The organism is Shewanella sp. 0m-6, from assembly GCF_052977325.1.
The window spans coordinates 230687-273535 of record NZ_JBRIMD010000002.1; the positions used below are offsets into that span (position 1 = coordinate 230687).

42 protein-coding genes (1 of these 42 running past the window's edge) are annotated in these 42849 nt (G+C 42.5%); 31 read left to right on the forward strand and 11 right to left on the reverse strand.

The annotated features are described in order from the left end of the window. From hyaB to ACVBJC_RS02680, 11 genes are all read left to right on the forward strand, one after another. A protein-coding gene (hyaB, locus tag ACVBJC_RS02630; RefSeq protein ID WP_447159181.1) for a nickel-dependent hydrogenase large subunit crosses the window boundary here: on the forward strand, nt 1-1512 show its 3' portion. The gene continues 192 nt to the left of window position 1, outside the view; 1512 of the gene's 1704 nt are visible here — the last part of the coding sequence; the start codon falls outside the window, past its left edge; its stop codon occupies nt 1510-1512. Nucleotides 1513-1526: 14 nt separating this feature from the next. Continuing rightward, the gene (cybH, locus tag ACVBJC_RS02635) at nt 1527-2195 is read left to right on the forward strand and encodes a Ni/Fe-hydrogenase, b-type cytochrome subunit (protein ID WP_447159180.1); all 669 of its coding nucleotides are present in this window, start codon (nt 1527-1529) and stop codon (nt 2193-2195) included. 9 nt (nt 2196-2204) lie between these two features. Beyond that, complete coding sequence (locus tag ACVBJC_RS02640) at nt 2205-2762, forward strand: HyaD/HybD family hydrogenase maturation endopeptidase (protein WP_447159179.1); 558 nt, start codon at nt 2205-2207, stop codon at nt 2760-2762. Next, nucleotides 2749-4647, forward strand: coding sequence for a Kae1-like domain-containing protein (locus ACVBJC_RS02645; protein ID WP_447159178.1), 1899 nt, complete (start codon nt 2749-2751; stop codon nt 4645-4647). Before ACVBJC_RS02640 ends, ACVBJC_RS02645 begins: the two co-directional genes overlap by 14 nt. 133 nt (nt 4648-4780) lie before the next feature. After that, complete coding sequence (locus ACVBJC_RS02650; RefSeq protein ID WP_447159177.1) at nt 4781-7339, forward strand: carbamoyltransferase HypF; 2559 nt, start codon at nt 4781-4783, stop codon at nt 7337-7339. Between the two features lie 80 nt (nt 7340-7419). Continuing rightward, nucleotides 7420-8181 carry a hydrogenase nickel incorporation protein HypB gene (hypB, locus tag ACVBJC_RS02655; RefSeq protein ID WP_447159176.1) on the forward strand — a complete coding sequence of 254 codons (762 nt, stop codon included), beginning with the start codon at nt 7420-7422 and terminating at the stop codon, nt 8179-8181. Next, a complete protein-coding gene (locus ACVBJC_RS02660; RefSeq protein ID WP_447159175.1) occupies nt 8181-8429 on the forward strand; it encodes a HypC/HybG/HupF family hydrogenase formation chaperone in 249 nt (82 codons plus the stop codon). The genes hypB and ACVBJC_RS02660 overlap by 1 nt, the downstream gene beginning before the upstream one ends. Continuing rightward, nucleotides 8429-9547 carry a hydrogenase formation protein HypD gene (gene hypD / locus ACVBJC_RS02665; RefSeq protein WP_447159174.1) on the forward strand — a complete coding sequence of 373 codons (1119 nt, stop codon included), beginning with the start codon at nt 8429-8431 and terminating at the stop codon, nt 9545-9547. The genes ACVBJC_RS02660 and hypD overlap by 1 nt, the downstream gene beginning before the upstream one ends. Beyond that, the gene (gene hypE, locus ACVBJC_RS02670; protein WP_447159173.1) at nt 9547-10563 is read left to right on the forward strand and encodes a hydrogenase expression/formation protein HypE; all 1017 of its coding nucleotides are present in this window, start codon (nt 9547-9549) and stop codon (nt 10561-10563) included. The genes hypD and hypE overlap by 1 nt, the downstream gene beginning before the upstream one ends. Beyond that, nucleotides 10563-10910: a hydrogenase maturation nickel metallochaperone HypA/HybF gene (locus ACVBJC_RS02675; protein ID WP_447159172.1), complete on the forward strand. Its 348-nt coding sequence runs from the start codon at nt 10563-10565 to the stop codon at nt 10908-10910. Before hypE ends, ACVBJC_RS02675 begins: the two co-directional genes overlap by 1 nt. A gap of 135 nt (nt 10911-11045) precedes the next feature. After that, entirely contained in the window at nt 11046-11465 is a 420-nt protein-coding gene (locus ACVBJC_RS02680) for a secondary thiamine-phosphate synthase enzyme YjbQ (protein WP_447159171.1), read from the forward strand. A gap of 190 nt (nt 11466-11655) precedes the next feature. Here the strand turns inward: ACVBJC_RS02680 and ACVBJC_RS02685 are convergent, their stop codons facing one another. Beyond that, nucleotides 11656-12873 (reverse strand): RsmB/NOP family class I SAM-dependent RNA methyltransferase, encoded by a 1218-nt coding sequence (locus tag ACVBJC_RS02685; protein WP_447159170.1) that lies wholly within the window; start codon nt 12871-12873, stop codon nt 11656-11658. 208 nt (nt 12874-13081) lie between these two features. Further along, nucleotides 13082-13597 carry a malate synthase gene (locus ACVBJC_RS02690; protein ID WP_447159169.1) on the reverse strand — a complete coding sequence of 172 codons (516 nt, stop codon included), beginning with the start codon at nt 13595-13597 and terminating at the stop codon, nt 13082-13084. A 148-nt stretch (nt 13598-13745) separates the two neighbouring features. Between ACVBJC_RS02690 and ACVBJC_RS02695 the strand changes: the two genes are divergently transcribed. Beyond that, nucleotides 13746-15284 (forward strand): DUF3612 domain-containing protein, encoded by a 1539-nt coding sequence (locus ACVBJC_RS02695; protein WP_447159168.1) that lies wholly within the window; start codon nt 13746-13748, stop codon nt 15282-15284. Nucleotides 15285-15426: 142 nt separating this feature from the next. Here ACVBJC_RS02695 and ACVBJC_RS02700 read toward each other — a convergent pair whose 3' ends face one another. Together ACVBJC_RS02700 and ACVBJC_RS02705 are read right to left on the reverse strand one after the other, a co-directional pair. Further along, complete coding sequence (locus ACVBJC_RS02700; RefSeq protein ID WP_447159167.1) at nt 15427-15795, reverse strand: hypothetical protein; 369 nt, start codon at nt 15793-15795, stop codon at nt 15427-15429. 204 nt (nt 15796-15999) lie between these two features. Continuing rightward, nucleotides 16000-16521, reverse strand: a complete 522-nt coding sequence (locus tag ACVBJC_RS02705; protein ID WP_447159166.1) for a GreA/GreB family elongation factor — start codon at nt 16519-16521, stop codon at nt 16000-16002. A gap of 251 nt (nt 16522-16772) precedes the next feature. On the opposite strand from ACVBJC_RS02705, the gene ACVBJC_RS02710 reads away from it, so the two are divergent. Further along, nucleotides 16773-17732, forward strand: a complete 960-nt coding sequence (locus ACVBJC_RS02710) for a transporter (protein WP_447159165.1) — start codon at nt 16773-16775, stop codon at nt 17730-17732. A 144-nt stretch (nt 17733-17876) separates the two neighbouring features. On the opposite strand, the gene ACVBJC_RS02715 is transcribed toward ACVBJC_RS02710, so the two are convergent. Continuing rightward, on the reverse strand, nt 17877-19022 hold the full coding sequence (locus tag ACVBJC_RS02715) for a ribosomal protein uL16 3-hydroxylase (RefSeq protein ID WP_447159164.1): 1146 nt from the start codon (nt 19020-19022) through the stop codon (nt 17877-17879). A 197-nt stretch (nt 19023-19219) separates the two neighbouring features. Here ACVBJC_RS02715 and ACVBJC_RS02720 point away from each other — a divergent pair, with 197 nt between their 5' ends. Then, entirely contained in the window at nt 19220-19861 is a 642-nt protein-coding gene (locus tag ACVBJC_RS02720) for a 3'-5' exonuclease (protein WP_447159163.1), read from the forward strand. A 250-nt stretch (nt 19862-20111) separates the two neighbouring features. Here ACVBJC_RS02720 and ACVBJC_RS02725 read toward each other — a convergent pair whose 3' ends face one another. Beyond that, a complete protein-coding gene (locus ACVBJC_RS02725; RefSeq protein WP_447159162.1) occupies nt 20112-20807 on the reverse strand; it encodes a DUF3334 family protein in 696 nt (231 codons plus the stop codon). Nucleotides 20808-21016: 209 nt separating this feature from the next. On the opposite strand from ACVBJC_RS02725, the gene ACVBJC_RS02730 reads away from it, so the two are divergent. From ACVBJC_RS02730 to ACVBJC_RS02795, 14 genes are all read left to right on the forward strand, one after another. Next, nucleotides 21017-22657 (forward strand): methyl-accepting chemotaxis protein, encoded by a 1641-nt coding sequence (locus tag ACVBJC_RS02730; protein ID WP_447159360.1) that lies wholly within the window; start codon nt 21017-21019, stop codon nt 22655-22657. Nucleotides 22658-22758: 101 nt separating this feature from the next. Next, nucleotides 22759-23145 (forward strand): ACT domain-containing protein, encoded by a 387-nt coding sequence (locus ACVBJC_RS02735; protein WP_447159161.1) that lies wholly within the window; start codon nt 22759-22761, stop codon nt 23143-23145. A 67-nt stretch (nt 23146-23212) separates the two neighbouring features. Further along, nucleotides 23213-23470, forward strand: coding sequence for an HPr family phosphocarrier protein (locus tag ACVBJC_RS02740; protein WP_442529487.1), 258 nt, complete (start codon nt 23213-23215; stop codon nt 23468-23470). A 10-nt stretch (nt 23471-23480) separates the two neighbouring features. After that, the gene (gene ptsP, locus ACVBJC_RS02745; RefSeq protein ID WP_447159160.1) at nt 23481-25184 is read left to right on the forward strand and encodes a phosphoenolpyruvate--protein phosphotransferase; all 1704 of its coding nucleotides are present in this window, start codon (nt 23481-23483) and stop codon (nt 25182-25184) included. Between the two features lie 61 nt (nt 25185-25245). Beyond that, on the forward strand, nt 25246-25755 hold the full coding sequence (gene crr, locus ACVBJC_RS02750; RefSeq protein ID WP_447159159.1) for a PTS glucose transporter subunit IIA: 510 nt from the start codon (nt 25246-25248) through the stop codon (nt 25753-25755). A gap of 145 nt (nt 25756-25900) precedes the next feature. After that, nucleotides 25901-26290: an ArsC family reductase gene (locus ACVBJC_RS02755; protein ID WP_447159158.1), complete on the forward strand. Its 390-nt coding sequence runs from the start codon at nt 25901-25903 to the stop codon at nt 26288-26290. Further along, complete coding sequence (gene dapE / locus ACVBJC_RS02760; RefSeq protein ID WP_447159157.1) at nt 26287-27432, forward strand: succinyl-diaminopimelate desuccinylase; 1146 nt, start codon at nt 26287-26289, stop codon at nt 27430-27432. Before ACVBJC_RS02755 ends, dapE begins: the two co-directional genes overlap by 4 nt. Continuing rightward, nucleotides 27423-28106: a M15 family metallopeptidase gene (locus ACVBJC_RS02765; protein WP_447159156.1), complete on the forward strand. Its 684-nt coding sequence runs from the start codon at nt 27423-27425 to the stop codon at nt 28104-28106. The genes dapE and ACVBJC_RS02765 overlap by 10 nt, the downstream gene beginning before the upstream one ends. Nucleotides 28107-28152: 46 nt before the next feature. Continuing rightward, the gene (locus ACVBJC_RS02770; protein WP_447159155.1) at nt 28153-28995 is read left to right on the forward strand and encodes an alpha/beta fold hydrolase; all 843 of its coding nucleotides are present in this window, start codon (nt 28153-28155) and stop codon (nt 28993-28995) included. A gap of 6 nt (nt 28996-29001) precedes the next feature. Beyond that, the gene (can, locus tag ACVBJC_RS02775; RefSeq protein ID WP_447159154.1) at nt 29002-29610 is read left to right on the forward strand and encodes a carbonate dehydratase; all 609 of its coding nucleotides are present in this window, start codon (nt 29002-29004) and stop codon (nt 29608-29610) included. 206 nt (nt 29611-29816) lie between these two features. Beyond that, nucleotides 29817-31001, forward strand: a complete 1185-nt coding sequence (gene kdnA / locus ACVBJC_RS02780) for an 8-amino-3,8-dideoxy-alpha-D-manno-octulosonate transaminase KdnA (protein ID WP_447159153.1) — start codon at nt 29817-29819, stop codon at nt 30999-31001. A gap of 82 nt (nt 31002-31083) precedes the next feature. After that, nucleotides 31084-32154 carry a 3-deoxy-alpha-D-manno-octulosonate 8-oxidase KdnB gene (gene kdnB, locus ACVBJC_RS02785; RefSeq protein ID WP_447159152.1) on the forward strand — a complete coding sequence of 357 codons (1071 nt, stop codon included), beginning with the start codon at nt 31084-31086 and terminating at the stop codon, nt 32152-32154. Nucleotides 32155-32222: 68 nt separating this feature from the next. After that, on the forward strand, nt 32223-32960 hold the full coding sequence (gene kdsB, locus ACVBJC_RS02790) for an 8-amino-3,8-dideoxy-manno-octulosonate cytidylyltransferase KdsB (protein WP_447159151.1): 738 nt from the start codon (nt 32223-32225) through the stop codon (nt 32958-32960). A gap of 20 nt (nt 32961-32980) precedes the next feature. Further along, the gene (locus tag ACVBJC_RS02795) at nt 32981-33175 is read left to right on the forward strand and encodes a DUF2897 family protein (protein ID WP_447159150.1); all 195 of its coding nucleotides are present in this window, start codon (nt 32981-32983) and stop codon (nt 33173-33175) included. An 86-nt stretch (nt 33176-33261) separates the two neighbouring features. On the opposite strand, the gene ACVBJC_RS02800 is transcribed toward ACVBJC_RS02795, so the two are convergent. The 4 genes from ACVBJC_RS02800 to dapA all read right to left on the reverse strand — a co-directional run bounded on the left by ACVBJC_RS02800 (nt 33262) and on the right by dapA (nt 39587). Then, nucleotides 33262-36354: an efflux RND transporter permease subunit gene (locus ACVBJC_RS02800; protein ID WP_447159149.1), complete on the reverse strand. Its 3093-nt coding sequence runs from the start codon at nt 36352-36354 to the stop codon at nt 33262-33264. Then, complete coding sequence (locus ACVBJC_RS02805; protein ID WP_447159148.1) at nt 36351-37433, reverse strand: efflux RND transporter periplasmic adaptor subunit; 1083 nt, start codon at nt 37431-37433, stop codon at nt 36351-36353. Before ACVBJC_RS02805 ends, ACVBJC_RS02800 begins: the two co-directional genes overlap by 4 nt. 168 nt (nt 37434-37601) lie before the next feature. Continuing rightward, on the reverse strand, nt 37602-38699 hold the full coding sequence (gene bamC / locus ACVBJC_RS02810) for an outer membrane protein assembly factor BamC (RefSeq protein WP_447159147.1): 1098 nt from the start codon (nt 38697-38699) through the stop codon (nt 37602-37604). Nucleotides 38700-38702: 3 nt separating this feature from the next. Then, nucleotides 38703-39587 (reverse strand): 4-hydroxy-tetrahydrodipicolinate synthase, encoded by an 885-nt coding sequence (dapA, locus tag ACVBJC_RS02815; protein ID WP_447159146.1) that lies wholly within the window; start codon nt 39585-39587, stop codon nt 38703-38705. Between the two features lie 239 nt (nt 39588-39826). Here dapA and ACVBJC_RS02820 point away from each other — a divergent pair, with 239 nt between their 5' ends. Both ACVBJC_RS02820 and bcp read left to right on the forward strand, forming a co-directional pair. After that, on the forward strand, nt 39827-40363 hold the full coding sequence (locus ACVBJC_RS02820) for a glycine cleavage system protein R (RefSeq protein WP_447159145.1): 537 nt from the start codon (nt 39827-39829) through the stop codon (nt 40361-40363). Between the two features lie 20 nt (nt 40364-40383). Continuing rightward, nucleotides 40384-40854 carry a thioredoxin-dependent thiol peroxidase gene (bcp, locus tag ACVBJC_RS02825; protein WP_447159144.1) on the forward strand — a complete coding sequence of 157 codons (471 nt, stop codon included), beginning with the start codon at nt 40384-40386 and terminating at the stop codon, nt 40852-40854. Between the two features lie 119 nt (nt 40855-40973). Here bcp and ACVBJC_RS02830 read toward each other — a convergent pair whose 3' ends face one another. Then, nucleotides 40974-41588, reverse strand: coding sequence for a LysE/ArgO family amino acid transporter (locus ACVBJC_RS02830; protein WP_447159143.1), 615 nt, complete (start codon nt 41586-41588; stop codon nt 40974-40976). A gap of 133 nt (nt 41589-41721) precedes the next feature. On the opposite strand from ACVBJC_RS02830, the gene ACVBJC_RS02835 reads away from it, so the two are divergent. Further along, on the forward strand, nt 41722-42612 hold the full coding sequence (locus ACVBJC_RS02835; protein ID WP_447159142.1) for a LysR family transcriptional regulator ArgP: 891 nt from the start codon (nt 41722-41724) through the stop codon (nt 42610-42612). Nucleotides 42613-42849: the final 237 nt, after the last annotated feature.

Genomic DNA, 42849 nt, shown 5'->3' on the forward strand with positions numbered 1-42849 from the left:
TGTACCTATTCACATTATCGCTGTGGTACTGAAGCCGTTGAAAATGCACTAGGCGTGCAGATCCCGCTAAATGCAAAGTATCTTCGTAGCTTAATGCAAACATCACTGTACATGCACGACCATATTGTCCATTTCTATCACCTTCATGGTTTAGATTGGGTCGATGTTGTCTCAGCACTGAGCGCAGACCCAGCATTGGCAGCTCAAGAAGCGTTAAAGTATACCGAGAATCCTATCGCAGCGGGCGAAGGTGATCTCAGAGCCGTACAAGAGCGCGTTGCAGGCCTTGTTGAAACAGGAAAGCTTGGGCCTTTTGCAAATGCATATTGGGGCAACGGTACCTATAGGTTTACACCAGAGCAGAATCTAATCGCCCTATCTCACTACCTTAAAGCGCTAGAAGTTCAACGTGTTGCCGCTGAGATGCTGGCCATATTTGGCGGGAAATCACCTCACCCACAATCTGTTGTCGTCGGTGGCGTCACCTCTGTACGTGACATGCTGAGCCCAGCTCGTTTACAAGAGTGGAAGCAGAAGCATGAGTTCGTTAATGATTTCATCATTCGTGCATACAAGGCGGACATTGTTATGGCCGCTGCGGCCTTTGGTACTGAACCTAGTGTGCTAGGTGGCGTTAATATAACAAACTTCCTCGCGACTGATGACTTCTTACTAGGTGACGGTCAATACCTGTTTAATCAGGGCGTTATCATGAACGGCGATCTTGCTAACGTGAGCGACTTAGACCCTCAGCAAATAGAAGAAGATGTTACCCATGCTTGGTACAAAGCCGATGCGCCTCAGCACCCATACGATGGGACTACAATTCCTGACTATACCGGCTTTGTTGAAAGAGAAACTGTCTATGGCAAATTGCCGACAATTGATGGCGATGGTAAATACTCCTGGGTTAAGTCTCCACGATATAACGGCGAGCCAGTTGAAGTCGGACCGTTAGCCTGTTTATTAGTGAGTTATGCTCGAGGTAATCCCGTTGTCGTCGATGCAGTAAATGATTTACTAGAAACAACGGGCTTGCCTGTTGAAGCGTTATTCACAACGCTCGGCCGCACCGCAGCACGTATGTTGCAAACGGTAATCGTTGCACAAGAAGGCCTTAAAACCTTCGATGCCATGTTAACCAATATGCAGTCAGATGAAACGACTTACGTGAAACCGGAGATCGATTCAAGCAAAGAGTACGTGGGTCATGCCATGATCGAAGCGCCGCGAGGAATGCTCAGTCACTGGATCCGAATTAAAGATGGCAAAGTTGAAAACTATCAAGCGGTAGTACCAACGACTTGGAATGCAGGTCCCATTGATGCCGAAGGAAAAATGGGACCGTATGAAGCCTCGCTTATTGGCTTACAGCTTGAAGATCCAACCAAACCTTTAGAGGTTATCCGCATAATTCACTCATTTGATCCTTGTATGGCGTGCGCAGTGCATGTCATGGACTACAAAGGGCAAAACCTCGGTGAATTTAAAATTGATCCCAACGGATTCTAATCAAGGGGGATAACATGGCAACTCAATCTGCGCTCTACCAAAGGGAACTGATTTTTGGTGCTGCGATAAGAATATTCCACTGGCTAAGAGCCTTAGCCATTTTTGTACTCATTGTCACTGGTTTTTATATTTCCTGGCCATTTTTAGTCGCGCCAGAAAGTTCTGACATATTAGTGCAAGGGTATATTCGTGCTGCTCACCAGATCTTTGGCTTTTTGTTAGTCGCGATAACAATAGTGCGCGCTTACCTGTTCTTTTTTGGTAAGAGTGATATCGAGCGTCGTTCGTTTAAAGATGTCATGAGTGTAAAAAGCTGGATCACTCAGCTTAAGTCTTACCTTTGGATGGGACATTTAGACAAAGCTGGGGTTTATGGTCCGCTGCAGTTCGTGACTTACTTTGCAATATCAGTGGTTGCATTGCTGATCAGCATTACAGGCCTAGTCTTATATGCCAATGTATATCACGAAGGTCTAGGTGGTTTACTTGCGCCAATGGCTAATTGGTTAACGGCTTTGATGGGTGGATTAGCACCAGTACGAATTTGGCACCACTACCTTACCTGGGTATTTATCATCTTTGTGGTAATACACGTGTATATGGCAGTTTGGTCAGGCATTCGATTTAAGCATAACTCTGTCGACTCTATTGTCTCAGGTTACGATTACCATAAGAAAAAATAAAAGGAAAACATGAAGATATTGCTACTTGGTATTGGCAATGTCCTGTACGCCGATGAGGGCATCGGCGTACATTTCGTCAATTATATCCAAGAAAACTATCGTTTCCACCACCCCGTAGATCAACTCGACTTACTCGATGGTGGAACACTTGCCCAAGGACTCATTCCAACACTGTGTAAATATGACTATCTCATCGTCGTTGATACAGTAAACGCGAACGGTGTTGCCCCAGGAGAAGTCTATTTTTTCGACTTTGATAAAGCACCGCCTGAAATTGATTGGCAAGGCAGTGCCCATGAAGTTGAAATGCTACAAACCCTGATCATGATGGATATGGTTGGCGACAGACCAAAAACCTTTGTGTTAGGTGTAACACCCACAGTACTTGAACCTATGACTCTTGGATTGACGGCACAGATCCAGGCTGCGGTGCCTTTGATGGAACAAACCTTAATGCGTCATATGGACTCTCTAGGATTCACTCACCAACGCATTGCACACATTGATATCAACAGCCTTATTCCCGATTCCTACAAACGTGGCTTAACTTCAGATGAAGAATATTAGATTTGAGTTTAATTGTACCCGAGAAGTGCCCTTTTATGGGCACCTCTGTAATCAATACCTACAAAATGATCAATATGATGTAACCATAGGAAAACACGATAATCTTTACTATATTGAGGCGCAAGGTAAGCAGGCACAACTTGAACAACTAGCCGATGCCATCGCTCAAGACTTCTTGATTTCAGCGTGGCTTGTAAAGCCTCAAATCATTGTAATTGACAGCCCTGTTGGCACTAAAAAACTCCTTCCAGCGGCAAAACTTGAACTTGAGTATTGTCAGCATTGCCAACCTCAGTTTGGCGATAACCAAGCTGCACACTTTGGAAACATTGGATTTAATTGCCCCTGTTGTCAGGCTCACACCCGGATCTCTCCTGTCCAGCAAGCAGTTTCTTTAAGTGATGCTAAAGCCTTAGTGAAAAAACTTGATATGCTAGGTGCAATAGCACTGCCCCACGCTAGCATGGGCGATTATATTAACAATAATGTTGGCGATAACATTAGCAAGAGTATTGGCGCTAGTATTATCGAAAGTATTGGTGCAGGCCCTATTATTAGTTTTAATCCTATCGCAAATGCGCCGTTAGACACTCGCCAACAATTGGTGATCTGCAACCCAAATAATCTACATGCACATTTTTGTGTTAACGATAGCCAAATACTTGCACTCTCAAGTATCGAAAAACCATTGATTAAAGCGCGACCTATCCACAACCACCCTCGACTAAACCAACCCTTATATGAAATCAGTTTTGCAAACTCACGCTTATTGTTGGTTATCTGCGAAATTCTTAGACAACAAGGTGTCGATTACCTTTATATCGCTAACAGCACTCATCCCAAGATTGCCATGGTTGAAGCAAAATGGTCGCTTATTCAAACACCAGCATCAAACCACGCACAAATTTTTGATGCAGTGCGTCAACCTTTACATGATGATGCCGTGGCTGGTCATTACAAAGCTCTTTGGCGTGATAAACAGATTGAAATCAGCTCTAATCACCCCAGCATTAATCTAACCAACATTAATGAATGCGAAACAAATAAAGACAATGCAATTACAGCGGTAAGTAGTGCTGCTAGTTGTGCACTTCATAGCGCGACCATCTCTGAGAAAAAACCTAAGTGCGTGGCTGCTTTGTTTTTTAGTCAAACAAGTACGAGTCAAATAGTTTCTTTAGATGGCAAACAACAGCTTGAATTATTTTTTGAATTTCCAAGCATGCCTGACAACGGCTACGACATAGTGCATCAGCTTGAGTTATCACCGCAAAAGCCCTTATTGGATAAATTCAAAACGAAGTACCCTGATGATTACTTGAAACTGTTATCGTTAAAACTTACCAAGCCTACCAACAATATTGAGTCTTTATGGGCCATTGCTGCCGTTTTTCTTGGCGCAGCAAGTCAAATACAAGCAACTCAGCCAAGTCACAGTGCGCCATTAAGCAAAACGGCTCTTTTAACTAAAACAGCACTTTGTGACTTTGTCGTTGCTCGCGCTATGTGCCACAAGGGAGCAAATGCGCCTAGAATTGATTTTCCTCTAACCAGAGGCGAAGCATTTAGGAGTTTAAACTGGTGCAAGACACTGGGCACGATTATCAGCTTTAGGCTCGCTGAAGCGGATAATATCGATAAACTCGCTTTTGGTATGCACGATTCTTTTGCTGATTATATTTGTAATTGGATTGAGCACTTAGATCAAAATATCAGCATTAAGTCAGTGGTGATCGCAGGCAGTAGTTTTGCCAATGAAGTTTTGGCCGAAAGGGTCGCTCTACGACTGGGTAAAAACTTTAATCTCAATACTAATACGCTAATGGATCTTGATGGACTAAACCTTGCTGCTGGTGCTTTGTACCTTAAACAGCGTAGACACTAAGTACACATATCATGACTGCAAAACAAGACTGAATAATAGCACTGGCTAACATGGATAATATTAGCCATTTATAATAAGTACTTATAGTGACGACTCATAAACAGTACTCATAAAAATACCTGTGACAGGATCTATGACCAAGAATCTGAGCAAAAATCGTTTACACATAAAGATCACCGGCATCGTTCAAGGCGTCGGTTTTCGCCCCTATGTTTACCGTTTAGCTCATGAACTGAACTTAACCGGTAGCGTGCTCAATAACAGTGAAGGCGTCACAATTGAAGCGCAGGGGCGCCCTATTGACCTGGTTAAGTTCGAAGCCGCCTTTCGAGATCAACCGCCCGCCCTCGCACGTATCGACAATATCCTTGTCACTTCAATGACAACTATCGATACATGTAATGACTTTAATATTGTCCATAGTGAAAAAGAGAGCTCAGCTGCCGTTGCCGTGCCAGCAGATATATGCACTTGCAAAGACTGCTTTGATGAAATCGCCGCTCCCAATAATCGCCATTATCGATACCCGTTCACCAATTGTACTAATTGTGGACCTAGATATTCACTGATCAACGCCTTGCCCTATGATAGATCCAAGACGGCAATGGCAGATTTTTACATGTGCGAAGCGTGTAAACGTGCATATTTGGACCCTATGGACAGGCGCTACCATGCGCAACCCGTCAGCTGCCCTCAGTGCGGACCACAGTTAAGTTTTAAAACAAACGATCTAACGGTGCAAAGCACTAAAGAACGCGCACTGGAAGATGCGATTAATGCACTGATTGCAGGCAAGATATTAGCCATTAAAGGGATCGGTGGGTTTCATCTGGTCTGCGATGCTACAAATCACAACAGTGTTAGCCTATTACGCCAGCGAAAGACTCGACCAGCGAAACCTTTTGCCGTTATGGTTGAAGATATTGAAGCTGCAGCCAAGCTAGTCACGGGGAGTGCAGCTGAATGGCAAACGCTATGCAGCGCTCAGCGCCCTATTACACTGATGCGTAAAATCACGACTAATCCAGCTACTAATCAAAGTGCAGACCTAACGACTAAACTATCTACTAACAATCGTGTTCTGTCCGTTGCTGAGTCTACACAGCCATTCGACAAGTTAGCACTAGATAGACAACAATTAGATAAACAATTAATTGATAGCCACCTAACAGCTAGTCGAACAATAGATAATCAATCATTCAATAGCCAAAACAGTCCTTGTACAGAACTTAGTGACCTAGTTGCACCAGATATAGACAGGCTCGGAATATTTCTACCCTATACCCCTGTACACCAATTATTACTCACTGGTGTTAGGCGGCCTTTAGTCATGACAAGTGCAAACCTTGCTGGTGAACCAATCATTACAGATAGCGAAGCCATTAAGAGTAAACTTGCCCATGTTGTGGATAATATTTTAGATCACAACAGGCCTATCTTAAATGGCTGTGACGATAGCGTGGTACAGTTGATAAATGACAAACAACAAGTGCTTCGCTTAGCAAGAGGCTATGCTCCACTTTCTTTTTATAGTGATCAACCTCTAACAGAAAGCATTCTTGCACTTGGAGCTCAGCAAAAAAACACGATTTGCTTTGGCTTTAATCACAACCTGTTTCTTAGCCCTCACATCGGCGATCTGGTATCGATAGAAGCTGAAGAATACTTTCACCACACCCTCGATACCTTCTCTCGATTATACGGATTTATTCCCAGCCAATTAGTCCACGATAGCCACCCTGATTACACCACCAGTCGATGGGCTTTGTCGCAAGCCATAAACAAAACAAGCTCATTGCAACACCACTATGCTCACGTGTTAAGCGTAATGGCTGCCAATAAGCTCACAACGCCGGTGCTAGGCTTTAGCTTTGATGGAACAGGTTTAGGTGATGACAATACTTTATGGGGCGGAGAAGTGCTGCATTGTAATATTAATCAGTATCAACGTATCAACAGCGTTAAAAGCTTTGCGCTTATTGGAGGTGAACAGGCTATCAAGCAACCAGTAAGAGTTTTACTGGCAATCTTACTTGAAAAATATTCATCGCAAGAGATTATAAACCTCAATATTCCAGCAATAAATGCACTACCTCCTGCAACATTTAATAATTTAGTTAAGATATGGCAGACAAACAGCTGTATTAGGACCTCTTCAGTAGGACGGCTATTTGATGCAGTGGCCGTGGCACTCGGGCTAGTTACACATATACAGTATGAAGGCCAGGCTGGAATGCTAATCGAAACGGCTGCCAACAGTGTGACGACCAATACTGACTTGATTAATGCAGGCTCGAATTATACTGGCTTAAATACAGGGTTGAAAAATATTGAACAATCTACTTCACTCTGGGATAGCGCAGCTCTGTTGCAACAGATTGTTATCGCAGTGACACATTCGCCCCTTAATCAGCAGCGCATAGGGTTAATTGCAAAGACTTTCATGGACACCTTATGCCATTGGGTATGTACATACGCTAAAGGCTACCTCGATACTCCTATCGTACTTTGTGGCGGGGTATTTCAAAACCGTTATCTGCTTGAGCGTTGCGAGAAACGGTTAACCGCACAGGGAAACCTCCTACTTTCAAGCCACAACGTCCCAATTAATGATGGGGGGATCTCCCTCGGCCAGTTATGGCACGCTATTCACACCCCTAGAGAAAATGCGAGCAACATCACAAATAAATAGAAGCAAAGCTGATTTACATCAAGGTCGATTAGCCATGCGTAACCGACAATGAGACAACATACCAATAAACGGAGTTACCTATGTGCCAAGACTGTGGCTGTTCTATCACCCGTCACGATCACCTTTTAACATCGGATCATTCGCACTCTAAAGTTGACGATAATATCGCAAGTAATCCGCAACTTAATGATAAAACAACACTGTCTGTTATCCACAAAATCTTGGATAAGAATGATATTGAAGCTCAGCATAATCGCGATCACTTCGATGCCAAAGGAGTGGCAGCTTTTAACATAATGAGTAGCCCTGGAAGTGGAAAAACCACGCTTCTTGAACATTTACATGAACATACTTACCTTAAATATGCGGTCATTGAGGGTGATTTAGAAACATCTAGAGATGCCGATAGACTCAAAGCTAAAGGTATTGAGGCTTATCAGATCCAAACTGGCGCAGCCTGCCACCTAGACGCATTTATGGTCCATAGTGCCCTTCACCATATAAATTTAGACCCTCTGGATATCTGCTTTGTTGAGAACGTCGGTAACCTCGTCTGTCCAGCGAGCTATGATGTCGGCACCCACAAAAACATCGTTCTACTATCAGTACCGGAAGGTGATGACAAAATAGAAAAATATCCGGTAATGTTTCGCCGGGCCGATCTTGTGCTCATCACTAAATCAGATCTACTGCCTTACTTTGATTTTAGTATTGATGAAGCACGCTCTCAGCTTAAAAAGCTCAATCCAAATGTCGAGTTAATGGAAGTGTCAGTTAAAGACCCGCAATCACTCAATCAAGTGACAGCTTGGCTTGCAAAACATACAGGAGTGGCAGCCTAATGTGTCTTTCTATCCCTTCTATGATTGTATCGATCCATCAAGATGAGCATGCGGTCACTGTCGATACGATGGGTGTTAAACGAAAAGTCAGCAGCCATCTTATTGCAGAGCCGCTTAACATTGGAGATTATGTACTTATTCACATCGGTTTTGTTATGAACAAGATTGACAAAGCTGATGCCATGGAAAGTTTAGCGTTATATCAAGAGATTGTTGAAAAGCTAGAACAAGAAGCTAAGGAGTCTTAATGATTGCCTTAAACGATCTTTACCAAGGTTTCAGAGACCCAGATATCATCCGTTCCCTTGCCACAGAAATCGCCTCATTAGCCATTCAGGTTGAAGGCAAGATCAATATCATGGAAGTATGTGGTGGCCATACCCACACCATCATGAAATATGGCCTAAATCAATTACTGCCTGATAATATTGAATTTATCCATGGTCCAGGCTGCCCAGTGTGCATTATGCCTAAAGAGCGGATTGACCATGCGGCGGCGCTGGCTAGCCTACCTAACACCATTCTCGTGACACTAGGAGATATGATCCGCGTTCCTGGTTCACAGGGAAGTCTGGCGGAGTTCAGAGCCAAAGGTTGTGATATTAGACCTATTTATGACCCTTTAGATACCTTAACCATCGCGACGACGAATCCAGATAAAACAGTGATATTTTTCGCCATTGGTTTTGAAACCTCTACACCAATGACTGCGGTACTGATTGACCAAGCAGAAAAACGACATATTAATAACCTGCTCTTTCATATTAATCACGTACTTGTGCCACCAGCCATTGATGCCGTAATGGCGGATCCCAACGTTAAGGTTAACGCATTCATTGGCCCAGCTCATGTTAGCGTTATCAGCGGTGCAAAGGTTTATCGTCCTACGGTGGATAATTACCACACTCCTTTGGTCATATCAGGCTTTGAACCGGTTGATATCATGCAATCTATCTTAATGATTGTTCGCCAGAAAGTAGCCTCTAGTGCAACACTTGAAAACCAATATAGCCGCTCTGTTTCTGAAGACGGCAATCTAACCGCGCAAGCTATGGTTAATCACTACTTAACGCTTAGGCCACACTTTCGGTGGCGAGGACTTGGGCCGATTGCTGACTCTGCGCTCATGTTAAAAGAAGAATTTGCTCATAGAGATGCCGAGCGAATTTACGCTAAACAATTACCGACTCAAGAAATAGACGATCATAAAGCTTGCCAGTGTGGTGATATTTTGAGAGGACTGTGTAAACCCAAAGACTGTAAAGTCTTTGGCCGAGGGTGTAGCCCCGAGACGCCACTAGGTAGTTGTATGGTCAGCTCTGAAGGTGCTTGTAATGCGTATTATCGATATAATGGAGTCATTTAATGAGCGAATTAAATAGCAAGAAGCGAGTACAGCTCAGCCACGGTGGTGGTGGCAAAGAGATGAGCCGTTTAATTATTGACCTATTCTTTAAAGCCTTCGACAACCCGATATTACGCAGCGAGGAAGATGCTGCCGTACTGAATGTTAATGGAAAAATAGCCTTTACCACCGACTCCTTTACTGTATCGCCACTATTCTTTGCTGGTGGCGATATTGGTAAATTATCAATCGCAGGTACCGTTAATGATTTGGCGATGATGGGCGCGGAGCCACAATACTTAAGTTGTAGCTTTATTATTGAAGAAGGCTTTGAAATTAGCCACTTGAAAACAATTGTCAGCAGTATGGCCACAGAACTTAAAAACTCAGGAGCACGGATTGTCTGCGGTGACACCAAAGTCGTGCCAAAAGGCTGTGCTGACGGAGTTTTTATTAATACCACAGGCGTTGGCCGTATTTTACATAACGGTATATCAGTAAAGAACCTAAAAGCAGATGATGCAATCATTGTGTCTCGCGACATTGGTCGTCACGGCGCAGCAATTCTAATGGCAAGAGAAGGTTTGTCACTTGAGTCTGCATTAACCAGTGATTGTGCAACGCTTTGGCCGATAGTTGAGCAACTCATTGCCGCAAATATCGAAATACATGCGATGCGAGACGCAACCAGAGGCGGCCTTTCTGCTGTACTAAATGAATGGGCTAGCGCATCGAATGTTGGCATCAATGTAGTTGAAGAAGCGATTCCAGTAAGCGACGAGGTCAAAGGTCTTTGTGAACTTTACGGCTTTGAGCCATTTGATCTCGCTAATGAAGGCACCTTTATTCTCGCAGTACCAAAAGAGAGTGCTGATGCCACGTTGGAGATAATGAAACGCTTTTGTCACTGTGAACAAGCGGCGGTGATTGGGCAAGTAACAGAACAAAGATTAGGAAAAGTAGTGCTCAATACACCTTGGGGCAGCAGGCGTTATCTTGACTTACCTCAGGGTGAACTACTTCCGAGGATCTGCTAGTGCATGAGTATTCAATCGTTACTGCGTTAATTGAACAGTGTGAGCAGTATGCTAGTGCTAATCAGGCCTCTAAAGTGACTCAAGTTGTGATAAAGCTCGGGATCTTAAGCGGGGTTGAACCTGCACTACTTAAAACAGCATTTGACACCTTTAAGCTAGAAGGTATATGCCATGATGCTTCTCTTGTGATAAATATACAGCCTTTAGTCATCAGCTGTGCCGCATGTGGTAGTAAAACAGAGCACAAACTGCGTAATGTGATTTGTAGTCATTGCCAAAGTGCAGATACCACAGTGCTCGACGGCGAGGATATGATGCTTATGCAATTAGAGTTAGAGCAAAACTAATTAAAATTAACTCGTTGAGTAAATTAATGGACACTTAACCATAAAGAAAAAAGCCCTGACTGATGTCTAGGGCTTTTTTCTTACTCTTATACCGAAGGGAATTAACGGCATAACTGTCTACAAAGAACTATCGTTATGTGGCTACAAAAACAAATCAACCTACAAGCTCGACCTCGCGGTTTTCATTTGATCACTCAGGAGTTAGAGCGATTAATTTCCGAGCTATCACACATCAAAATTGGAGTTATACATATTTTACTTCAACATACCTCAGCATCTCTCACTCTTAATGAAAACGCAGATCCTAGTGTAAGATTGGATTTCGAATCATATATCAATCGATTAGCTCCAGAAAATGCGCCTTATTACACTCATACTTATGAAGGGGATGACGATATGCCAGCCCACCTTAAAGCTAGCCTTTTAGGGGTTTCGGTGACGATTCCAGTAACAAATGGTCGATTTAATTTGGGGACTTGGCAAGGTGTATATTTAGGTGAACATCGAGATAATGGGGGAAGTAGACGAATCCTTATTACGCTAAATGGTGAATAAGCTGTCTAAAACCATATGGATGACAAAACAAGTAACCAGCTAGATTGTTAATGTATTAAGACGGCTAACTTAAGCATTTTGCATACAAGCGTTATCCATTCGATAAATGAACGTTGGCGTTGCTAAAACATCACTCCACAAAAAAGAGCACGTAAGTGCTCTTTTTTGTATTACTGTACCCGGCTGATCATTAAGCCTCTGCAATACGCTCAAGCTTTGCTAAATAGAAACCGTCAAAACCGGTTTTAGCCGGACTAATAGTCTCATCTTCGATGAATCTAAAATGCTTATTTTCGGCAAGAAAGGCATCCACTTGATCGCGATTTTCCTCAGGCATAATAGAACAGGTCGCATAAACTAACATGCCACCCACTTTTACCATACGGCTATAACTTTGTAGAATATGCTTTTGAAGTTCTACAAGTACCGGTAAACGCTCTGGGGTATCACGCCACTTTGCATCGGGATTACGCTTCAAAACCCCCAGACCAGAACATGGCACATCTAATAACACTCTATCTGCGGTCAGCTTTAAGCGTTTAATGGTTTTACTACTGGCAATAATTCGAGTTTCAACGTTATGAGCACCAGCCCTGCGTGCACGTTGCTTTAGGTTATCGAGTTTCCACTGTTCTACGTCCATAGCCAGTAATCGTCCCTTACCTTGCATCTGTGCAGATATAGATAATGTCTTACCACCAGCGCCTGCGCAAGCATCAACAACTCGCATACCAGGTTTTGCATCAAGTGCTAACGCAACTAGCTGTGAACCCGCATCTTGCTGCTCAAACCAACCTTTTTTAAACGTTTCGGTTCTAAACAGTGCAGAATCAGACGTCACCTCTAAAGCGGTATCAACCCCCTCAACATTAACCGTTTGTACACCTTCTTTACGCAATGAATTGGCGAGCTCTTCGCGCGTACATTTTAAAGTATTAGTACGTATAAAACGCTTTGCAGGTTTATTTAGCGCGGCTCTTTCTGCTGCCCAGGCCTCTCCCATCTGCTTCTGGCCCATCTCATTTAGCCAGTCAGGGCAACCATCCCATAACACTGGTTGCTGCTTGGCAGACTCAATACGTGAAGCCAGCTCACTCGCATCTACCTGTAATGCATACTGCATTTTCGGCAAAGGTAATTCATTAAATAGGTGCCATACGTTTAATAAGCGAGTGCCCAAGCGTGCCATCTCTTCTGGTTTTACATCAGAAAGATAGCAGTATAGGTTCAGTCTTCTCAGAATATCTCCAACGACAAAGGTAATACGACCTTGTTCAGTTGGCTCTAGTTTTAGACCCGAAAAATGCTGAGAATAGGCGCGGTCTAACGGTTTACCGTCAGATAAAACCAGATCGAGAATACTGATCACAAGTTCATTTGAGCTAGGAGAAAGCGGAGATTTCAACATTAAAAAAGTTACCCTGAAAAGAAAACGCTGCGATCATAGGAGCAAAGTAGCCAATACGCAAGCTAAGCCCTTCGAAAAGCATGAATTTAAAATAAGCAGAGGGATAACTCACACATTTTTAAACAATCTACTACACCTATAACAGATAGAAGCCGCTACACAAGGCAGCGGCTAAATAAACTTATCTCTTTGAAACTATCTGCACAAGTTAGCTTTTTACTTGATAATCGCTGCCATCTTTTGCCGTGAATTCGCGTACAAGCTTTCGTGTAACAGATGTTGTTGCAGTATTTTCAATATTAATTAAGCTTATCCAATAATCGTGACCTTCAAGCTGGATATCTTTAATGTTGGCTAAATCTTGGCTGGCTGTCTCATTTTTTCTATCAAAACTCAGCTCAACATGAGTGCCATTATCTTGTAACAAGATAGCCGTTGGCTCACTTTTGTGACCATTTAACGCAACAAACTGCTTTGGTTGGCGTAAACCCGTTTGGCTTCCATCCGCCATAAAAACGAGCAGTTGCTGATAGTAGATTACATAACTACATGCATTTTTATGGGAGCCTTTCGCTAAAGGGAATTTTGCATCTAAAAATGCTTTTGCACAGGGGGCCGTTGTATCGCTAGACGCCAGTTCGACGACATTCACATCAACAAGATCGGCACCAATAAAATTGTTATTCTGATTTACTTGAGTACTATTAATTGTTGATATATCCATGGCCCTATCCTCTTACGTGTTAATCGTGGGTCGTTATCCGTTTCAGTCGTAATCAAAAATAATACGTTTTTCGATTGCTTGATTTGTAGTCTAGTGCAATTTTCATTACAATTTCACAATAAAAATTTTACACTGTGAATTTTACAAGATGAAAAACAATCAAAGCTTGATCAGAAAGTCACATTTTTTGGGTACAAAGATAAGAAACTTGAGGAAGCGAAACCATCTCACCATGGAAGATCTTTCCGCTCGTTGTGTTCGTGTCGACCCAGATTCTGCACCGTCTGTGTCATATTTATCTATGATTGAGCGAGGAAAAAGAGTCCCAAGTTCAGGCATGCTTGCCGTCATCGCTGCAGTGTTTCAAAAAGAGGTCGATTGGTTTCTCGATGATGTCCCTGAAGATGATGCGATTACACCAGATAAGGGACGTAGAGGTGGAATTAGTGGCATGGCATTAGAGCCAAGTTTCCTTTTTTCTAATGATATTTTACAAATTGCGATCCCTGAAATGTTATCGCAAACCGGCACCACTGGCAGAGAATTTGCCCACCTTTTGATCCGAGCTCATCAAGAGCACCATCAAAATCACTTTCCAGATTTAGAACGAGCAGCGGAAGACGTTGGCCACAAGCGCCTACCACTGGCCTTAGATGATTTAAAAGATATCGCTAAATCACTAGGATTAAAGCTTAAATGGGTGGATAGAACACCCCAAGAGGTTGTCGATGAAATGGGCGTCAGTACGGCTCACGTCGTCACCTCTTTTTTCGAGCCGCCTTCTACAATCCATTTAAATAAAATGCTTAAGTCATTTCCAACACGGCTTAAGTATGACCTTGCCGTGCATATAGGCCATTGCGTATTACACAATAAAGATGGCTTAAAGTGTGTCTTAACTGCAGGTAGACGCCATACAGCATCACATGGTGAGCAGCCTACACCAGCTTCATCCACGCTTAATGCACAAGATATATTACATGCATGGCGTGATTTCGAGTCGAGTTTCTTTGCCGGTGCATTGCTTTGCCCCAAAGTCCCCTTTAGGCAGTTGCTTGATCGCCATGGTTATGAGATCAACGTAAATAAACTTATGGGTGTTTCGGCTTCAGTAGCCATGCGAAGAATGACCGTTGTATCACCCTACCCCCACTGGCACTATTTCGATGCTTATGCACCGGGTAAGTTAAAAGCGGTTTATCGAGGCAATGGGATCCCGCTGCCTTGGGGCAATATGAGGTTAGTTGAAGATCCCTGCCAACATTGGGCAGTGTTTAGAATGATCAATGAGCCAAAAGTAGGCACATCTGCGCAAATTTCAATTCTCGACGTCGCTGATGAGCCAAGAATTTACTGCTGTGAATCTATAAAAGTAGAAGATATGGCGGGCAATAATCACGTGTTGTGTGCAGGAATCGCTCTCAACCCTGCAATTGATGCTCAGGGTGGCGATGCTGCTTCGATTGCGGCGGATTTAAAACAGTCTTGCGCAGCAAATGGTGGGTCGGTAGAGATGCCTGTTAATATTAAGAAAGATCTAATGAGTGTTGCAAAAATTTTGAACATTAACTGGATTGAGCGAGGTATCGAAAACGATGCACGCCTAATTTGTGCAAGAGGCGCAGTTTGCCCAAGGCAACCGAGCTGTTATGAGGCTGGAAAGTCACTTTGCCTCGAAGAGGATTGATATAACTTTGACACTATCTACCCTTGAGTAAGTTAACCTTGCCAACAGCTGTTAATTATATTTGTCAGCTGTTGGCAACAATACTTTTATCGAGTTTATAAGCCTATTTCAATGTCAGCTTCATTTAATGTCAGCGTCATTTTTAAGAACCAACGATAGTTCCGTATGCTATCCCCTGAACATTAATACACTGCTCGGAATAACCGAAACCAATTGATAACGTATCGTCTATCGTGACATCCGTTAAAATAGCAGTGCCTTTAATAGCACTCTTTGCAGCTGCAATCGCATCGGGAGATGAAACGCTGTCACCCAAAGGCAATAGGTATAAAAATTGAGTTTGGCAACTTTGCCCTAATACGGGTCCAAGATTGACCAAGGTGTCAGTTAATTTTTTGTCCTGATAGGTTTTTGTCACAAACGAGCCGTGATTTGCAGTATTGCAGCCCGTAAGCCCCGCGCATACTATCAAAAGCAGTGATAAGGCCATATTTGAACTCGGTCTTGTCATGGTTGTTCCTGTTTCTAAAAGTTATTTTGTATATGGTGACTAGAGCATTTTAATAGAAATGTTGATTACACGCTTACGCCTATACTCAAGTTACGCCAATGCTAAAGTAACCAAAACATTCAAGTCACCTAAATATTAAACCAACTTAAATATTGAATTTAATCATATATTCAAGGAAAAAGCTCAGTCAGACCACACCAATAGTCACATTACACTGACGATTTCAAAATAACGTTTAGTTTCACCAAGAGTCAAACTAAACTCTTCGCCCTGCGGTTTATTCATCATAGCTGCGCCTAAGGGGGATGCTGGCGTCACTATCATCACCAATAGGCCATCGAATTCTATCTTTAAGCCACCAGCACTTGGCCCTACAAACAAATATTGACGTTTGTCATCGTCATCAATTAACACAACAACTCGCCCTAGACTAACTTGCCGTTGTTTATTGCAATCCAGTTTAGAGCGCACTTCATTAGCTAGCCCACTGCTGGCAATATCATCTGGCATATCAAAACCAGTAATACTGGCGAAAAGGTGCTTAAATGCTTCTATATCCGCTTTGCACTGCGCCGCACGCATTGATTGCCCGTGAGCAAGGTATGAAGCCTCTAAGCCAAATGTATCATATTTATTCTCTGCAACACTTTCACTGCCCGTTGCTGTTTCATGGGCACGATTTGCAGCAACTATAGCACTAGCATAGGCACTTTCTAATGCTGCCATTATTCGTACATTTAACTTATTAATTGATAACACGTTTTGTTACCTTGAGTAAAAAGCACCGACTACACTTAGATTAACAAACTCATACAACAAAAACTGAGATTAAATTCATTTTTATTCTATATTGCCGCTTGATAATCCCTGTAAACTCGCTAACTTAGTCTAAAAGCAGCAATAGTCATCAACTGAGCAAACAGGAAGTCGCCTGGAGTCATATATCCACCTCGCCTAGTCGATTTAAAGGAATAAGATTGGTAAAGGATCAACACAATAACACTGATAATCTAAGGCCTAGCGCACAGCGCTGCACTTTCGTGCGTGGGCACTTTACAGGGTTCATATTAACAATCACTCTCTTTACCCCCTATTGTGCAGCGCAAGATTTAGAGCCTCGCAGCTATACCAATATTCCTATTGGTATGAACTTTATCGCCGCTGGCATGGTGCATTCTCAAGGCGAGCTATCTCCTGCGCCATCGGCACCAATAACTGACGCCAACTTAACCATTAATGCAGCGGTAGTTGGCTATGCCCATAGCTTTGCTTTGGCTGGTAGCTCTGCAAAATTCGATATGTCTACGACACGAGTCTGTTATAAGGGCAGCGCAACATATAATAATGAACAATTAACAGCCGATCGTTGTGGATATGGCGATCCTACGATGCGGCTTACTTGGAATTTTTATGGCGCTCCTGCATTACAGGCTAAGGATTTTGCGAGTTGGAAACAAGGGATCGTTATTGGCACAAGTGTTCAAATTAGCTTGCCTATTGGAAGCTATGATCCTGCGAGGTTATTAAATGCGGGCAGTAATCGCTGGGTATTGAGGCCTGGGGTGGGAATGTCTCATAAACTTGGTAACTGGTATTATGATTTGATCGCCTCCGTTCGACTATACGGTGATAATAATCAATATGTTAGCAATGTGACTTTAGAACAAGCGCCCCAATATACACTTCAAGGGCACCTTATCTACAATTTCAATTCTGGTCATTGGCTCTCGGTCAATGGCAACCTATTTTTTGGTGGCGAGACGAGTAGAGATAAAATCGAATCGTTAGATGAACAACGTAATTCGCGTTTTGGAGTGACTTACTCTTTTCCTATTACTTTGCAGCACAGTGTTAAATTGTACGCCAATACAGGTGTTATCACTGAGGTAGGAAACGATTTTGATACCTTTGGTGCTCTGTGGCAATACCGATTTTAAAGGCTGAATGTCTATCCTAAAAATAAAGCTCAGTAACCCAATGCTACTGAGCTTTGTCGATTGTCATTCATTCTGCTGCCTGAATATTCGCTCCGTCCGCTGTATTCAAGAAGCAATAATTCAAGAAGCAATACTCAATAGCCGTTATTCAACGTCATCAAAGTACCAAAAACCGGCATTAACCCACTGAGTCAGCAGTTCCATAACTTCTTTGTCTTCCAGCCAGTTTGAGATGTCATCTAACGTTAACATTGGCTTATTACAAAGAGTTTCAATTAGTCCAGGTTTGCCTACACTAAACTGGATTTGCTCGCCATTGAGATACATGACACCTGCCGCTAAGGTTGCTGAAAAATACAGACAACGCAGGCCACCTAAGCGGTTAAGGGGTTGCTCTTCAATAATAGCCTTAATATCTTCAACATCAAAACCAAGTGGGCCTTCAGGTAAATCCAATTCGCACTTAGATTGAGTCAAATAACGGCCACTAAACTCACTGATCAAGGTATCATCCAAGGTTTCTATAAGCTGCTGCTTAATTCGGCCTAAGTCTTGCTCATCTATCAAACCTGAATGCTGGCTTAAGCTGCGCTCAGGATCGCGAATTTGCTGTGCGCCCATCTCTTTATCAATGAGGTGATCGGCAAGTGCACTCACCATATCCTTTGCAGAAGCCGTACGGTAACCAACTGAGAAACTCATTGAAGGCTCTAAAGTGACACCATCGTGAGGAAATCCCGGTGGCAAATAAAGAATATCGCCAGGTAGCAATTCAACATCAATGATAGGTTCAAACGCTTCGGTGTGTAGCAAAGCCGGATGCGCCGCAAACTCTTTATGTGGCCCTATGTCTCCTACTCGCCATCTACGACGACCCGAGCCTTGACAGATAAATACATCATATAGGTCGATATGCGGACCGACTCCACCACCCGGAACAGCATAACTGACCATAACGTCATCTAAACGCCAACGTGGAATAAAGTCGAAACATTTTAGTAAATCTTCAGCTGCTGGAACCCAGTTATTAAGCGCCTGAACAATTAAAGTCCAATCTGTTTCACCTAAGTGTTCATAAGACTCAAAAGGCCCAAACTCAGCCTGCCAGTTGCCATCTTGTTGATACACTCTGCGAGATTCCACCATTTCATCGCACGCAAGGCCCGCCATCTCATCTGGAGACAACAGATCTTGAAAGTTTTTAAATCCTTGGCGGATCACTAATGGTTTCTTTTGCCAGTATTCTTTAAGAAACTGCTCTGGGGTTAAGCCGTTTATATCTAATTGCATGTTGCATACTCACTAAAATTTGTGTGAATGCTACCAAAAAAGCCCAACAAAAAATCTCGGGTAGATCATGAAAACATGCTTAATTTGTACAGCTATTGGGCTAATCAGCCCAAAGCTTGAAACTGAGTAATAACTTGATTGACTGTCTATTGAGGATCAATACAATAGCGAGCAAACATTTTTGATGATGATTCAACTTGGCCAATATAACTCTCTCACGCCCAATTCAGCCTGCCGACACCGTTATCGTGCTCGACTTTGAAACAACAGGTCTATCTCCTACTCAAGGTGACCGAGCAATTGAAATCGGTGCCGTCATGCTAAAAGATGGTAAAGTCATTGATAGGTTCCAACAACTCATGAACCCTGGTTTTAGAGTCAGTGGCTTTATCGAAAATTACACCGGGATCAGTAATGAGATGTTGAGTGACGCGGATGCTTGCGAAACTGTGATGGCGCAATTTGCAGACTTCATCGGTAGCTACAATCTCGTCGCCCACAATGCCTCATTCGATCAACGCTTTTTGGATGCGGAACTACAACGGGTTGGCTGTCATTATCCTGGTCAATTTGCCTGCTCAATGTTAATTGCTCGTCGGTTGTATCAAGACGCACCCAATCATAAACTTGGCAGTTTAATCCATTATAAAAACATCCAACATGATGGTGTATTTCACCGTGCTTTAGCTGATAGTGAGATGACCGCCGACCTGTGGTTAGCCATGCTTGAAGATTTACACTCAAAATACCAGATCAAGCGACCTGACTTTTCCTTATTACAAGCCATTGGCAAACAAAGCAAAGCCAGTGTTAATCAATATTTAACGCGTCAGCGCTAACCCCTCCCACTGTTAAATAGCTGATTAATCAGAGTTCAAACCAGAGCTGACAGGTACCGTAATAAAACAGGTAACTGTCATCTCTAATTTGAGCGACTACAGCTAATACTGTGTTTCTCATCTTCAGACACAACGATACAAATCACTTCGATGAGCCTAATCAGCACTTATAACGACTAAACTCTATAGACTTAAACAGTTAACGTTTAAATACTCAACTTTCAAATGGTTGGAATTCAAATTGCCAAGTTTAAATGCCTAACTCGTCGAGTAAATCATCGGCATCCGTTTTGGCTAACGTGACCTTTGCTGATTTATGGGCTCTGACTTCTGTGCCCATTAATTGACCATGCTCAGCCAGCAATTCATCTAAATCAAACTCTTCATCAGTTTCAAATTCACTTAACTTGATAAACTCCGTTTTATCCATAGCAAACTCAAGATAAAAGACATGATTACGTTGCGTCTTAAAAGACACTCTTCTTGCTACTGCTTCGTCTAAATTTGTATCGATAGAGATTGTCAGCTCTTTATTAATTGTCAGCATCTTTGGCTGGCTTTGGCTAATACTCGTTTGTAATTCTTTACTGATTTTATTAATGAAGTCACCCAAAATCTGATTCATCAACTCGCCCATGACGTTACCGACTTCATCAGAGGTATGGGAGAGGGCTAACTCAGCTTCTGGCATGCCCATGTTCAACATATATTCGCGGTAGATCTCTAATGCCGCAGGCGCAGAAAAATTAATCACAACCAGTCCAGAGAAGCCGCCATCAAAAATTGAAAAGCACCCTAAATCGGGCTTTAAACAAGTTCTAGTAATAGATTGAACCATACCTGCGTGGGTAATTTGACTATGAGTGGTGCTTGATAACACATGAGAAACGGAGTGGCATAGCTTTAATAAAATATCGTCGGTGCTAACGGAGACTGTGGATTGCATAAAAAGACCCTATGAAAAAATAATCGACGTTATATTGCCCCACAACATTAACAAAACAAAGTAAAACCCGAAAACATCAGCAATAAATACGTATAAAGTGATGAAAGGATTGAGTTAACATTTTTAAAATAAACATACTGTTACTGTTCCCCTACCTCGGCATAAAGGGTAAATTGAACCCACGTATTCGTAGGCAGAACAAGAACTATATGATCGCTCTACTCAGACAATTTACGATTCTACAACGTTTAATTTTAATGCTAATGCTGGCTGCAATCGGCACTGTTTGCTTTGCCAGTTTTTCAATAAACGAACAGTACAATAACCTTGTGGCGCAAAAATGGTTGCAAAACGACGGTCAAATAAACACTGCAATCAGTTTAATTGAAGCAGGTAAAAAACAAGTCGATGCTCAAAAAGTCAGTTTAGCGGCAGCACAAGTAACGACAACGGAACTCATTAACCAAATACATTTTGGCAATGATGGCTACTTTATGATTTTAGATAGCGACCATACCATTATCGCTAATGGTGCAGATCCAAGCGCTATTTCTAAAAATATAAACTCACTGTTTCACTCACAAGCTGCGAGTGAACTTGAAGCATTGTTAAATTTATCAACCAGTCAGTCTTTCGCTAAGGCTCAAATCGATTTCCCTAACCCCACAACCGGTCAACTAGACGCTAAACTCATAGAGGCCAGACAATATGCCCCCTGGGGCTGGACGATTATTACCGGCAGTTACATGAGTGATATTCATAGCGTCATGTATTCAATGGCGTTCGACTACCTCGTCATTATGTTAATGATCTCCATTCCTATTTTCCTGTTTTTCTTGGTGCTCAACATCTCTATCACCTCCCCGTTAAAAGAAGCAATTAGCGCCATGAAAGATATTGCTCAAGGAGAAGGCGATTTAACTAAAAAATTGCCTACCAAAGGTAAAGATGAAGTCGCTGAACTTGCCGAAGCGTTTAATTTATTTGTCATCAAAATTAGAGATATGGTCGCACAGCTTCAGCCTATTGGGGAAGATCTAGACCTAGATGCCCAACGGTTACTTAACGCCGCAGAAGAATCAAATGATAGTGTCGAGCACCTTCATAGAGAAACCTCCAGTGTCGCCACGGCAATCAATCAGATGCTATCGACGACTCAAGAGATGGCCAGTAATACTAACCAGGCAGCAGAAGCGGCTAATAGTGTAAAACATCAAGCCCAGCAGAGTATGTCTATGATGGATGCTACGCTTGATAACTCTATGCATCTTGCTGACGAACTTAAAAATGCTCAGCAGATCACTCACGCGCTTGGTAGCTCGTCATCTCAGATTGGCAACATCTTAGATGTGATTCGAGGCATTGCCGATCAAACTAACCTACTTGCGCTTAATGCAGCAATTGAAGCTGCCCGAGCTGGTAGTCATGGACGGGGATTTGCGGTCGTCGCAGATGAAGTTCGTGCCTTAGCTAACCGTACTCAAGATTCGACTAATGAGATCCAAAACATCATTAAAGAGATCCAGTCTGGTGTAAACAGTGTTGTTGCCAGTAATGAGCAAAATCAAAGTCAGTCTCAACAAGTGCAGACTCAAGCTAAAGAGGTGAGCGATTCGCTGACTGACATTTTAGGCTTGATTGCGCATATTAGTGACATGAACACCCAGCTTGCCAGTGCAACAGAAGAGCAATCTATCGTTACTGAAGAGATTAATCGCAACATCTGTTCGATAATCGAATTAACGGAGGTGTCAGTCAAAGCGAATGAAAGTAACCACAATGCTGCAATGTCACTGCAAACTATTAGTAAAGATTGCGCCCGTACGTTAGGCCAATTCAAAATAAGCTAAAGTTACAAGAGCGTGAGGGGCTGTAATTGCCCCTTACGCTCTTTTGAAATTATGATAAGCTAAATTCACTGAAGAGATATCTTTAAAAGTGAATTGAAATTATGGCTCGCATGACTTTAGCTATCCATCCGGAACTCTACACTATCCATAGTTTTTCAACAGACAGTGGGATCTCGCCTGATATTTTTCAACAAGATATGTACTTCATTGGTAAAACCAAAGATGAGATCTCTGTTGTCGTCCCTGCGACGTTAATACTCGATAGCATCGAGCAAGAAGATGACTGGCGCTGCCTTGAAGTCATTGGTCCTTTAGGCTTTTCAATGACGGGCATTTTAGCCAATGTCTCTAGCACTCTGGCTGACGAAAAAATAAGTATTTTTGCCATATCGACTTTTGATACCGATTATATCTTAGTCAAAAAAGACACTTTATCGGCGGCAACTAAAGCACTTAAAAAGAAAAATTACCAAATCATTGATTATTAGTTATTGTCTTTTTGAGTTAGCCCAAATAGCAAAAATACAATTGCACCAACTTTAGAGTGTTTCATTCATGTATGAAAAGAGCGTGATTATTACAGCTAAACATGGGATCCATACCCGCCCTGCAGCTCTTGTAGTGAAAAAGGCCAAATCTTTTGACTGCAATATCACTGTAGAATGTGATGGTAAGCACGCGAGTGCTAAAAGCTTATTCAAACTGCAAACCTTAGGGCTTTATTATGGCGTATCGGTCAGAGTCTTCGCAGAGGGAGAGCAAGCACAACAAGCTGTAGAAGAAGTGTCAGAACTACTCATTACATTAAGTTAAGGGTTTAGCTATGTCGATTACAGGGATCGCAGTTTCATCGGGTATCGCTTTTGGTCAAGCGTTACACCTTAATTTACATCATGAAAAGGTTGATTACCGGTTAATTCCAAAATCTCAAGTTCCCATCGAAATACACAGACTAAAGCACGCATTTGACCTTCAAAAACAACATTTAACTCAAGGTCTAGAGAAGCTTCAACCTGAAACCAGCCACTTTGATTTAATTGAAGCTGATCTGCTTATATTAGACGATGAGGATCTGTTAGAACACATTGAACATACCATTTCAAGTTTACAAATTGGCGCAGCATTCGCCATAGAGAGAGTATTCGACCAGCAAGCCAGCGAATTAGCACTATTAGATGATCCCTATCTTGCCAATCGAGCTCAAGACGTAACATGCCTCGGTAGTCGACTCATTGCTCGTTTAAACGGAGCTCAACATCTAGATCTAAGTCAACTCACTCAAGATACGATAATATTTTCTCACGATTTGACCCCTGCTGAATTTGCCATGCTACCTCTTGAGCATATTACCGGTGTCGTGCTCAATACCGGCGGCCTGACAAGTCATACTGCAATTTTAACTCGTAGTGCTGGGCTCCCTGCCCTGTTAAGTTGCCAATATGAAGCCGCTCAGATTAACAATGGCACTCAGGTAGTGTTAAATGCGAATAAAGGTGAGTTAGTTGTTGACCCCAACAAAAAACAGCGGGCTCATTTACAAGCCCTAAAGCAACTAGACTTTCAGCGTAAACAACAATTACTCACTCTTAAAGATTTGCCCACAGAAACCTTGGACGGTCACCGCATTTCCTTATTAGCTAATGTAGGTAATCTAAACGAGGTCAGTCATTTAGCCGATGTGGGCGCCGAAGGAATTGGCTTATTTAGAACTGAATTCATGTTAATGAATACCAGTGCTTTGCCCGATGAAAAAACTCAATATCACTTCTATTGTGATGCGCTGCATTTAATGGAAGGTAAAACATTTACCTTACGCACCCTAGATGTCGGTGCCGATAAAGAGATCCCCTGCCTTGGAACAATCATTGAAGATAATCCAGCGTTAGGCTTAAGGGGGATCCGTTACAGCTTGGCGCATCCAGAACTGTTCAAGACACAAGTGAGTGCGATTTTACGCGCTGCCAATCACGGCTCTGTTCGTCTAATGTTTCCAATGATCAATCAGATTGAAGAGTTAGAGCAATTACTAGGTTACGTTGAAGAGTGTAAAGTAAGACTAATTGAAGCAGAGAAAGGCTTTGGAGAGCTAACCTATGGCATCGTTGTTGAAACGCCTGCTGCCGTACTTAACCTTGAGTCTATGTTGCCATATCTTGACTTTATCAGTATTGGTACAAATGACCTCGCTCAATACACCATGGCCGCCGACCGAACCAATCCATTACTGACCAAAGAATACCCTTCTCTGTCCCCTGCGGTGCTTAATCTTATCCAAACCACCATAGATATCGCCAAAGAACACCAAATCACCGTGTCGCTGTGCGGTGAATTAGCAAGCGATCCAAATGTAGCGCCTTTACTCGTTGGAATGGGAATAGACGAGCTCAGCGTTAATTTAGGTTCATTATTAGAGGTTAAGTCGGCATTACGTGATATAAGTTATCAAACATGCTTGACGATAGCCGAACATGCGCTAAAAATAAAAAGAATTGACGAATTAAAACTTTACATTAATGGTCGGTCTTAATAGCTATGATAGTAACAGTAGCCTTACTCGATAATAATAATGATTCCAAGGGGCAAATTAAATGGGATTTTTGAGCCGTATTAGACGCCTTATTTCTGGACAGAGTGACATAGCGGGCATAGTCAATGTGTATGCTCCAGTGAGTGGAAAAATCGTAGACGTTGAAAAGGTACCCGATGCCGTATTCTCTGAGAAGATTGTCGGTGACGGATTGGCAATCGAGCCAAAAGGCCACCTTATTTTAGCTCCAATTGATGGCACCATAGGAAAAATATTCGAAACAAACCATGCGTTTAGCATCGAATCTACACAAGGGCTCGAAATATTTGTACATTTTGGTATTGGTACCGTCGAACTCAGAGGCAATGGTTTTAAACGATTAGCCGAAGAAGGCCAAGAAGTTAAGATGGGCGAGCCAATACTAGAATTTGATCTCGACTATTTAAAAGAACACGCAGATAGCCTTCTTACACCTGTGCTTATCGCCAATATGGAAGACATTCAATCCATAGATAAAAAACAAGGCCATCTAGAAGCAGGAAAAGACATCATTTTTTCAGTCAAACTTTAACGCCTTAACCCGTATTACATATTAACCAAAGCCTAATATTTATTAGGCTTTTTCATCATTGCAATTCAAGCTGGCCATTGGGCATTGAATTACGCTCAACAAGGGAAACATGACAACAATTCCCCCTTGAGCAGAGCCAAAAGCAATGACACAATGCAGACAACTTATAAAAACAAACTGGAGTACCCTTTTGACACTTTTCGGAATTAAGAATTGCGATACTGTACGTAAAGCCCGTAAATGGCTTGAAGCTAACCAACTTGAAGTTGCTTTTCATGATTTTCGTGAAGATGGGCTCAGTACTGAGCAAATAGAACAATGGGTCAGTGCTATCGGCTGGGAAGCCTTATTCAATAAAAGAAGTACCAGTTATAGAAATCTAACGGATACAGAAAAGAATGACATCAATGAGAAGAAAGCTGTAGCCTTGATGGCACTCTACCCAACCTTGATCAAGCGCCCTGTTTTAGTGGTGAATGGACAAGTCCAGGTTGGTTTTAAAGAAGCAGACTATCGCACGTGGTTCAACCTATGAGTCAAACTACAGACTCGCCAGTACTGTCACTGGCCAAAGACTTAATTTCTCGTCAATCGGTCACCCCTTTAGATGAAGGGTGTCAGCAACTCATGGCTGATAGATTAGCCGATGCAGGCTTTAATATTGAATCTATGGTCTTTGAAGACACCACCAATATGTGGGCTCGTAGAGGCACTCAATCTCCTGTTTTCTGTTTTGCCGGCCATACTGATGTTGTGCCAGTAGGCGATTTAAAACAATGGCACACGCCGCCGTTTGAGCCTGTTGTTATCGATGATTATCTTCACGGCCGAGGCGCCGCAGATATGAAAGGCTCACTCGCTGCAATGATGGTAGCAGCCGAACGATTCGTTAAACGATTTCCAGATCATCAAGGTTCTATTGCCTTTCTCATTACCAGTGATGAGGAAGGTCCTTTTATTAATGGTACAACTCGCGTCATCGATACCCTCGAAGCGCGCAATGAAAAAATCACCTGGTCGCTGGTGGGAGAACCTTCATCTACCCATAAACTGGGTGATATCGTTAAAAATGGTCGCCGAGGCAGCCTAACAGGCAATTTAACCGTTAAAGGGATCCAGGGACACGTTGCTTACCCTCATCTTGCTGATAACCCTATTCATAAAGCCGCTCCAGCACTGGATGAGCTTGCAAGAATGAAATGGGATAATGGTAATGAATTTTTCCCGCCGACTAGCTTTCAAATCGCAAATATCAATGGTGGCACTGGCGCATCAAACGTGATCCCAGGTGCGTTAGAGGTGATGTTTAACTTTCGTTACTCCACTGAAGTCACCGCCGAGATCTTAATCGCACGAGTACTCAATATTTTAGACGCTCATGGTTTAGAATACGATATCGATTGGGTCTTCAATGGCTTACCCTTTTTAACTGGCGATGGACCGTTATTAGAGGCAACCAAAGCGGCAATCAAAAAAGTCACAGGTACAGATACCGATCCACAAACTTCGGGTGGCACGTCAGATGGTCGCTTTATTGCGCCAACGGGTGCACAGGTTATTGAGCTTGGCCCAGTTAATGCCACTATTCACAAAGTCAACGAGTGCGTGAAAATCTCAGATCTTGAGTTACTGACTGATTGTTATGAAGCCATTTTGGAAAACTTGCTGTGCAAGTAACACAGCCTTCTTTATATGGCCTTGAAGACCAACACCTGGTTGAATGCTTAGGTCACCTTTTAGAAGTAAACACAGCGGCTGCATTTTTAACAATGCAGCAAGCTGCGTTAACTGCAGGTCTTGATATTCAGATCTGCTCTGGACATCGAAATTTCGATAGACAGCTAGGGATTTGGAACGCCAAAGCCAGTGGTCGACGGGCAGTATTAGACAAATCCTCTATGCCGGTATCAATTGAGCATCTTTCTTCAAATGAATTAATCGATACTATCCTTTTATGGTCGGCGATACCGGGAATGTCAAGGCACCACTGGGGCACAGACATCGATATCTTTGATGCCAACGGCATAGAAAAGCCAAAGTTACAGCTAGTTCCTACAGAATATCAGCAAGGTGGACCTTGTTTCCACTTGAGCCAATGGTTACACTCCCACGCAGATAAATTCGGCTTCTACCTACCTTATCAGCAGGGGTTAAGTGGCGTAAGCCCAGAACCGTGGCACTTAAGCTACTTTCCAATGTCGAAAGATTATATTAATACTTACGATATCGATGCAGTAAAAGCAATCTTGGCCAGTTGTGATATTTTACACAAAGACACAATACTTGAGCGCATAGTGCCACTGGTTAATGAGTATGTGTTACGCGTCGCCCCCATTCCTACGCAGAAATAGCCGTTAACCAAAACCAGATTTCTTCACATATATTAGAGATAACACTGTGAACATAACCGACTTTACCAGCAACTTTGCAGCAAACAGACAACAAATCAGCATTGATGGCAGCACGCTAAGCTATCTAGATATCGGCCAAGGTCCCGTGCTATTAATGGGTCATAGCTATCTATGGGACGCTGATATGTGGGCGCCACAGATAGCCCACTTAAGTCAAAACTACCGTTGTATTGTGCCAGATCTTTGGGGCCATGGTTTTTCAGGTAAGCTTCCAGAACAGACCAGAAACTTGCGTGATATTGCGGCTCAAATGCTTGAACTCATGGATAAATTAAACGTAGACTCTTTCTCCGTAATGGGCTTATCGGTTGGTGCGATGTGGGGAGCAGAGCTCGCCCTTAAAGTGCCTGCACGAGTGCAACATCTCATTATGTTAGGCAGCTTTATTGGTTATGAACCAGAGATAACCCGCGACAAATACTACGCGATGCTTGATATTATTAAAGCAGAACAAGTCATTTCACCAACAATCATTGACGCTATCACCCCACTCTTTTTTGCAACTGAGCCTAATGCAGAGCTCGTTGAATTATTTAAACAAAAGCTAAATCATTTTGATAGCAACAATATTGACTGCTTATACCAAATAGGCAGAATGATTTTCGGCCGTCGCGATACCATGGATGATGTGCATTTATTAACTCTTCCCTGCTTAATCATGACCGGTGTAGAAGATAAAGCGCGTACAGTACTCGAAGGATACTTAATGCATGATGCAATTGATGGCAGTAAATATGTCCATATTGCTGAGTGCGGCCATATATCAACTTTAGAGCAGGCCGAATTTGTTAATCAACAGATCAGCCAGTTCTTAACTGAGCTAACATAAGATCTAATGAAACTACTAAAACCACTTTTTGATAATAATCGACGCTGGGCTGGGCGGATCTTAAAAGAAGATCCAAAATTTTTTGAGCAGCTCGCTAAGCAGCAAAATCCTGAGTATCTTTGGATTGGTTGCTCCGACAGCCGTGTACCCTCAAATCAGATAATCGATTTAATGCCTGGTGAAGTATTTGTTCATCGCAATATCGCCAACATGGTTATTCACACAGATTTGAACTGTTTATCTGTGCTGCAATATGCTGTTGAAGTGCTTAAAGTAAAACACATTATGGTTGTTGGTCATTATGGTTGTGGCGGTATAAAAGCATCAATGAGCACTGAGCGCTTAGGTCTCATCGATAATTGGCTCGGGCATATTCGAGACATACACAGATTACATAAACGCGATCTTGAAAACATGGATGAAGATAAGCGATTCGATCGTTTGTGTGAGCTCAATGTCATTGAACAGGTTGCAAACGTCACCAGTACCACAATTGTTCAGGATGCTTGGGCACGAGGCCAAGATGTGGCCATTCATGGTTGGATCTACAGCGTAGAGAACGGTTTACTATCAGATTTAGATGTAACGGTTAATAAAGACACGACGAGTGAATAACGTTAGAAACGTTTAGTTTCTAAACACCAACATCAAGGTTATCTCAAGCATTTTGCTGAGGTAGCCTTTTTTTTAGCAATCGTTACTAAATTTTTACAAAATATGAGAAAAAGAGTAAGAATTCTCGCAGTTTGTTGCCCATCACAGTTATAATCGATTATTTATTTTTAGCGCAATTTTGCGCAGTGAATGCTAAGGAAATATCCATGCCTGGTTTTGAATTATTTGGTCCTGAAGAGAAACAAGAAGTCGCGGATGTAATGGAGAATGGCTTTACCTTCCGTTATAACTTTGATCATATGCGCAACGACCGCTGGAAAACCCGTGAGATGGAAGCACTACTGTGCGAAAAAATGAATGCTAAGCATGCACACCTTGTTTCCAGTGGTACTGCTGCACTGCAAACCGCAATGGCAGCCGCAGGCATTGGCGCTGGTGACGAAGTCATTGTGCCACCTTTCACCTTCGTAGCCTCTGTAGAAGCGGTATTCATGGCAGGAGCTGTACCGATATTTGCTGAAATCGATGAAACGCTTTGTCTATCACCAGAAGGTATCGAAGCAGCCATTACGCCTAAAACAAAGGCCATTAACCTAGTCCATATGTGTGGCTCTATGGCTAAAATGGATGAAATTAAAGCCGTATGTGCTAAGCATAACCTGATTATTCTTGAGGATGCTTGTCAAGCTATCGGCGGTAGTTATAAAGGTCAGGCGCTCGGCACTATTGGTGATGTTGGCTGTTACTCATTCGATTCAGTTAAAACCATCACCTGTGGTGAAGGTGGCGCAGTGATCACCAATAACGAAACTATCTACAACCATGCACATATGTTCTCAGATCATGGTCATGATCATGTAGGCAATGACCGCGGCGCGGAAGGTCACCCAATTATGGGGCTTAACTTCCGTATTTCAGAAATGAACTCGGCAATGGGCTTAGCTCAATTGCGCAAACTAGACAAAATTATTGAAATCCAGCGCAGCAACAAAAAGCTCATTAAAGACGCCATGTCAGCAATTCCTGAAGTCACCTTCCGCGAAATCCCTGATGCAGACGGTGATTCAGCAGGATTTTTAACCTTCTTTATGCCTACTGAAGCACGCACCATCGAAATCAACAAAAAGTTAGCCGAAAATGGCGTCGATGGTTGTTTCTACTGGTATGTAAACAACTGGCACTATCTGTCAAACTGGAAACATATCCAAGAACTTAAGTCACCTTCTGCGCTTCCGATAACACTTATTGAAGACAGACCCGATTATACTAAGGTGTCTGTGCCTAAGTCTGATGCCATCATGAGCCGCACAATTTCAATGCTTATCAAACTTTCATGGACGGAAGAAGAAATTAAGCAGCGTATCGAAAACATTAAACGCGCTTTTGCTTAATTAACCACACGTATCCGTCGCGTCATACAATTATGGCGCGATAGCACATTTTAATTTAATGGCCCCAACGGAGAATGTCGTAATGAGTTTTAAGAACTTCAAATGTGTACCAAAAATGATTTTTGGTCGCGGTTCATTTGCACAGCTCGATCAAGTTTTAGCTGAAGAGCGCCAAGTAGAGGACGATTTTGTAGTGTTTTTGGTTGATGACGTTCATCAATCAAAGTCACTAAGTGATCGTGTTCCAGCTAAAGCACATGACTTGGTTATTTATGTCAATGTGGATGATGAACCCACGACAAAACAAGTTGATGCACTCACCGAGCAAGTTCAAGCGTTTAACAGTAAACTTCCTGTTAGCGTAGTTGGCTTAGGTGGCGGTTCGACTCTGGACCTCGCAAAGGCTGTATCACTTATGCTAACCAACCCGGGTGGCAGTGCTGAATACCAAGGTTGGGATCTTATTAAGAACCCAGCTATTCACCATATCGGTATTCCAACCGTATCAGGTACGGGTGCAGAAGCGTCACGTACCGCTGTACTATGTGGTCCTGTGAGAAAGCTTGGCTTAAACTCAGATTACACAGTATTTGATCAGATCATTATGGATTCTGAGCTGATTGCAGGTGTACCAACGGACCAATGGTTCTACACGGGTATGGATTGTTATATCCACTGTGTCGAGTCACTCGAAGGCACCTATCTAAATGAATTTGCAAAAGCATTTGCCGAAAAATCGATGGATCTTTGCCGTGAAGTCTTCATAGACGATCATGAAGAGAAAGATGACAAACTAATGATGGCATCCTATATGGGCGGTATGAGTATCGCTTATAGCCAGGTTGGTGCGTGTCATGCTGTTTCTTATGGTCTAGGCTATGTATTAGGCTACCATCACGGGATCGGTAATTGCTTAGCATTTGATGTACTTGAGGAGTTCTACCCAGAAGGCGTTGCTGAATTCCGTCAGATGATGGATAAACACAATATCGTTCTGCCTAAGAACATCTGTAAAGATCTTCCTGACGAAACTATCGCTAAGATGGTTGCCGTCACTAAGAGCATGGGCCCACTTTGGGATAATGTTTACGGTGAAGGCTGGGAAGAGAAAGTCACCGACGAAATGCTAACTAAGTTATTCCGTCGTATCTAAACTCTCGCGTAAGCAAGAATGGGCTTCAAATGGAAGCCCATGATACTTTTTCTAAGTAGGTAAATTGAATGAATGTAACCTTATTAATCCCTGCTCGTTACGGCTCTAGCCGTTTCCCTGGCAAACCATTGGCACCAATCAATGGCAAACCAATGATCCAGCATGTATACGAGCGCGCTGCTTTAGCAAAAGGGCTTAAAGACATCTATGTTGCAACTGACGACGATCGCATTAAAGATGCCGTTGAAGGTTTTGGCGGCAAAGTTGTTATGACAGGTGCAGATGCCGCATCAGGTACAGACCGTATCGACGATGCAATTACACAACTCGGTCTTGCCGATGATGATCTTGTGATTAACTTACAAGGTGATCAACCGTTAATTGATCCTATCTCTATTGAGCAGATCATTAGCCTATTTGAACGTCATCCAGGTGAGTTCGACATGGCAACCTTAGGTTATGAGATCAGCGATGACGAACAGCTCAACGATCCTAACCATGTTAAAATGGTTTTCGATAACAATTTTAACGCCTTATATTTCTCACGTGCCCGCATTCCTTATGGCCGTGATACGACCGATTACCCGGTTTATAAGCACCTTGGTGTTTACGCTTATACCCGCAAGTTTATCCAGACCTTTGCTAAACTCCCTCTGGGCCGTTTAGAAGATTTGGAGAAATTAGAACAACTTCGTGCGCTTGAGTATGGTTACAAAATTAAAGTTGCAATCAGTGCGTTTGATTCACCAGAGGTCGATACCCCTGAAGATATCCGTATTTGTGAAGCTAGACTTGCTGTTGACTAATTGATAAGGCGATAAGCGTTATGTCAAATCTTGAAGTTGGATTACTCATTTTATTAGTTGTTGGTATTATCGCCAGTAATTTAGCGGTTTTGAAATATAGCGCCAAATTCAAAATGTCTCAATTTGGTAAAGATCATCATAAGAAAACCACTAAAGAGAAAAATGTGGCTGACAAAGATGATCAGGACCAGCAAGCTGACTCTGACAAAAAGTAGCTAGGTAATATACTTAACTATTTGGAAAACAAAAAAGGCGCTTAAAGCGCCTTTTTTATTTCTAGCAGTCAGTAGAAGAAAATGAACTACTCTGCGAGCTCTTTTTCCAACTGCTTAGCAATCAGCTCAGGTGAGCCCGTATTCTTCGCTAATAACGAGTAAGCCACAGGGATCACAAACAATGTAAAGAAGGTTGCCAGTGTAATGCCCGATAACACTACGACGCCAATAACAAAGCGTGTTTCAGCTCCTGCGCCCTCTGAAAGCACTAACGGCACAGCCCCCGCGGCGGTGGTGATCCCCGTCATTAAAATAGGTCTCAATCGTTGGCTCGATGCTTGAATTATTGATTGCTGAAACTCAATGCCTTTATCTCTGAGTTGGTTAGCAAATTCGACAATCAAAATACCATTTTTAGCGGCCAAGCCCACCAACATGATAATGCCTATCTGGCTGTAAATATTCAGGCTTTGATCCGTTACCCAGAGTCCTATTAGTGCCCCCAGCGTGGCCAGTGGTACCGTGAGCATAATCACCAACGGGTGAACATAGCTTTCAAACTGTGCCGCTAACACTAGAAACACAATGCCAAGAGCCAAAATGAATACGAAATACATCGAGTTACCCGAGTCTTGATAATCTAATGACTGCCCCTTGTAACTCACTATCGCTTCAGCAGGTAGGTACTCATAAGTTAAGCCATTTAAATAATCTAGCGCTTCGCCTAAGCTATAGCCATCAGCCAAATTCGCTTCAATCGTAATCGCACGCATACGATTGTAACGGTTTAGCTGACTTGCATCGGCGAACTCTTCGACATGCACTAAATTAGATAACGGAATAAGCTCTTTACTACGCTCTGATCGAACGTAAATATTTTCAAGATCGTTAGCCGTATTTTGATTATCTCGATTACCCTCAATAATCACATCGTACTCTTCACCATCTCTCATAAACGTCGTGACTAAACGAGAGCCTAACATCGACTCTAACGTGCGCCCTATATGAGAGATGGATACTCCAAGATCTGATGCTCTGTCTTTATCGATCACTACTCTAAGTTGTGGTTTAGTCTCGTTGTAGTCATGATCTAAGCCAACAAGGTTAGGGTTTTCCTTGGCTTTCTCAATAATAATATCTCGCCATCTCGCCAACTCTTCATAGCTTGGTCCACCTAATACAAACTGCACAGGCTTACCGACACCACGGCCAAAGGCTTGCCTCATTACAGGAAATGCACGTACGCCTGCTAAATCTGACAGTCGCCCTCTGATATCACCTATGATTTCAAATGCGCTGCGCCTAACGGCCCAATCTTCAAGTACAATAATAGCCATACCATTAGAGAAATTAGCGCTGCGACCAAACCCCCTTGGCGCACGGATAAGCAAACGTTTAATCTCTCCAGCTTCAACTAATGGCATTAAGCGATTTTCAATCTCATCCATATAAGATTCAATATATTCAAAACTGGCCCCTTGCGGTCCATTGACAATCAAGAACATTGAACCTCTATCTTCTCTTGGCGCAAATTCTTGCGGCACTTCTTTCGCCAAAAATGCGCTACTCACGAGTGCAACTAGGATCAATGATGACACCAAAAATGGGTGCTTCATCGCCTTGACTAAAATCATTCGATAGTGACTAGAGAGGCTGTCCATTCCCGAGTCAATTTTCCGAACTAACCAAGAGTCCTGCCCAGAGGGTTTTAGCACCTTAGAACACATCATTGGGCTTAACGTTAATGCCACAATGCTTGAGAAAATGACCGCTGCACTCATGGCAACCGCAAACTCTTTAAATAGTTTACCCAAATCTCCCTCTAAAAAGGTGATTGGCATAAATACCGCAACCAAAACTAATGTGGTCGCCACAACCGCAAATGCCACTTCACGGGCACCAAGGTAAGCTGCTTTTAGCGGTGAATCTCCCTCTTCTATTCGCCTGTGAATGTTCTCAAGTACCACAATTGCATCATCAACCACCATACCAATTGCTAAGATCATCGCTAGCAAGGTTAACAGGTTAATCGTATAGCCCAGTGCAAACAGTACGATAAATGTCGCCATTAAAGACACCGGCACAGTTAACGCAGGAATAAGCATAGCGCGCACACTACCAAGGAACAGATAAATCACCACGATGACTAAAAACATGGCAATAAACAGGGTTTGATAAACCTCTTTAACCGACGCTTCAATAAAGACTGAGCTATCGTATGAGCGTTTTATCTCCATACCTGCTGGTAGGGTTGGGTTAATTTGATCGACTAATTTATTCGCCGCGCGGGCGACATCCAATGTGTTAGCCGTTGATTGCTTTGACACGCCAAGACCAATCATGGCCTCGCGATTGCCTCTAAAAGTGATACGCTCCTCTTCAGAACCTATTTCAACTTTTGCAACATCACCCAGTTTAATCAGGTAGCCATCTTCCCCCTCAGCTAACACTAAATTGGCGAAATCATCAGATGTTTTAAAGCTTCGCTCCAACCTTACAGTAAAATGGCGCTCTTTTGACTCTACGCTGCCCGCAGGTAATTCTACGTTTTCCGAGCGAAGTGCTGACTCAATATCGGCAACAGTTAAGTTTCTTGCAGCTAAGGCTTGTCTATCGATCCACACACGCATGGCGTAAACCTTGCCACCACCAAGTCGCATATTCGCGACCCCGTCGATCACCGAGAAACGGTCGATTAAATAGCGTCTGGCATAATCGGTTAGCTGTAACGTAGTCATCTGATCTGACACGAGATTGAGCCACATTATCACTTCATCGCCACCGTTCGCTTTTTGCACTTCTGGTGGATCAGCTTCTTCAGGTAAATTATTCAGAAGACCTGATACTCGGTCTCGTACATCGTTGGCTGCAGCTTCAATATCTCGCCCAACATCAAACTCTAATGTAACATTCGAGCGCCCATCGCTGCTCGAGGAGCTAATATGTTTAATGCCTTCAACACCGCTAATCCTATCTTCAACGAGCTGAGTAATTCGACTCTCAACTACTGCCGCACTGGCGCCGCGATAGTTGGTTTGAATTGAGACCACTGGAGGATCAATATTTGGGTATTCTCTTAACGGCAACTTGTCAAATGCCACTAAGCCAAAAACAATCAGTAAAATACTAATAACTGAAGCGAAGACCGGTCGCTTAACCGAGATATCAGTTAAGATCATGCTACGGGCTCCACATTAGCCTGCTTTAGAAAACTAAAACGTTCGCTAAAGGTCACTTTGACGTGATCTCCTGGGCGCACTTTTAGCAACCCCCGGATCACAACTTGCTCATCAAGGACGACACCATTAATAATTTCTACCCAACCACGCTTACGTAGTCCAAGCGTAACTTGCTTTTGCTCAACAATGCCCTCGTCATTGACCACATAGACATAGTGCCTATCTTGAATGGGTATTATCGCTGACTCAGGTAATATAAGTGCTTCCCGGCTTGTCTTGATAAGCTTCACTTTCATCAACATGCCAGGAAGTAATCGTTGATCTAGATTGGGGATCTCGGCACGAACGATTACCGCTCGAGTTTTCGGATTAATACGGCTATCAATTGACACCACTTTTCCTACAAACACTTCTCCGTCAAATGCTACAGCCGTTGCTTCAACTTTTTTGCCTAGAGCCAATGCTTGTAAAAAGCGCTCTGGCACAGAAAAGTCCAACTTTATAACTGAGATGTCATCCAAAGTGGTAATGGGATTACCTGGTGAGACTAGAGCTCCGACACTGACCTGGCGCAAACCTAACGCACCAGAGAAAGGTGCCCTGATACTGCGATCACCTAGGGCCGATTGCGCCTGGGCCAGCTCAGCTTTAGCGGTATCGATTAACGTTTGCAACCTGTCTCGTTCAAGTTCTGCAATTGTTTGACTGGTGACTAAGGTGCGAATGCGTTCAAGTTCACGTTGGTGATCTTTAACTTTCACTTTTGCAACGGTAACACGCGCAAGCTGTTCACTGTCTTGAAGTTGGATCAGTAAACGTCCCTTCTGGACTAGATCGCCATCATTAAAATTAACTTTTGTCACCACATCTGTGACCTTGGGGGTCACAGTAATCGACTCGTTTGCCTTACTCGTACCAAGGGCTTCAACCTCGTCGCGTATCGGTTGTATCGCTGCTTTCGTAACAACTACATTTGGTATAGGTCGAGATTTTGTGACTTGTTCTGCCGGAGGTTGTTGCAGATAGAAATATGTGCCTAAGAGCAACAATGCACCAATTATTATTATTATTTTTTTCATGACAGCCTTAGCAAACTATATTTTTCAATTGCCGTTAGTTTACCTAGTCATAACTTTGCTTCAATACGTTTTACTTTTTCTTACAAATAATACATTTGGGTGACATTCATTTTTTAACGGTCAACAAAAAAGGAGCCAAGAGGCTCCTTTTCATTTTAGTTATTGTGACTAGCGTACTTTACGGTCTTCTTGCATCAATTCTGAGAAGCCTTCATAGACTGCAGTAACAACCTCGTTAGAAAGCGGCTCATTTTTAGCATTCAACAGGTGGATCTCTGTCTTATCATCAATGCCATCTTTAAGCTCTATACGATATGAACCCGCTTCAAGCGGTAGCTCTTTTTCGCTCCATAACGAACTCCAAAAACCAGAGTCATCCGTTATATTGATATAAAGTAGACCTTTGTTACTGTCCATATCGACAATTTCAAAGCCCATTTCAGGTAACACAATACGTAAGCGATCCCAGGTACGTTTATACTTAGCATCAGCTAACCAATAAGCTTGTTCTTCAGCATCAGCTATAAGGTTTACATCAATACCCAGGCTTTGCTTCAAGCGTTTAGCTTTAAGTGCTTTAGCACGTTCGATACTGATATAACTAATTGAATCATTCAATCTATCAATAGTATAACGACGCTTATCTTCACCACTTAATAAAATATCCTGTCGATCGCCATCATAGCTTTCTTCATGTTCTATTAGCTCAATCGTTAAATTACCGCTACGGCCATGAGGACGAACATCGACCTTATACAAATAACGCTGCTTTAGACTATAAACTTTATCGCTACCCCAGAAACTCGACTCAATCACTTGCGAGCTTTCGATCCAATCAGTCTCAATGGTTCCTAGCTCATAGTTTTCACTACGTAATGGAATAGATTTACTCGCAAAGTATTCTTTTAAAACATCAAATATCTCTTGCTTTAAATCAATATCATTATCAATCGACTCAATAACAATTTTAATATTGTCATCGCCCTCTTCTACACGCGTCCCCTCTGCCATTGGTAACACTTGTAGTGGCGGTCGAATATCAAGCTGAGTGCCAACCGCATTTTGGTCAACCTTACTACCTACATCAGGAATATTATATTCCTTACTGTAAGTTGGCTTATTCAACCCCGCTGGGATCACTAATTCAGGCGCTACGACGAGATCTTGATAGTTCTGATCTATGTCATTAGCCTGTCTTCTGTCAATGGGTGTACTACATGCAGTAACAGCTGCAACTAAAATAAGTGGAGATATTTGCTTTAGCATTTATTATTCAACCTCGATTCGGGCATTTTTCATCGCTTCTAGCAACAGACCATGAAACTCTGTAGAAAGTTCAGTTAAAGGTAAACGAATATCACCTTGACTAATTAGTCCCATTCGGTGAGCGGCCCACTTTACGGGAATAGGATTGGCTTCGCAGAACAAAGCGCTAAACAACGCTTTAATCGACTCTTCAGCAGCTAATGCAGCAGGAAGATTACCCGCTAACGCAGCGTCACACATAGCTTTAAACTGTTTTGGAACAATATTGTTCGCAACCGAAATAACGCCATTACCGCCGAGAGTTAAAAATTCTCTTGCTGTCGCGTCATCGCCACTATACAGCATAAAATCATCGCCACATAAACGGCGTAATTCTTTAACGCGAGATAGATCGCCGGTGGCTTCTTTAACACCGATAATATTTTTGACACTCACAAGTTCAGCCACCGTTTCTGGCAGCATATCAACAGCGGTGCGTCCAGGAACGTTATATAGAATTTGTGGCACATCGGTACTCGCTGCAACAGCGGTATAGTGTGCTATAAGCCCTTTTGGTGTTGGCTTGTTATAATAAGGTGTGACACCTAGCATTGCAGCCACACCAGTATTTGAGAGGCCTTTAGTTAACTCAATAGCTTCTGCCGTTGCGTTAGCGCCATTGCCACCAATAATCGGTAGTCGACCTGCAGCAAATTTTACCGTTTGCTCGACAACGGCAATATGTTCTTTTGCTGGTAGTGTTGCCGACTCACCAGTGGTGCCAACGGCAACGATGGCATCTGTACCTTGGGCGATATGGTACTCAACTAAACTTTCAAGACTCTTATAATCTACTGTGCCATCACTGTTCATTGGTGTGATTAAGGCAACGATGCTTCCGTATATCATGTGTATTCCCCAAGGGTTCAGGACTGGCTATGGTACTGATGCAATCCACTAAAAACAAGCTCTACTACGCAAGACTTAAGCATATTCATCATCAACTTGAAACATATTAAATAAGTGAAAGGATCACAATGACAAGGATCGCAAACTGATTAACTTGTGATAGCATTACTGACCACGAGAAAAATCTGTCATTCAATTGTCTATTTTTCAGACTAAACAATAATAATATGGGGTATGAAATGTCCAATCACTTGGTCGTTACTGCAATGGGGGCCGATCGCTCAGGTATTGTGAGTAAGTTTGCACGACTCGCGAGTGAGTGTGACTGCGATATCGTTGATAGTCGCATGGCACTGTTTGGTAATGAATTTACCTTAATTATGATGCTTTCAGGTTCGTGGCCGTCAATTACCAAGATGGAAACCACATTACCAAGCTTAAGTGTTGAACTTGAGTTATTAACAGTAATGAAGCGTACTTCAAAACATACTCCACAAAACTACATTTCTCGTTTAGAGGTCAACTTTAGTGGCCATGACCAACGTGGAACAATGAAAAGAATCACTCAATTCTTAGCAGATAGATCACTCGATTTGGCTGCGGTTAAATCCCATGCGGAAGAAGATGCGACAGGCAAACCCACTCAAAATATTAACCTCACCGTTAATGTGCCAGAAAAAGTCGACTTAGATAAACTCGAAGTTAGCATAAATGAACTAGCAGCAGAATTAACCCTAGAGTGCACTATTGAACGTATGCAAGGTGTTGAAAGTTAATATTGATAATGGATAAAAATATGAAAACCTTAACCGCTGGCGATACAGCGCCACTTTTTAACCTACAAAACCAAAAAGACGAAACCGTTAGCTTAGCTGAAGCGCTAAAAACCGGCCCAGTGCTTGTATATTTCTATCCAAAGGCCTCTACTCCCGGTTGCACAGTGCAGGCCTGTGGTTTAAGAGACAGTCAACAAGCGCTTGAAAACCTCTCGGTAACGGTATTTGGATTAAGTCCTGATCCCGTGGCCAAACTGGCTAAGTTCTCCGATAAGCAATCGCTTAACTTTTCACTACTGAGCGACGAAGATCATGCCATTGCCGATGCCTTTGGCGTGTGGGGAGAAAAGAAGTTTATGGGTAAGATCTATGACGGCATACACCGTTTAAGCTTCTTAATTGGTCAGGACGGTAAAGTGGCACATGTATTTAATAAGTTTAAAACCAAAGATCATCATGAAGTTGTACTCGCTCATTTAAAGAGTCATTAACTCACGGCGTTAAATTTTTGGATATTTCTGCCATCAAAAAAAGGAGCCTTTAGGCTCCTTTTTTTCCGGGACGATATCGGGTACTTTCTAAGGTTCTACTTCAGATAGTATCTTAGATACTAAACAATATAGGGATAGATTAATGCGCCAGCAATCGACCACATGGTAATACAGATAAAACGGTCTAGGTAACACCAGGCTTTAGGCTTTTTAAAGACAGGGCTTAAATATTTAGCGCCTAAACTCAAGCTAAAAAACCACACAAAAGAAGCCAAAACAGCACCAGCACCAAACCACTGCTTTTCTGTCCCTTCAAACTGCACACTAATACTGCCTAGTAACACCACTGTATCTAAATACAGATGAGGATTTAATAAGCTAATGGCTAACGTTGTAAATACGGCTTTTTTAAGGCTATCAGCAGCATGTTCTTCATCATTCTCCATACGGTTATCGTTAAAAGAGGACTTTAAGGCGGCAAAGCCATAAAACAATAAAAAAATAGCACCACCAAAGCTTGCGATATCTTTAATCAATGGAAACGCTAGAATTAAGTGACCTAAACCTGCAACACCAGCAGTGATCATAACCGCATCAATAAATGAGCAAATTGCAGCGATAGGTAACGAATGAGAACGTTTAAGGCCTTGTTTTAAAACAAAAGCATTTTGCGCGCCCACAGCCATTATTAAGCTACCGCCAATTCCCATACCTTGTATAAATGCTGTTTGCATAACTGCCTCAAAACGACCTAAATTAATAAGCCGCAAGAATAGTTCGCCTTTAAAAATAAGTACAACTACTAATATTAATCAGGTATAAGTAAAACTTATACTGCAAGCGATACTAAAGCAGAGGCAGCAAACTATGTTTGATTACGCACACCTTAAAGCACTTTCGATAGTTGTATCTCAAGGGGGGTTTGATAAAGCGGCGAAGCATCTATTCATTAGCCAATCAGCGGTTTCTCAAAGAATTAAACAGCTTGAGGATAAGGTCGGACAGTCGTTATTGGTAAGAACAAATCCTGTGCGTGCAACTGAAACAGGAAAAAGGTTACTCAGACATTATGCACAAGTACAGCTACTTGAAAGTGAGCTGCGCTCAGAAATGGATGTAGATGATCCCTCCTTACCGACCATCGTAAAAATTGCTGTAAACGCAGATAGCTTAGCGACTTGGTTTCTACCAGCATTAGCTGAGGTATTTAAACGCCATAAATGGTTATTAGAACTCATCATTGATGATGAAGCTTACACCCACCACCTGTTAAAAAATGGTGAAGCCGTTGGCTGCGTAACCACGTCTCAAATTGCGTTATCAGGCTGTAGCAGTGAGTTTCTGGGTAACATGGAGTATTTGTGTGTTGCGACACCCGAGTTTGCAAGCCAATATTTTACATCCGACTCCCCCATAGAAGACATAGCCTTAGCGCCAGCGGTCGTCTTCTCAACTAAAGATAAGCTTCACGACAAATTTTTGAATTTTTATTTCGGGATTAGTGATAACAGCTGGAGAGAACATAAAATCCCCTCCTCTGAGAGCTTTTTAGAAGCGATTAAAATGGGCCTAGGTTATGGATTAGTTGGCCATTTGCAAGCGCAAGACTTACTCGAAACGGGTCAACTTATCGAAATATTTCCAGAAAAAAAGATGCAAGTTCCACTGTATTGGCAACATTGGAATATCAAAGCAAAACAAACAAGCGTTATTTATCGTTCATTAGCAGCAAGTGCTAACCACACATTGATCATGTAGCCGAAAGCAGCTTAGCTCAAATCTATCACAGCTGTTTTAGGCTATACCCGTGTTACTTTATGGATATACTCATATTAGTTTAAGGGCATGTATACCTTTAAAGCCAACAGAGTAACCCATTGTTACACGCGATAATCCTATTAAAAAAGCAGCCTAGGGCTAATGCCGTTCACTTAAGGTGAACGGCATTTTTATTTTTGGCATACCGTTGAGGCCTTGGTTTTACTGTTCTGGGGA

Coding starts and splice junctions, on each gene's coding strand:
- cybH (WP_447159180.1), top strand. CDS start 1,527: ATGGCAACTCAATCTGCGCTCTACCAAAGGGAACTGATTTTTGGTGCT.
- ACVBJC_RS02640 (WP_447159179.1), top strand. CDS start 2,205: ATGAAGATATTGCTACTTGGTATTGGCAATGTCCTGTACGCCGATGAG.
- ACVBJC_RS02645 (WP_447159178.1), top strand. CDS start 2,749: ATGAAGAATATTAGATTTGAGTTTAATTGTACCCGAGAAGTGCCCTTT.
- ACVBJC_RS02650 (WP_447159177.1), top strand. CDS start 4,781: ATGACCAAGAATCTGAGCAAAAATCGTTTACACATAAAGATCACCGGC.
- hypB (WP_447159176.1), top strand. CDS start 7,420: ATGTGCCAAGACTGTGGCTGTTCTATCACCCGTCACGATCACCTTTTA.
- ACVBJC_RS02660 (WP_447159175.1), top strand. CDS start 8,181: ATGTGTCTTTCTATCCCTTCTATGATTGTATCGATCCATCAAGATGAG.
- hypD (WP_447159174.1), top strand. CDS start 8,429: ATGATTGCCTTAAACGATCTTTACCAAGGTTTCAGAGACCCAGATATC.
- hypE (WP_447159173.1), top strand. CDS start 9,547: ATGAGCGAATTAAATAGCAAGAAGCGAGTACAGCTCAGCCACGGTGGT.
- ACVBJC_RS02680 (WP_447159171.1), top strand. CDS start 11,046: ATGTGGCTACAAAAACAAATCAACCTACAAGCTCGACCTCGCGGTTTT.
- ACVBJC_RS02685 (WP_447159170.1), bottom strand. CDS start 12,873: ATGTTGAAATCTCCGCTTTCTCCTAGCTCAAATGAACTTGTGATCAGT.
- ACVBJC_RS02690 (WP_447159169.1), bottom strand. CDS start 13,597: ATGGATATATCAACAATTAATAGTACTCAAGTAAATCAGAATAACAAT.
- ACVBJC_RS02695 (WP_447159168.1), top strand. CDS start 13,746: ATGAAAAACAATCAAAGCTTGATCAGAAAGTCACATTTTTTGGGTACA.
- ACVBJC_RS02700 (WP_447159167.1), bottom strand. CDS start 15,795: ATGACAAGACCGAGTTCAAATATGGCCTTATCACTGCTTTTGATAGTA.
- ACVBJC_RS02705 (WP_447159166.1), bottom strand. CDS start 16,521: ATGGCAGCATTAGAAAGTGCCTATGCTAGTGCTATAGTTGCTGCAAAT.
- ACVBJC_RS02715 (WP_447159164.1), bottom strand. CDS start 19,022: ATGCAATTAGATATAAACGGCTTAACCCCAGAGCAGTTTCTTAAAGAA.
- ACVBJC_RS02725 (WP_447159162.1), bottom strand. CDS start 20,807: ATGCAATCCACAGTCTCCGTTAGCACCGACGATATTTTATTAAAGCTA.
- ACVBJC_RS02730 (WP_447159360.1), top strand. CDS start 21,017: ATGATCGCTCTACTCAGACAATTTACGATTCTACAACGTTTAATTTTA.
- ACVBJC_RS02735 (WP_447159161.1), top strand. CDS start 22,759: ATGGCTCGCATGACTTTAGCTATCCATCCGGAACTCTACACTATCCAT.
- ACVBJC_RS02740 (WP_442529487.1), top strand. CDS start 23,213: ATGTATGAAAAGAGCGTGATTATTACAGCTAAACATGGGATCCATACC.
- ptsP (WP_447159160.1), top strand. CDS start 23,481: ATGTCGATTACAGGGATCGCAGTTTCATCGGGTATCGCTTTTGGTCAA.
- crr (WP_447159159.1), top strand. CDS start 25,246: ATGGGATTTTTGAGCCGTATTAGACGCCTTATTTCTGGACAGAGTGAC.
- ACVBJC_RS02755 (WP_447159158.1), top strand. CDS start 25,901: ATGACACAATGCAGACAACTTATAAAAACAAACTGGAGTACCCTTTTG.
- dapE (WP_447159157.1), top strand. CDS start 26,287: ATGAGTCAAACTACAGACTCGCCAGTACTGTCACTGGCCAAAGACTTA.
- can (WP_447159154.1), top strand. CDS start 29,002: ATGAAACTACTAAAACCACTTTTTGATAATAATCGACGCTGGGCTGGG.
- kdnA (WP_447159153.1), top strand. CDS start 29,817: ATGCCTGGTTTTGAATTATTTGGTCCTGAAGAGAAACAAGAAGTCGCG.
- kdnB (WP_447159152.1), top strand. CDS start 31,084: ATGAGTTTTAAGAACTTCAAATGTGTACCAAAAATGATTTTTGGTCGC.
- kdsB (WP_447159151.1), top strand. CDS start 32,223: ATGAATGTAACCTTATTAATCCCTGCTCGTTACGGCTCTAGCCGTTTC.
- ACVBJC_RS02795 (WP_447159150.1), top strand. CDS start 32,981: ATGTCAAATCTTGAAGTTGGATTACTCATTTTATTAGTTGTTGGTATT.
- ACVBJC_RS02800 (WP_447159149.1), bottom strand. CDS start 36,354: ATGATCTTAACTGATATCTCGGTTAAGCGACCGGTCTTCGCTTCAGTT.
- ACVBJC_RS02805 (WP_447159148.1), bottom strand. CDS start 37,433: ATGAAAAAAATAATAATAATAATTGGTGCATTGTTGCTCTTAGGCACA.
- bamC (WP_447159147.1), bottom strand. CDS start 38,699: ATGCTAAAGCAAATATCTCCACTTATTTTAGTTGCAGCTGTTACTGCA.
- dapA (WP_447159146.1), bottom strand. CDS start 39,587: ATGATATACGGAAGCATCGTTGCCTTAATCACACCAATGAACAGTGAT.
- ACVBJC_RS02820 (WP_447159145.1), top strand. CDS start 39,827: ATGTCCAATCACTTGGTCGTTACTGCAATGGGGGCCGATCGCTCAGGT.
- bcp (WP_447159144.1), top strand. CDS start 40,384: ATGAAAACCTTAACCGCTGGCGATACAGCGCCACTTTTTAACCTACAA.
- ACVBJC_RS02830 (WP_447159143.1), bottom strand. CDS start 41,588: ATGCAAACAGCATTTATACAAGGTATGGGAATTGGCGGTAGCTTAATA.
- ACVBJC_RS02835 (WP_447159142.1), top strand. CDS start 41,722: ATGTTTGATTACGCACACCTTAAAGCACTTTCGATAGTTGTATCTCAA.